39 protein-coding genes and 1 tRNA gene are annotated in these 57,671 nt (G+C 41.9%); 24 read left to right on the top strand and 16 right to left on the bottom strand.

Features of this window, described 5'->3' with window-relative positions; genetic code table 11:
* Positions 1-240 precede the first annotated feature (240 nt).
* The 4 genes from VK664_RS29385 to VK664_RS29370 form a co-directional block, all read right to left on the bottom strand.
* Positions 241-927, bottom strand: coding sequence for a YggS family pyridoxal phosphate-dependent enzyme (locus tag VK664_RS29385; protein ID WP_461402315.1), 687 nt, complete (start codon positions 925-927; stop codon positions 241-243).
* A gap of 1 nt (position 928) precedes the next feature.
* Positions 929-2,593, bottom strand: a complete 1,665-nt coding sequence (locus VK664_RS29380; protein ID WP_461402314.1) for a hypothetical protein — start codon at positions 2,591-2,593, stop codon at positions 929-931.
* Positions 2,586-3,368, bottom strand: coding sequence for an ABC transporter ATP-binding protein (locus VK664_RS29375; RefSeq protein WP_461402313.1), 783 nt, complete (start codon positions 3,366-3,368; stop codon positions 2,586-2,588). Before VK664_RS29375 ends, VK664_RS29380 begins: the two co-directional genes overlap by 8 nt.
* 143 nt (positions 3,369-3,511) lie before the next feature.
* The gene (locus VK664_RS29370) at positions 3,512-4,666 is read right to left on the bottom strand and encodes an acyl-CoA dehydrogenase (RefSeq protein WP_461402312.1); all 1,155 of its coding nucleotides are present in this window, start codon (positions 4,664-4,666) and stop codon (positions 3,512-3,514) included.
* A gap of 272 nt (positions 4,667-4,938) precedes the next feature.
* Here VK664_RS29370 and VK664_RS29365 point away from each other — a divergent pair, with 272 nt between their 5' ends.
* Together VK664_RS29365 and ctlX are read left to right on the top strand one after the other, a co-directional pair.
* Positions 4,939-6,390 carry an arginine deiminase family protein gene (locus VK664_RS29365; RefSeq protein ID WP_461402311.1) on the top strand — a complete coding sequence of 484 codons (1,452 nt, stop codon included), beginning with the start codon at positions 4,939-4,941 and terminating at the stop codon, positions 6,388-6,390.
* 201 nt (positions 6,391-6,591) lie between these two features.
* Positions 6,592-7,548, top strand: coding sequence for a citrulline utilization hydrolase CtlX (ctlX, locus tag VK664_RS29360; protein WP_461402310.1), 957 nt, complete (start codon positions 6,592-6,594; stop codon positions 7,546-7,548).
* On the opposite strand, the gene VK664_RS29355 is transcribed toward ctlX, so the two are convergent.
* Positions 7,485-8,387: an SDR family oxidoreductase gene (locus tag VK664_RS29355; protein ID WP_461402309.1), complete on the bottom strand. Its 903-nt coding sequence runs from the start codon at positions 8,385-8,387 to the stop codon at positions 7,485-7,487. The two genes, ctlX and VK664_RS29355, sit on opposite strands and share 64 nt — an antisense overlap.
* Before the next feature lie 268 nt (positions 8,388-8,655).
* Here VK664_RS29355 and pfkA point away from each other — a divergent pair, with 268 nt between their 5' ends.
* Both pfkA and pyk read left to right on the top strand, forming a co-directional pair.
* On the top strand, positions 8,656-9,639 hold the full coding sequence (gene pfkA, locus VK664_RS29350) for a 6-phosphofructokinase (RefSeq protein ID WP_461402308.1): 984 nt from the start codon (positions 8,656-8,658) through the stop codon (positions 9,637-9,639).
* Positions 9,640-9,720: 81 nt separating this feature from the next.
* Positions 9,721-11,214, top strand: a complete 1,494-nt coding sequence (gene pyk / locus VK664_RS29345) for a pyruvate kinase (RefSeq protein ID WP_461402307.1) — start codon at positions 9,721-9,723, stop codon at positions 11,212-11,214.
* Positions 11,215-11,307: 93 nt separating this feature from the next.
* On the opposite strand, the gene VK664_RS29340 is transcribed toward pyk, so the two are convergent.
* The 3 genes from VK664_RS29340 to VK664_RS29330 all read right to left on the bottom strand — a co-directional run bounded on the left by VK664_RS29340 (position 11,308) and on the right by VK664_RS29330 (position 13,768).
* Positions 11,308-12,045, bottom strand: a complete 738-nt coding sequence (locus VK664_RS29340) for a copper homeostasis protein CutC (RefSeq protein ID WP_461402306.1) — start codon at positions 12,043-12,045, stop codon at positions 11,308-11,310.
* 64 nt (positions 12,046-12,109) lie between these two features.
* Entirely contained in the window at positions 12,110-13,126 is a 1,017-nt protein-coding gene (locus tag VK664_RS29335; protein WP_461402305.1) for a N(4)-(beta-N-acetylglucosaminyl)-L-asparaginase, read from the bottom strand.
* Positions 13,127-13,285: 159 nt separating this feature from the next.
* Positions 13,286-13,768 carry a nuclear transport factor 2 family protein gene (locus VK664_RS29330; RefSeq protein ID WP_461402304.1) on the bottom strand — a complete coding sequence of 161 codons (483 nt, stop codon included), beginning with the start codon at positions 13,766-13,768 and terminating at the stop codon, positions 13,286-13,288.
* 77 nt (positions 13,769-13,845) lie between these two features.
* On the opposite strand from VK664_RS29330, the gene VK664_RS29325 reads away from it, so the two are divergent.
* From VK664_RS29325 to VK664_RS29300, 6 genes are all read left to right on the top strand, one after another.
* On the top strand, positions 13,846-15,726 hold the full coding sequence (locus VK664_RS29325; protein ID WP_461402303.1) for a CocE/NonD family hydrolase: 1,881 nt from the start codon (positions 13,846-13,848) through the stop codon (positions 15,724-15,726).
* A gap of 156 nt (positions 15,727-15,882) precedes the next feature.
* Entirely contained in the window at positions 15,883-17,541 is a 1,659-nt protein-coding gene (locus VK664_RS29320; RefSeq protein ID WP_461402302.1) for a beta-N-acetylhexosaminidase, read from the top strand.
* A gap of 38 nt (positions 17,542-17,579) precedes the next feature.
* Positions 17,580-19,001, top strand: a complete 1,422-nt coding sequence (locus VK664_RS29315; protein WP_461402301.1) for an alpha-L-fucosidase — start codon at positions 17,580-17,582, stop codon at positions 18,999-19,001.
* Positions 19,002-19,279: 278 nt separating this feature from the next.
* Entirely contained in the window at positions 19,280-21,190 is a 1,911-nt protein-coding gene (gene nagB / locus VK664_RS29310) for a glucosamine-6-phosphate deaminase (RefSeq protein ID WP_461402300.1), read from the top strand.
* Between the two features lie 130 nt (positions 21,191-21,320).
* Positions 21,321-21,394 (top strand) — tRNA-Arg (locus VK664_RS29305).
* Positions 21,395-21,672: 278 nt separating this feature from the next.
* Complete coding sequence (locus VK664_RS29300) at positions 21,673-21,957, top strand: hypothetical protein (protein ID WP_461402299.1); 285 nt, start codon at positions 21,673-21,675, stop codon at positions 21,955-21,957.
* Between the two features lie 33 nt (positions 21,958-21,990).
* On the opposite strand, the gene VK664_RS29295 is transcribed toward VK664_RS29300, so the two are convergent.
* Complete coding sequence (locus VK664_RS29295) at positions 21,991-23,472, bottom strand: hypothetical protein (RefSeq protein WP_461402298.1); 1,482 nt, start codon at positions 23,470-23,472, stop codon at positions 21,991-21,993.
* Between the two features lie 677 nt (positions 23,473-24,149).
* Here VK664_RS29295 and VK664_RS29290 point away from each other — a divergent pair.
* The 12 genes from VK664_RS29290 (at position 24,150) to VK664_RS29235 (ending at position 44,056) form a co-directional block, all read left to right on the top strand.
* Entirely contained in the window at positions 24,150-25,286 is a 1,137-nt protein-coding gene (locus tag VK664_RS29290) for an ornithine cyclodeaminase family protein (RefSeq protein ID WP_461402297.1), read from the top strand.
* 10 nt (positions 25,287-25,296) lie between these two features.
* The gene (locus tag VK664_RS29285) at positions 25,297-26,448 is read left to right on the top strand and encodes an acyl-CoA dehydrogenase family protein (protein WP_461402296.1); all 1,152 of its coding nucleotides are present in this window, start codon (positions 25,297-25,299) and stop codon (positions 26,446-26,448) included.
* Between the two features lie 13 nt (positions 26,449-26,461).
* Positions 26,462-28,027: an amino acid adenylation domain-containing protein gene (locus VK664_RS29280; RefSeq protein ID WP_461402318.1), complete on the top strand. Its 1,566-nt coding sequence runs from the start codon at positions 26,462-26,464 to the stop codon at positions 28,025-28,027.
* A 27-nt stretch (positions 28,028-28,054) separates the two neighbouring features.
* A complete protein-coding gene (locus VK664_RS29275; protein ID WP_461402295.1) occupies positions 28,055-28,324 on the top strand; it encodes an acyl carrier protein in 270 nt (89 codons plus the stop codon).
* On the top strand, positions 28,296-32,459 hold the full coding sequence (locus tag VK664_RS29270; RefSeq protein WP_461402294.1) for an amino acid adenylation domain-containing protein: 4,164 nt from the start codon (positions 28,296-28,298) through the stop codon (positions 32,457-32,459). Before VK664_RS29275 ends, VK664_RS29270 begins: the two co-directional genes overlap by 29 nt.
* Before the next feature lie 138 nt (positions 32,460-32,597).
* Positions 32,598-33,821: a HupE/UreJ family protein gene (locus VK664_RS29265; RefSeq protein WP_461402293.1), complete on the top strand. Its 1,224-nt coding sequence runs from the start codon at positions 32,598-32,600 to the stop codon at positions 33,819-33,821.
* Between the two features lie 3 nt (positions 33,822-33,824).
* Positions 33,825-36,743 carry a non-ribosomal peptide synthetase gene (locus tag VK664_RS29260; RefSeq protein ID WP_461402292.1) on the top strand — a complete coding sequence of 973 codons (2,919 nt, stop codon included), beginning with the start codon at positions 33,825-33,827 and terminating at the stop codon, positions 36,741-36,743.
* A gap of 23 nt (positions 36,744-36,766) precedes the next feature.
* A complete protein-coding gene (locus tag VK664_RS29255) occupies positions 36,767-37,555 on the top strand; it encodes a class I SAM-dependent methyltransferase (protein ID WP_461402291.1) in 789 nt (262 codons plus the stop codon).
* A gap of 2 nt (positions 37,556-37,557) precedes the next feature.
* Entirely contained in the window at positions 37,558-39,510 is a 1,953-nt protein-coding gene (locus tag VK664_RS29250) for a condensation domain-containing protein (RefSeq protein WP_461402290.1), read from the top strand.
* Between the two features lies 1 nt (position 39,511).
* Positions 39,512-41,941, top strand: a complete 2,430-nt coding sequence (locus VK664_RS29245) for a condensation domain-containing protein (protein WP_461402289.1) — start codon at positions 39,512-39,514, stop codon at positions 41,939-41,941.
* The gene (locus VK664_RS29240; RefSeq protein ID WP_461402288.1) at positions 41,938-42,666 is read left to right on the top strand and encodes a 4'-phosphopantetheinyl transferase family protein; all 729 of its coding nucleotides are present in this window, start codon (positions 41,938-41,940) and stop codon (positions 42,664-42,666) included. The genes VK664_RS29245 and VK664_RS29240 overlap by 4 nt, the downstream gene beginning before the upstream one ends.
* A gap of 319 nt (positions 42,667-42,985) precedes the next feature.
* Entirely contained in the window at positions 42,986-44,056 is a 1,071-nt protein-coding gene (locus tag VK664_RS29235) for a WD40/YVTN/BNR-like repeat-containing protein (protein WP_461402287.1), read from the top strand.
* Between the two features lie 183 nt (positions 44,057-44,239).
* Here the strand turns inward: VK664_RS29235 and VK664_RS29230 are convergent, their stop codons facing one another.
* Both VK664_RS29230 and VK664_RS29225 read right to left on the bottom strand, forming a co-directional pair.
* A complete protein-coding gene (locus VK664_RS29230; protein ID WP_461402286.1) occupies positions 44,240-46,516 on the bottom strand; it encodes a TonB-dependent receptor in 2,277 nt (758 codons plus the stop codon).
* 220 nt (positions 46,517-46,736) lie between these two features.
* On the bottom strand, positions 46,737-47,102 hold the full coding sequence (locus VK664_RS29225) for a hypothetical protein (protein WP_461402285.1): 366 nt from the start codon (positions 47,100-47,102) through the stop codon (positions 46,737-46,739).
* 362 nt (positions 47,103-47,464) lie between these two features.
* On the opposite strand from VK664_RS29225, the gene VK664_RS29220 reads away from it, so the two are divergent.
* Positions 47,465-47,605, top strand: coding sequence for a hypothetical protein (locus VK664_RS29220; protein WP_461402284.1), 141 nt, complete (start codon positions 47,465-47,467; stop codon positions 47,603-47,605).
* Between the two features lie 46 nt (positions 47,606-47,651).
* The gene (locus VK664_RS29215) at positions 47,652-48,455 is read left to right on the top strand and encodes a formylglycine-generating enzyme family protein (RefSeq protein ID WP_461402283.1); all 804 of its coding nucleotides are present in this window, start codon (positions 47,652-47,654) and stop codon (positions 48,453-48,455) included.
* Between the two features lie 506 nt (positions 48,456-48,961).
* Here VK664_RS29215 and VK664_RS29210 read toward each other — a convergent pair.
* The 5 genes from VK664_RS29210 to VK664_RS29190 form a co-directional block, all read right to left on the bottom strand.
* Complete coding sequence (locus VK664_RS29210) at positions 48,962-51,736, bottom strand: glycoside hydrolase family 2 protein (RefSeq protein ID WP_461402282.1); 2,775 nt, start codon at positions 51,734-51,736, stop codon at positions 48,962-48,964.
* 421 nt (positions 51,737-52,157) lie between these two features.
* Complete coding sequence (locus VK664_RS29205; RefSeq protein WP_461402281.1) at positions 52,158-53,180, bottom strand: LLM class flavin-dependent oxidoreductase; 1,023 nt, start codon at positions 53,178-53,180, stop codon at positions 52,158-52,160.
* Positions 53,181-53,642: 462 nt separating this feature from the next.
* Complete coding sequence (locus tag VK664_RS29200; protein ID WP_461402280.1) at positions 53,643-55,139, bottom strand: serine hydrolase domain-containing protein; 1,497 nt, start codon at positions 55,137-55,139, stop codon at positions 53,643-53,645.
* A gap of 532 nt (positions 55,140-55,671) precedes the next feature.
* Positions 55,672-56,697 carry a ScyD/ScyE family protein gene (locus VK664_RS29195; protein ID WP_461402279.1) on the bottom strand — a complete coding sequence of 342 codons (1,026 nt, stop codon included), beginning with the start codon at positions 56,695-56,697 and terminating at the stop codon, positions 55,672-55,674.
* 433 nt (positions 56,698-57,130) lie between these two features.
* Positions 57,131-57,397, bottom strand: coding sequence for a hypothetical protein (locus VK664_RS29190; protein ID WP_461402278.1), 267 nt, complete (start codon positions 57,395-57,397; stop codon positions 57,131-57,133).
* Between the last annotated feature and the right edge of the window lie 274 nt (positions 57,398-57,671).

The raw sequence follows: 57,671 nt of genomic DNA, 5'->3' as shown, positions 1-57,671 counted from the left end.
CAGCGTACGGCTCTAAACCACTAAAAACTTAATAAAGAAAAATCAGGGTAACGGATCTGCATCAAAGATATAATCCGTTACAGTTTGGAAAGAATCATTTCGCCCAATGTATTCAAGTTATCGATGAATGGATGGTTTTTTCGGATGAAACTCAACTCACTCATAACTCATCGCTCAACTCATCACTCATCACTCATAACTCATCACTCATAACTCATAACTAAACTAACCACTCACCACTTACAACGGTTCCCGTTGACCAAATAACAAACTGCCAACACGAATCATCGTACTGCCCTCTTCTATAGCAATTTCATAATCTGCACTCATACCCATACTAAGGGTATTGAAATCGGAAGATTTGACCAGGTTTGCCCTGCAATCGTCAAAAGCTGCTTTCAGGTATTCGAATTCCTTTCTTATCTGCGTCTTGTCCTCAGTAAAACTCGCCATCCCCATCAGCCCGGATATTTTGATGTTTCTTATCTGGTTTATCAATTCGAGTTTAGGAATGTCAGCAACAATAGCCTGTAATTCCTCATAACTGAGACCGAATTTGCTTTCTTCCTGAGCTATATGCATCTGCAAAAGGCAGCTGATATTGCGCTCCTGTTTAGCTGCCTGCCGGTCGATTTCCTCCAGCAACTGGTAGCTTTCAACACCATGGATCATATGAACAAATGGCGCAATATATTTAACCTTATTTCGCTGGAGGTGGCCAATAAAATGCCACCGGATATCCTGAGGAAGTAACAATTGTTTTTGTATAAGTTCCTGCACGTAGTTCTCACCGAAGTCACGGTGACCAATGTCATAAAGATCCTGGATATCATTTACAGGCTTATTTTTCGATACCGCAACCAGGGTGATATCCCCGGCCGTGCAAACTTTCATCAGTTCTTTATAAACTTCAATATTTATTGCCATATTAAACTGAGATTTTGTTCCAGCTTATTGCTTGCAAATTCTTTACCATTAACCATAATCCCAACAAAGACAACAGCGCAACCCCATACATAATATAAACTCTGTCAAGAAGGAAATAATGGATAACTACCAGCACTCCGATAATCAGCATTTGCAAAATGATTTTCAAAAATTTTCCGGATTGTTGTTTCACATTCGGTTGTCGGGAGAATGGAAGAAAATGTTCTGTAAACTGCGTCAAAACCAAAAGGCTTATCAGGCTATTAAATAATCCTAATACAAAGTCATCAATAATTGCCGGTCCCCATACAAATAATGAGATTCCAAAAAAAGCAAGGTATACAGGCAGAAAATATTTTGCAATAAGGGCTTTCAGATTACCTGATAATAATTCACCCGGTCTTTTTACAGGCATGCTGTGATAGATCCATGAAGCCTGGAAGTTTTCATTGAAGGTAACTATGGTGAGACTGCTGGCTACTGCAAACAACGGGATATAAATCATCCACAGAAATTTATTTGAATCAGGCAACAACGCGAACTGCTCAGCCATGTTCCTGCCGCCGTTGAAAATGATAATGAACAGGAAGATCGGAATATATCCCAGGGCCGGATAAAACTGCAATCTGAATGCCTTGTCGCGGCTTGTCATTTTCCAGGTAAGTTCGAATGCCCCTTTTTCAACCGGCGTCACACAACATAAGGAGGCAAGCCGTCCGGAAAAGCCTTTCCTGGATTTAATCCCGACCGGCTGCTTTTTATTGACCCGGCTGTCATTATTTAAATTGGCCAGTTGTTTCGAAAATAACGGAGCCAGGAATTTATTCAACACCCAATACAAAAACAATGGCACAAACACCGCCAGGAATAACATGGTCAGATGAGCAAGGTCAAAATTGTAATCATATAAACTTTCAAGCGCCATTGCCATCCAGACCGGCGGAATCAGGAAAGAATACCATTTCAGGGTGAAGCTTGCCGATAAACCTTCAAGATCAATCATCCTGGGTATCAGCTGGTAGCCAACCGTAAAAAACAATGTCATTCCAATCTGGAAATATGTGACAATCTCCTTGATTTTTTGTTCACTGCTGAAACGCAGGACCAGCAGGTATAATAAATATGTAATAAAAACCGCAAGCAGTACAGTTAGCTGGGAAGTTATGATCATGCCCAGGCCAACTAGTGCACCGTATTTCACGAAAATAGCAATAACCGGTACCAGGCAGATAGCGACACTGAATTGAAGAAGATATAAGAGTACATGGATCAGCCTGGCCATAAATAGTGTTTTACTATTCACAGGCCTTGGCAGGAGGATCTGGTTATCGGTTGTATCCAGTAACACAGATGAGAAATCCGTTATCAAAGTCATTGCCATCATAAAGATCACATAGGAATGAAACAGGATCATTGCTGTGACAAGATTCGGAAATGAGTAAACGGCAACACCCATGAATACACCAAACAACCCGTAAAGAATAAGTATAGTTGTGAGATGGTTTTTATTATCTTTTTGCTGATTTTGCTTCCAGCTCATGTAAACCCGGCGGGTATCCATGAGCAGCTTCAGTTCCACTATCGTGTACAGGCGATCAACGTCGATTCCCTGACGTCTGAAGACCGGGTTGAACAGTTGAACCAGTTTCAACAACCATTTACCCATTCGAAAAGTTTTTCATGATATCCACAAATTCACCGGCAGTCGACAAATGTTGCTGATCACCAGTGAGTGCAGTGAAGATATTTTCAAGGGAACCTTCCGCCCCGGCTTTTTTAAGCTCATCAAATGTTCCATCAGCAATCACAGCACCTTTGTTGATAATGATGATGCGGTCACTGATCTTTTCAACAACATCCATGATATGTGAAGAATAAAAAATGGTTTTGCCGGAATGTTTTAACTGAGATAAAATCTCCTTTACAAGTATCACTGCATTGGCATCAAGCCCGCTGAGCGGTTCATCAAGAAATATAATTTCAGGATTATGGATCAGCCCTGAAATGAGTAATACTTTTTGTCGCATCCCTTTGCTAAAACTATTCATCCGCATATCATGTTTATCAGCCAGGTCAAACAGGCGTAAAAGATCAAGTGCTTTTTTGCGCGTATTGACAGCATCCATCTGGTAAAGCTTACCAACGAAATCAAGGTATTCCACCGGGGTCAGTACATCATACAGGGCAGCGTTTTCTGGTATATATCCAATCTGCTGTTTGATGATCATCGGATCTTTCCTGACATCGAGCCCAAGCACCATGGCATTCCCTTCAAAATCGGAAATGATCCCGGTGAGAATTTTAATGGTCGTGCTTTTTCCCGCCCCGTTTGGTCCGATATAACCCACAATCTGGCCTTTATCGAAAGACAGATCAATTCCCTGCAGTACATATGTACCACTGTATTGTTTTCTTACCTGTTGTAGTTGTATAATGCTCATTTAAACCATTTGACCATTTGACCATTTGACTTTAACTCATCACGCTAACGACTCACTAACTAATAACTGCTAACCGCTAACCATTCACTTAAACTCACTCATAACTCACTCATCACTCATAACTCATAACTTATGTTCCTGACTTATTTAAGTATTGAACGGCCGATTACAATACGCTGCACCTCTGAAGTGCCTTCGTATATCTGTGTTATTTTTGCGTCCCGCATCAGTCTTTCCACATGGTATTCTTTTACATATCCGTAGCCGCCATGCACCTGTACTGCTTCGGTTGTTACCCACATCGCGGTCTCCGACGAAAACACTTTCGCCATGGAACTGCTCAATGCATAGTCAAGACCATTATCTTTTTCCCAGGCAGAACGTAAACATAACAAACGCGCTGCCTCAATCCTGGTCGCCATATCAGCCAGTTTAAACTGGATTGCCTGGTGATGCATGATTTCTTTCCCAAATGCCTTTCTCTCCCTGGAATATTTCACTGCAAGCTCATAGGCGCCGGAGGCAATCCCAAGCGCCTGTGCGGCAATTCCAATCCTGCCACCCGCAAGGGTTTTCATAGCGAAAGAAAAACCGAAACCATCTTCCCCTATCCTGTTTTCCTTTGGCACTTTTACATCGTTAAAAAGAATACTATGCGTATCACTGCCCCTGATTCCTAATTTATTTTCCTTAGCACCGACGGTAACGCCGGGCAGATTTTTTTCAACAATAAATGCGTTTATTCCTTTGCTGCCTTTAGATACGTCGGTTTGGGCCATTACCAGGTAAACAGAAGCAGAGTTACCATTGGTAATCCAGTTCTTCACTCCGTTCAGTATATAATGGTCTCCCTTATCTTCGGCTATAGTTCGCTGTGAGGTGGCATCACTACCCGCTTCGGGTTCACTTAGTAAGAATGCACCGATATATAGTTCACCATCTTTACGACCCTGGGCAAGTGGAGTAAGATATTGTTGTTTCTGATTTTCGGTACCATATTTGTCAAGTCCCCAGCAAACAAGTGAATTATTTACACTCATGGCAACGCTTACACTAGCATCTATCTTGCTTACCTCTTCCATGGCCAATACATAACTGATCGTATCCATACCTGAACCACCAAATTCCGGATCGACCATCATTCCCATAAAACCAAGTTCGCCGAGTTTCATAACCTGATCCTTTGGAAATTTCTGCAATTCGTCCCGTTCAATTACACCCGGGAGGCAGTCAACCTGGGCAAAATCACGGGCCGCTTTACGGATCATTTTATGTTCTTCAGATAATTCAAAATGCATATCAGATTTTTTTTAAACAGGAAGTCTCAAATTTAATCGAATTCAATACAAATCCATGCTTTTCTTAATGGATTGCAGGCTAAAGCAAAATCCGGCCCCTGCCTGTCACCTCATCAAAGATTAAAATCTTATATTTGTCGCCCGGAACAGAGATCATAATAAAAACTTCCATCGGTTTCAATATTAAGCAATTCTCCACGGTCCATTTGATATTAAGAGAAAGTTGATCCTCACGATCCTTTCCTGGAGGGAGTTGCAAAAAATTCAATTTTATGAGCAGTCACCAAGGTTCAATGATACAGGTTTCATCGGAAATCGGCCGTTTAAGAAGATTACTGGTTCATAGTCCCGACAGCGGCCTCGGGAAAGTTGTTCCGTCAAAAGCGCAGGATTGGCTATTCGAAGACATCGTTCACCTGGACACAATCCGAAGAGAGGAATATGACTTTTACACGAAAATTTTACTATACTTTCTTGACCCGGATAAAATCAAAGGAAAATTAAAGGATATTGATTCCCATGCAAACCACAGGGATTTTTACAAACCCGGTAACCCGGCATTTTTCAAGTCAGAAAAAGTGATTGAACTGCAGTGGTTGCTTGCAGAAATCCTGGAAGATCGTGAGATAAGATTAAAACTGGTTGCATCGGTCTGCGCTATTGAAAGTTGTTCTTATGAAATTGAACAAGAACTTTCTTCTTTAGAACCTAACGAACTGTCAAAGATCTTTATCTGCGGTTCCATCAGCGACGTCAAAATGTTATTCGCACCAATTCCAAATTTTATTTTCACCCGGGATATAGGGATTGTTATCAACAAATATGTGTTATTGAATAAACCTGCGAAACAAGCGCGTATAAGGGAAGCATTGCTGATGAAGTATATATTCTTCAATCATCCCTTTTTCCAGGAATACCGGTCAAATATCATCGAGTTGCCAGACAGCTTCAATTATTTCCTTTTGCCGGGCAGTGATAACGATGATAAAAAGGTTACCCTTGAAGGCGGCGATGTAATGGTGATAACAAAAGATCATATTCTGATTGGCATCAGCGAAAGAACCACTATGGAGGCTGCTCACCAGGCAATCAAGGTGTTATTTGAAAAGAATATTGTTAAGAAGATAAGTATCGTGCGTATTCCAAAGAAAAGAGATTATATGCATATTGATACGGTTTTTACACAGGTAAAGAAAAACGTTTGGGTGATGCTTGGGAATTTTTCAAAAAAGGCAATCAAGCATGAAAACGCCGATTCGGTAAAGCGGATACTCCTCGGTAATAAGAAGGATGATAAGATGCGCATCATCCAGTTCCGTAAAAAAGACATCGAAAATCCAAAATATTTTGATAACCTGGAAGACCTTCTGAAAGATATCAGTGAAAATGATCTTGGCTGTACTGAGAAAGTAAAATTTATTTACTCGGGTAACAATGAGTTTCCTTTTGATGCACGTGAACAATGGACTGATTCATGTAATCTGCTCGCATTACGCGAAGGCGTGGTACTCGGTTATGACCGGAATGATAAAACGGTGGAGGCCTTTCGCGAAAATGGCTTCAATATTATAGACGCACAGAATTTAATCGAAGGACTGGAGAATGGCTCGATTGATATTGATAAGTTGGACGACACATTAATCCTTATGCCTTCCGCTGAATTATCAAGAGCAAGGGGAGGGTTTCATTGTATGAGTATGCCACTGCTTCGTGATGAAATTTGAACAGAATTATGAGTTATGAGTGATGAGTGAGGAGTGAGTGATGAGATAAGTAAGTTATGAGTTCTTAACAAAACCGACCCACTTGTTTAAACTATTTTTTAAACTATTCATATCAAAACCAATGATTCCACTCTAAACTTAATTTCATAACTCGTCACTCACTCATCACTCATAACTCATAACTCATAACTCAAAACGCGCGTGCAAACAACTTCGAACATATTGATGATCAGGCCGGTGAATTTTTCATTTAACGCCGAGACCGCTGTGAACAACGCTTTCCAGGTTGCGGGCAACGATGAAGATGCACAACAACTTGCGATTCTTGAATTTGAAAATTTCGTGGATCTTCTTAAAGAGGAAGATGTGGATGTAACGGTGGTGAATGATAGCGCCCACCCTTTTACTCCTGATTCCATTTTCCCGAACAACTGGATCTCATTTCACCAGGATGGAACAGTTTGCCTGTATCCAATGTATGCTGCAAACAGGAGGCTTGAAAGAAAGCCGGCGGTTCTTGAAAAGCTTGCTGAAAAATTTCTGATCACAGATAAGATTGACCTATCCGGCTATGAAAATCAGAATTGTTTCCTGGAAGGAACCGGAAGCATGGTTCTAGACCGCGATAATAATATCGCATATGCATGCCTGTCACCCAGGACAGATATTAAAGTACTGGAAAAGTTTTGCGCATTGATGAAATACAGGCCGGTCATATTCAGTGCAACCGATTTATCTGGCCAGGCAATTTATCATACAAACGTGATGATGTGTGTAGGCGAACAATTCGTGGTAATTGCACTTGCCTCCATCAAGGATCCCCGCGAAAAAGAACATGTGCTGCAGGTTATTCAGCAAACAGGCAAGGAAGTGATCGATATAACGATGCAGCAAATGAAGAAATTTGCAGGCAATATGTTAGAGCTGAACAATAGAAGGGACGAAAAATTGCTGGTTATGTCGACCATGGCTTTCGGTTCACTGACTGAAGCGCAAATTCAGAAACTTAATACCTGGTGCCGGATGATTCATTCGCCATTAAACACCATTGAAACAAATGGCGGTGGCAGCGCAAGATGTATGATTGCCGAGATTCATTTACCACCCAGGTCCTCATTCATAAGCACCAGCGCTTCATCAAAGGAAATAGGATCGTAACCAAGCTGATTTTTTGCCTTTGAAATATTAAAACCTGTTTTGAGTGGTCTCCGGCCCGGCTGGCTGAAACTGGAAGCATCCACTTTTGTCATTAGTGATGCATCAAGCCTATAAAACGCCGCGGTTTTTACTGCCATATCATATGGGGTTAATACATCTTTTCCCGCGATATGAAACGTGCCTTCCCCATTCTGCTTTAAAATGAGCATGATGCCATTAACCAGGTCTTTTATATAAGTGGGTGTACGGACCTGGTCAGAAACCACTTTTATAGGCTTTCCTGCTTTAAGGTTTTCCTTGACCCAGTTGATAATATTTGTCCTGGTGCCAGTGAGCACTGTGCCGTAAACCAGGCAGGTCCGGACAATGGCCCAGGGCATATCGCAGGTTTCGACTATGCTTTCGGCCTGCATTTTTGTAAATCCATACCAGTTTACCGGTCCCATATCATCTTCCTCGGCATAATCTCCTTTTTCACCATCAAACACAAAGTCGGTGGAAACATAAATCAGTTTTCTCGCAAATTGCTCGGCATTTATGATCACATGAGATGTCCCCTGCACGTTTATCCTTTCACAGAGTTCCTGGTTCAGTTCACAATCATCCACCTGGGTCATCGCTGCTGCATGAATTACAACTTCCGGCGATTCGGCACTGAAAACCCTGTGAACGGCAAGCTCAGCAGCGATATCAACATCATAATATCTGTATTCTGTTTCAGGGAATGGCAATCTTGCCGGCCCGCGACCAATGGCAACGACATTGTATTTATCTTCAATTAACTTCGCGGTTAAATGTTGCCCCAGGAGTCCGTTTGCCCCGGTAACCAATACTTTCATCTTCTGATATTAAATTTTCAATATTAATCGGGGTATAAAAACCTCTGTTAGATGTTTCTTAGAATTATCGGTAAATAAATACTTTATTTCCTACTTTAAATCAGTTTATTATGCAACGTTACTAAATTTTTCAAGCTTCCTCTCAACGCTTGTGTATCAAAACAAAACCTTATTTTTGAGCCTCATTTCAATTGAAAATGAACAAATACTAAGGATTCTTCCCTCATATTGAAGAATATTTAAATAATAAACTAACTGAGTTCAATTCATGGCAAAAAAGGTTACTAAAATTGGAGTGTTGACATCGGGAGGAGATGCTCCGGGGATGAATGCGGCAATCAGGGCCGTTGTGCGAACGGGGATATATTACGGAATGGAGGTTTTTGGTATCATGCGTGGTTATAGTGGAATGATTGACAATGACATTGTTCCGATGCATTCCCGTAGCGTAGCAAATATTATTCAGCGCGGGGGAACCGTATTGAAAACGGCCAGGTGCAAAGAATTTTTTCAACCCGAAGGCAGGCAAAAAGCTTACGACAATCTCAAAAAACTAGGCATCGACGGATTGGTAATAATCGGCGGAGATGGCTCCTTCAAAGGTGCAGATATCTTTAGCCGTGAATTTGACATACCATGTATCGGCTTACCAGGTACCATTGATAAGGATATCGCCGGTACAGATTTTACGATTGGATTTGATACTGCAGTAAATACTGCGGTTGAGGCAATTGACAAAATCCGTGACACGGCAGATGCACACGACCGTTTGTTTATTATAGAAGTAATGGGCCGGGATGCGGGTTATATTGCACTTCATAGTGGCATAGCGACCGGCGCTGAACATATACTGATTCCCGAGCGAAAAACGGATATCGAAGCATTGGTTCTTTCTTTACAGGAAAAAGAAAGAAGAAAAAAGCTCGTAAATATGGTTGTTGTGGCAGAGGGTGACGAATTTGGTGGTGGTAATGAAGTAGCGAAAGTGGTTAAAGAAAGAATGCCCACAGCTGATGTGCGCGTTTGTATCCTCGGCCATATCCAGCGCGGCGGTTCACCCACCTGTATCGACCGCCTGATTGCGAGCCGGATGGGATATTCAGCTGTCGAATGCCTCATGGAAAACCGGCATAACGTAATGGTTGGAATTCTGAATAACCGCATGCATTTTACTTCTCTCGAAAGAGCAGTAAAATCGAAACAACGAATCAGTGAGGAATGGATTAAAATCGTTAAGATCCTTGCAAGTTAAAACCATTAAAAAAAGTTTGGACATTTTATTATATCAATAAGCTACAATTAAAACGAAATTCTAATAAACTATTACTAAACCATGGCAAGAGATCTTTCAAAATACCTGTACGGTGAAATGGATAAAGAAGCTGGGATTCAGCACACATCTCATCGTACAAAAATCGTAGCTACCGTAGGACCGGCATGTGATACTTATGAGAAGCTGTTGGAACTGGTTAAAGCGGGTGTCAATATCTTTCGTTTAAATTTTTCGCACGGTACGCATGAGGATAAAGCAAAAATCATTGATTATATCCGCCAGATAAATAAAACCGAACCATACAGCATTTCTATACTTGGAGACTTACAGGGACCAAAATTAAGAGTTGGTGAAATTGGCAACGATGCTTTACTTATTGAACCGGGTGATATCCTCACCTTTACTTCAAAAGAAAAAGTTGTAGGTACCAAAGAGAAAATATATGTGTCTTACCCGAATCTTCATGAAGATGTTGAAGTCGGCAATAAGATCATGATTGATGATGGAAAACTGGAAGTAGTTGTTATAGAAATCACTCCGGAGCAAGAGGTAAAAGTCAGGGTTACCTATGGGGGATTGTTGTTACCAAAAAAAGGAGTTAACCTGCCCGATACAAAAATATCCCTGCCTGCAATGACAGAAAAGGATATTATCGATCTCGCCTTTATTATTGAGAAAAAACTTGACTGGGTTGCTCTTTCATTCGTGCGTAAAGCAGAAGATATCGTTGACCTTAAGAGAAGGCTGACCGAGGCTAAAAGCAAAACAAAAGTGATTGCTAAAATCGAGATGCCATCTGCACTTGTTGATCTGCGCAATATTATTGTTGAATCTGATGCGGTAATGGTTGCACGTGGAGATCTCGGGGTTGAGCTTCCTGTAGAAAAAGTGCCCGCAGCACAGAGAGATATCATACGCAAATCACTTCACCGTGCCAAGCCTGTTATCGTGGCTACACAGATGATGGAATCTATGATTGACCGTGTAAAACCAAACCGTAGTGAAATAACCGACGTTGCGAATGCGGTACTTGAAGGCGCAGATGCGGTAATGCTTAGCGCTGAAACCGCTACTGGTAAACACCCTGCGCTCGTGGTTGAAACCATGCGTAAAATTATACTGGAAGTTGAAAGAACCGAGTATCGCTATAACCGTGAAGAGGATCTGAAACCTCAGCCCCATTCACCTTCGTTTCTGAGCGATGCAATCTGTTATAATGCCTGCAAGCTTTCCAGTGATACACGTGCGGATGCGTTGGTCGGTATGACCCAGTCCGGTTACACTGCTTTCATGTTAAGCAGTTACAGGCCCAAAGCACCATTGTATATTTTCACAAAAGAAAGAAGCCTGGTAAACCAGTTAAGTCTTAGCTGGGGCGTTCGTGCATTCTTTTATGACGAAGAAGAAAGTCTTGATGAGATCATCCATGATCAGATTGAGATTTTGAAAGAGAGAGGTTTCGTGCAGGCTGGTAGTATAGTAGTGAATACCGGTTCCACACCGGTTGATCTGCATTTACCAACCAACGTAATGAAGATCACTAAGGTTGAATAATTAGCCGGAAATTCATCGGTTTCATCGATATTTCAATACGATATTTCAATAAATGTAACAAGTCACTGTAGTAAAAACAGTGACTTGTTGCATTTAGGGAATTGATAAAGTATTTATGATTCTTCGCAGTTCTTCTTCTGATGAAACAAATACGTTACCAATATCGAGGATAGCCGGATTTTGATATAACACATAGTGATCCGCTGTAGCAGCATCGTTCATTTTAATACGGCCGGAGGTATGAAACTCCTGCGCGCCGGTTTCTTTCACCATCTTTTCAATGTTGCCTGAATTAATACCTGCGCCAGGCATAATGATGATTCTTCCATCTGCCTTTTTCACAAGCTCAGCTATCATTTCGGTTGCATCAGGAGCAGCACTCTTTAAACCGCTGGTAAGTATTCGCTCACAACCAGCTTCGATGATCGTTTCGAGTGCGGTATATGGATCCGGAACCGCATCAAATGCGCGGTTACAGGTCACGCCCATTGGATAGGCTGCATCTACAATGATTCTTAATCTTTCTGCGTCGATGGTTCCGTCTTTGTTTTGAACACCAACGGAAATACCGTCACAGCCTAACTGTTTGCACATTTCAATGTCTTTCAACATCATCCCAAACTCATCATCATCATAAAAATAACTGCCGGCACGCGGTCTGATGATCGGGTATAATTCAATACTTATTTTACGACGGGTTGCGTGGATAGCACCATAACTTGGTGTGGTTCCTCCTTCGATCGGATTATCACACAACTCAGCTCGGATCGCACCAACTTTTTCAGCTATGATAGCTGATTGAATATTAAAAGCACAAACCTCTAAAAACATGAGAAATAAAAATTTTATCCAGGCCTCACCTAATAATCGCTTTTCACATGAAATGAACGCTCAACTAATAAACACTTTTCGCATTATATACCTTATCCTCTTTACCGCTTTTTACTGAATAAGTAAATCCTTTCTGTAATGCATATGCGCCATATTGACCTTTATTATTTAATGCCAGGAAGCCAACCTGTACTTCCTTTGCTTTTGCAGGATTGCGGGCGATGATTCTTTCAACAGCTTTTTTACAAGCCTGTTCAGGCGAATGGCCCTGGCGCATCAGTTCAACAACCAGGTGCGATCCGACAATACGAATTACCTCTTCACCAACACCGGTGGAGGTAGCTGCCCCGACTTCGTTATCAACATAGAGTCCGGCCCCGATGATTGGTGAGTCACCTACCCTTCCTTTCATTTTGAAAGCCATTCCGCTGGTGGTACAGGCCCCGCCCATATTACCACTGTTATCAAGCGCTAACATCCCAATCGTATCATGATTGTCTTTGCCACCAGGCATAGATGAATCAGATTTTTTATAAAGTTGGTTTTCGATGTTCATCACGGGTTGATATTCCGCTTTCTTAAGCCACTCTTTCCAGGCCTTTTCAGCTTCAGGAGTTAACAGGTTTTCTTTTTTAAATCCGTTTGCCAGTGCAAATTGAAGCGCGCCTTCGGCCACCAATACAACATGTGGTGTTTTATCCATCACAAGCCTTGCAACATTAATCGGGTGCATGATATGTTCAAGACACATCACCGAACCACAATTGTATTTATCATCCATGATACAGGCATCGAGGGTAACACGACCATCACGATCAGGCAATCCCCCATAGCCCACAGATTGATTTGTGGGATCTGCTTCCGGGATCATCACACCCTTTTCAACCGCATCTACTGCCCGTCCTTTGTTGCCAAGCGTTTTCCAGGCTTCCGTATTAGCCGCCTGTCCAAAATCCCAGGTCGAAATAACAATTGGATTGTCCTTTACCGGTGCCGATACAAAATCCGGCAATTCAGGCGAAACCAATAAACCCGCCGACCCTATAAATGTATTCTTAATAAACGCTCTTCTCTGCTGCATCTGTTTGTATAATTTTACTTCTATGACCTGATTACTACTATCACCTGTTTTGTTACTATGTCCTCTCTATCGCTCTACCCTTCCAAAAAATTATGAAATAAAATATGAATTCAAACCACTCATCATTCACAACTTCTTTCATAACTCATAACTCATAATTCATATCTCTCTTAAAGTGTTTCTCTTAAGGTAATGTTTGAGTCCCGCTTTTGCCGCATTACGAATGCGATTATGTATAAATGGTGTCCAGCCTAATAAAACACCCGTTGTACCAAGTGCCTGACGGCTCCATTTCCAGAGATCAAAATCATCCATGTGTTCCACTATCTTGCCTTCATGAAATTTGAAATGTGCCTTAACGTCATTGATCACCTGCCGGCCCGTTTTTGAGAAAGTATAAACAGCTACCCAATTACATGAACCGTATTCATCGCCCGCTTTCACATCCCTGAAATCCAATGAAAAATCCTTTGCACTGCTGCAGAGCATGTGCCACATGGCTTTTGCTTTGCGCGCGTCGAGATTTTCAAATACAGGATCCCAAAACACCACTTCGTCATGATATGACTCAATCATCCTGTCAGCATTGAGCTCACTGAATGCGGTGTAAAAATTTTCGATCAGTTGTTTATGGGCCTGCATAAATTGTAAGATAAGGGTTGGTGAACATTCGCTAAATTTAAACCTCCAAAACTGTTAATTGATAAAATTAAGCTCAAATGAGGAAATTTATCGTTTTTGTAATTTTCACCAGCATTGCGATCAAAGGTTTTAGCCAGGCTTCACAGGATTCCACCTGGTTCTTCGAAAATTATGTAAAAAAGGAGCTATACATCCCAATGCGTGATGGAATAAAGCTTTTTACTTCGGTCCTGATGCCCAAGGATGCTTCGGAAAAACACCCGATCCTTCTCATGCGCACCCCTTATTCTTGTGCTCCTTATGGAGAGAATGAACGATCCGCTTACTGGAATACCTATTATCGTTATTATCTCAGGGAAGGTTATATAATCATCAAGCAGGATGTCAGGGGCAGATGGATGAGTGAAGGTGATTTTGTGGATATAAGGCCCTTTAATCCGAATAAAAAAACAAATAAGGATACCGATGAAGCCAGTGATACTTACGACGCCATAGACTGGCTCGTGAAAAATATTGATAACAACAATGGCAATGTAGGAGTAATGGGAATTTCTTATCCCGGCTTTTACAGTACCATGGCTGCATTAAGCGGGCATCCTGCATTAAAGGCTGTTAGCCCTCAGGCCCCGGTTACTGAATGGTTTATTGGTGATGACTTCCATCATAACGGTGCATTTTTCCAGATGGATGGTTTCGCTTTTTACAAAGGTTTTGGCCAGCCACGGCCGGCACCGACAACTGTGGGACCTGAAGCCTACACTTTTCCAACACCCGATGCCTATGATTTTTACCTCAGAACCGGGCCGGTAAAAAACCTTACTACGATCATGGGCGACAGTATCAAATTCTGGAAAGATCTTATGAGTCATCCTAACTATGATACATTCTGGAAACAACGTAACCCGATGAATCATGTTTCTGATGTAAAGCCTGCCATGTTGATCGTAGGCGGATTGTTCGATGCAGAGGATTGTTATGGCGCATGGAACCTGTATAAAGCTATCGAAAAGAAGAGTCCGTCAACAAATAATCGTATTGTGATGGGTCCCTGGTATCACGGTCAGTGGTCCTCGCCTATTGGTGGCGCTTATCTTGGAAATATCCAGTTTGGTTCAAAAACATCTGAGTGGTACCAGGATAATATCGAAATTCCATTCTTTAACTATTATCTTAAAGGCAAAGGCGCCGACCCAAAGCTTGCTGAAGCAACAATCTTTTTTACAGGTGAAAACAAATGGCGCAAACTACCATCATGGCCAATGGCGGAGAAAAAAGATGTTCCTGTTTATCTCGGTGCTGATGGTAAGTTGTCTTTCACAAAGCCAACCGGAAAAAATTCATTCACTGAATACATCAGTGATCCATCCAAACCGGTTCCCTATGTTGAACAAACAGGCACTGACCGTACCCGTGAGTATATGATCGATGATCAACGTTTTGCAGCCCGCCGACCTGATGTACTTGTGTTTAAGACAGATATCTTAAATGAAGACATGACTTTGGCCGGGCCACTGGTTGCTGACCTTCTGACAAGCATCAGCGGGACCGATGCTGATTTTATCGTTAAAGTAATAGATGTTTTTCCAGACAGCTTTCAGTATAAGGAACCAATCCCGGATGCTTTGCCAAACCAGGCACTGATGGGCGGATACCAGATGCTTGTACGTGGTGAAGTAATGCGTGGGAAATTCCGTAACAGCTATGAACAACCATCACCGTTTTCACCCAACAAAGTTGAAAGAGTGAAATTTACATTACCTGATGTTGCTCATACCTTCAAAAAAGGGCACAGGCTGATGGTACAGGTTCAAAGCAGTTGGTTTCCCCTGGTTGATCGTAATCCACAAAAATTTGTAGATATCTATCATGCCAACGAAAGCGACTTTCAAAAAGCAACGATACGTATCTTTCATGATGGCAGTTACTCAAGTAATGTGATTTTGCCAATAGTCCGATAAAAGTGGCCTCAAGAGAATTATGAATTATGAGTTATGAGTTATGAAAGGATCATCATTCATAACTTATCACTCACTCATAACTCACTCATAACTCATCACTCATAACTCATCACTAATAAACGTTTTTTCTTTGAAATATCTAAATCATAATTAACCATGATCATTAAAAAATCGTCTCTGGTTTTATCTGTTTTTCTAACATTTTTGACGTTGCGCGGACTTAGCCAGGCACCGGATATCATTCCGCAACCGGTGGAGATCAAAACGTCGACAGGCCAGTTTACCATCTCATCAAAAACAGAATTGGTTTTATCAGGTTCGGGACTTGAGAATTCCGCAGAATTCCTGAATGGTTATCTGAAGAAATATTATGGATTTTCATTGAAGGTGGTAAAAGACAGCAAGTCAAAAAATGCCATTCGTCTCAACTTTGAAAAGGCAGAACATCCGGTACCAGGATACTATACCATGAAAGTTGACAATGCAGGTGTTTATATTGCAGGTGACAATGAACCCGGTGCATTCTATGGCGTGCAAACACTTATCCAGTTATTACCAACAGAAAAAAAGACTTCATTAAATATTCCATTTGTTGAGATCAAAGACTATCCCCGTTTCAGTTATCGTGGAGCTATGCTTGATGTGGCCAGGTATTTTTTTACGGTTGAGTATGTCAAACATTTTATTGACTACTTAGCACTCCATAAACTGAATCATTTCCATTGGCACCTGACCGACGACCAGGGTTGGCGCATTGAAATAAAAAAGTATCCAAAACTTACTTCGGTTGGTGGTTATAGAAACGGCAGCCTGATCGGCAGATACCCTGGTAAAGGAAATGATGGCATCCGTCATGGCGGCTTTTATACACAGGATCAGATCAAAGATGTAGTTGCTTATGCTGCCAAACGTTATGTAACAGTGGTTCCTGAGATCGAGATGCCGGGTCATGCTTCAGCAGCTATAGCGGCATACCCCTATCTAAGCTGTTTTCCGGAAGAGTCAACAAAACATCCTGCAAAAACAACCTGGCATGGTGACAGTACCGGCAAGCAGGTTCAACAAATCTGGGGCGTACACTCTGATGTATTTAAACCATCTGAAGAGACGTTTAAATTCCTGGAAGATGTACTCGATGAAGTTGTTCAATTATTTCCTTCAAAGTTAATTCATGTCGGTGGTGATGAATGTCCGAAAGACAATTGGAAAAGATCTGAGTTTTGCCAGAATCTAATAAAAGAAAAAGGTTTAAAAGATGAGCATGGATTACAGAGTTATTTTATTACCCGAATAGAAAAACATTTGAACGGCAAGGGCCGGTCAATGATTGGCTGGGATGAGATCCTGGAGGGAGGGCTCGCGCCAAATGCTTCAGTAATGAGCTGGAGGGGCGAAAAAGGTGGTATAGAAGCAGCTATGTTAAAACACAATGTGGTGATGACGCCAACCACCTATGTTTACCTTGACTATTCCCAAACCAAAAAAGAAGACTCAGTGGTGATAGGTGGATTCCTGCCATTGAAAAAAGTTTATAACTATAACCCTTTTCCATCGGAGTTGGCAACGGAATATCATAAATATATTTTCGGAGCACAGTTCAATGTCTGGACAGAATACATTCGTTATCCTAAAAAACTTGAATACATGATCTTTCCAAGAGCTACCGCCTTGTCTGAAGTTTACTGGAGCCCGCAGGAGAAAAAGAATTATGATGATTTTACAAGACGCCTGGCTACCCAGTTTAAAAGATATGATCTTTGGGGAACCACGTATAGCAAGGCCCATCTTGATCCTGAATCAGATCCTCAAAAATAACCGCTACCCACTGCCATCGCTGCTTAAATCTTTAAGAAATGAAATTAAGATCATTCGTTTTATTCGTTTACGTTTTCGCTTTCGGGACCAGTTCAGCACAGCATAAATACACTGCCCCTACTGATCCGCTGGTCATTGAAAAACTGGGACAATGGCAGGATCTGAAATTTGGATTGTTTATGCATTGGGGTACTTATAGTCAGTGGGGAGTTGTTGAGAGCTGGAGTCTTTGCCCTGAAGATGAAGACTGGACAAAACGCCGCGGTCCATATGCAAACAAGTATTTCGAATACGTGCAAGCTTATGAAAAACTGCAAACCACTTTTAACCCGGTGAAATTCGATCCCGCAAAATGGGCTGCGGCCGCGAAGCGAGCCGGCATGAAATACGTTGTGTTCACCACCAAACATCATGACGGGTTCAATATGTTTGACACCAAACAAAGCGACTATAAAATCACTGATCCAAAAACGCCATTTTCATCGAACCCCAAAAGCAATGTCGCGAAAGAAGTGTTTGATGCTTTCCGGAAAGAGAACTTCCTTGCCGGTGCCTATTTTTCTAAACCTGATTGGCATAACAAAGACTACTGGTGGCCATACTTCCCACCAAAGGACCGTAATGTAAATTACGAACCAGTGAAATATCCCGAAAGATGGACTGCTTTTAAAGACTTTACCTATAAACAGATTGAAGAATTAATGACGGGTTATGGTAAGATTGATATCCTTTGGCTCGACGGAGGTTGGGTGCGGCCCTTATCAACAGTAGACACATCGATCTCCTGGCAGAAGGGTATTAAAACTGACCAGGACATCGAAATGCGGAAGATTGCTACTATGGCCAGGAGTCATCAGCCCGGTTTAATAGTTGTTGACCGCAGTGTGCCGGGGGAGTTTGAAAACTATACCACACCGGAACAGGAGGTTCCTCACGAACCCCTATCCTATCCCTGGGAAACCTGCATGACCATGGGTGATTCGTGGAGTTATGTTCCAAATGATAAATACAAGTCGGCCCACCAGCTCATCCACTTGTTGGTAAAGGTGGTTTCGAGGGGCGGTAATTTTTTATTGAATATCGGCCCTGGTCCTGATGGAGACTGGGATCCCGTTGCATACGAAAGACTCAATGAAATTGGTGAATGGATGACGGTAAACAGTGAAGGGATATATAATAGCAAATCCATTGCGCCTTATTCTTCTTCAAACACGTTTTTTACCCAAAGCAAAGATGGCAAAAAGCAGTATGCATTTTACCTGCTCGAAGATAGTGTGAAGACGGGCAACACTGTTACCATTAAGGGTATAATTCCATCAAAAAAAGCAGTGATTTCGCTTGCTGGTTATAAAGGTAAATTGAAATGGTCGGCCACGAATGATGAGATCGTTATCAATCTTCCATCTAACGATCCTAAAATTAAAAATCAAAAACATGCTTATTGTTTTATTATTCAATAGGCAATGTTAGTTTCAATTAACATTGTTTATGATTCTTTTGTGAATTATTCTTTTGTGTATGGTTCTGTGCATTTGATTGTTCATAACCAGGTTTTTATTTTCCCTCAAAATAAACTTAATAAAGGCTTGACAATGGTCCTGAAGCAAGGGTTTTGCTTCATTAGATTTTGTTCAATAAAATTTCAAATAATTTACAACTCGTGGCACAAATTGCGAGATCTTCCATAAATAGACTTTAAATTTGCGGCATTCCACTAAAACCTTAATCAAGCATGAGTATGGTAGACGCATTCGAAAAGATCCCGGTAACGATATATCCAGACCTTAAACAAGGCTCGAAGTATATCGCCAATGAAATGGCTGCCCTGATCAGGGAAAAGCAGGGCACCGGAGAAAAATGTGTACTTGGACTGGCAACAGGATCAAGTCCAAAATCAGTTTATGCTGAACTGGTGCGGATGCACAAAGAGGATGGTCTGAGTTTTAAAAATGTAGTTTCGGTTAATCTTGATGAATACTACCCTATTGATAATGATGCGCTGCAGAGTTACAACCGCTTCATGAAATTTCATTTGCTTGATCATGTAGATATCGATCCTGCAAATATTCATATACCGAATGGGGAGATAAAAAAAGAAAATATCAAAGCCTATTGCATGGCTTATGAAAAAACGATAGAGGATCTGGGTGGTATCGATCTTCAATTGCTCGGGATAGGTAACAACGGGCATATTGGTTTTAATGAACCCGGTTCAAGTATTTTTTCCAAGACAAGATTGGTTACGCTTGATAATGTAACACGTATTGCAAATTCATATGAGTTTGCCAACATTACGCAGGTTCCGAGATTGGCTATTACCATGGGCATCTCGCGCATTATGAAAGCAAAGCGCGTTTTGCTGATGGCCTGGGGCCAGGGCAAGGCTGTGGTTGTTCAAAAAGCTGTGGAAGACCAGGTAACAGAACAGATACCGGCATCATTACTACAACAACACAATGAATGTGTTTTTATACTTGATGAAGCCTCTGCGGCTGAGCTTACCCGTTATAAGTCTCCCTGGCTCACCGGTGAACTGGACTGGACGCCGAAGATGATCCGTAAGGCTGTGATCGGTCTTTCGCTTAAAACAGGTAAACCTTTGCTTAGCCTAACCAATAATGACTACCGTGATTCCGGCCTGAGCGATCTGCTGGTTGAAGAGGGTGATGCCTACCAGCTGAACCTCCAGGTATATTATATGATGCGTGACTCTATTACGGGATGGCCCGGTGGTAAGCCAAATGCTTTGCTGCCGAATCATCCTGAACGTTCGCAGCCATATCCGAAAAAAGTTATTATATTTTCTCCGCATCCTGATGATGACATCATTTCAATGGGTGGAACATTTCAGCGACTGCACGACCAGGGTCATGACGTGCATGTTGCTTACCAGACTTCAGGGAATATTGCGGTGACGGATGAGTTTGTCACAAGATTTATGGACTTCGCTGTTGGGTTCGAAGAAATGTTTGGGATGGAAAGTAAAAAGTCCCAGGAGATTTTAAATACTGCGCGGGCTTACCTGATGGGTAAAAAATCCAACCAGGTAGATACGCCCGAAATTCGCGCTATCAAGGGTCTGATCAGGCGCTGTGAAGCAAAAGCCACCTGCCGTTATGTTGGAATCAGCGACGATAATTATCATTTCATGAACCTGCCGTTTTATGAGACCGGGACCATCGAAAAGAAACCGATGGGTGAAGAAGATGTTGTGCTTACCGTGGAACTGCTTCGAAAACTGAAACCTCAGCAGGTTTTTTGCGCCGGCGACCTGGCCGATCCGCATGGTACTCATAAAGTTTGCCTTGATATTGTGTTTGAAGCGCTAAGACGTATAAAAACCTCCGGAAATGCGGCTGACTCGTGGGTGGAAGATTGCTGGATGTGGTTGTACAAGGGAGCCTGGCAGGAATGGGATATAAGTGAGATTGAAATGGCTATCCCGATGAGTCCGGACCAGGTGATGAAAAAACGTTTCGGAATTTTCATACACCAGTCGCAAAAAGATATGGTTCCCTTCCAGGGTTCAGATACCCGGGAGTTCTGGCAGCGGGCCGAGGACCGTAATGCGGCGACAGCTGAGCTGTATGCCAAGCTTGGATTAACTAAATATGCTGCTGTTGAGGCGTTTGTGAGGTGGCATTACTAGTTTGTTGTGCTCCCGGATGCATAAGTAAATCAATGGATTTCTTTAAATTACCTTGGGAGTTATTACGATTTGCCTTATTTTTGCCGTCCAATTAAAATAAGCCTGCAGATATGCAAATCTGGTTTATTTCGGCTGCGTAGCTCAATTGAATAGAGCATCTGACTACGGATCAGAAGGTTTCAGGTTTGAATCCTGACGCGGTCACAACATGAGATATCAAATGATATCAGATCCCAGCAAAACACTTGATTTTGCTGGGTTTTTTGTTTTTGGGAGTGTCAGATTATATCAAATGTTATCATAATTCTGGTGAGTAAATCGGGAGTTACCCGGGTTCGATAAAAATTCAATGCCGAATTTCACCAAAAGGCGCTGCCAGACTGCAATTCAAAAGACCCAGTTGTGAAAATCTTTGAATTTCAGAAACGATTTTCATTGACATTCACCGACAAGTATTCACCGAACATTTTTTAATTAAACAAATGGACGATGAACAACAAACACAGCTTTGCAGTGATAAATATGCATACCTGCAAAATGAAAGAACCGTGTTTGATTCAATCGGATGGGCTTTAGAAGATAAGATTGTTATGGATTTATTTTTGGATTGCGCCTCTGAATTGGGTTTGGGACAAGAGTTGGACATCGAACATAGACCGGGTGATACCAAGAATCCCTATGACTTTTTAAAAGCCGAAAACTTAAAAACAGCTAACACAGATTCCCATATTAAAAAGGCAGTGAGCTTAGTGTCCGCACAACGTTAAAAAACAAACAATGGATTTTTCCTGCGCGGTTGATCAATCAATTGAAATTTTGTCAACCACTGTTTCGCGAATTTCACTATATTTTCCATGGTTGTAAAAGGACATAACTTGAATAACTTTTATGCGTTTAATTGGTTGTTTTGATTGTTCAAAACTGGCTGAGGTTGGAAAAGTCCATAGAAATCTCGGGGCTTCTATACAGCTTAAATAGGTCTGGTTGGAAAAGTGTTTGTTCCAATGCTGGATATACTGTTGTATAAAAAGATTAAATGCTTCTTTTGATTTTTCATCAAAACAAATTTTTCCATTTTGTTCTTCAAAAGAAAAAAGTAATTCATCTGAGTCCAGCTTCATAATTTGTTTACTAATACTATAGTCTGAGGAAGTACCCCAAACAATTGACATTAAAGGTTTATTGTCTAAATAGGCAAAAGATCCCAAGGTGAATTGATAATCAAACGGAGCAAAAAATTTCGGGGGAAGTTTATAAGTTTTTCCACCTTCGGTTTCTGCTTCAAATCGATACGTATAAGTTACAGGAACGTTAAACCAGGCTAAAACTACAGGTCTGCTCCAAAGACTTCCGCTGATAATTAAAATCATTGAAACAATCAGGTATTTCAGGTTGAAGATGGGCAAGGTTGAAATTCCATCTTTTTTGAGGAACAAATACAAAAAAGCTCCATCCAATAAAATCCATACCCAGAAAAAGATCCCCGTGACAAAGAAAATGCCTAAATGAAAAACTACCCAGCCGCAAAGAAAAAATTTAACCGAATGGCGATTCAAAAAGAAAAACATAGAGCCGAATTCAGACATCAAAGTCAGTATTTTCAAAGGGATATTAAAATAGCCTAATTTTTGGGTGATTAATGAGATGGTTTGTGAGTCTAAAAATCCAAGCCAACCATTGGCATAGGTTGCGGGCAAAAGGAAATTTAGCTGGTCATATAAAATCCAGTTTTGTCTAAATTTTGCAAATCCCGGAACCCAATAATGGGTTGCTATTAAACAACCTGCTAAAAAAACAAAATCGGCGATTGGGAGTTTTTTGACTAACAGATAAATCAGGAAGAAAGAGCTGAAAAGAGTTAGCAGACGAATTGGGAGAAAAGGGATTGCAAATGAAAAGCCTTGTAAAACTGTAAATTGCCAAATAATCGGGAGGAGAATTGTTAGAAAGGGTAAAACAAAAACAGGTCGCCAATAGATGAATAAAAGAAAAATAAATAGCAAGACTCGGTCAAAATAATGACCTTGGTCATAATACAGATTGTAATTATAGGTGGCAAAAACCCAGGTTAAGGTTCCGGAAGCTATGATTACTAAAAAGCGGATAAGTTTTCCTTTAGGAAAGTCTGTCCAGGAACAAAATAAGTTCTTGCGGAACAAAAATAAAGTGAACGCTGAAATAATAACAAATAAGAGATACCAGGTTGTGAAAATATGTTTTAAGAAAGCAAAATAAATAAAAGGTCCCTGGTAATTTATAAAAGAAAGATTAGTTACTTTCATCAAGGATCTGTCCAAAATCACATAAAGAAAAAGCACACTTCCGATACGAACAAGAAACGATTTAAGGTCCGGCTTTTCTGCTAAGCTCTCAACTGCCCATTGTTTGAGCCAAAACTGGTAAATGGTCGTTAATTTCAACATAAAAGAGTGCATCATTAACTTAATAACAAACGCTGTAAAACAGATGTGTAACTGTTCAATAAAATTTAACCTGAAAGAAGGGTGAATCCACAGTACACAAGAAAGGAAATTGAAGGCTTTAGGCAGCGAACAATGTCTTTAAGGTACACAAATATCTATCCTTACGAAGAAAGTAAATGTACTTTACCTTGAGATTCAAAATATACAGCGATAAAATCCAGCCTCTCCTGTTTTACGTACATAACGATACACTCCATATCCTACCATTAATCTTGCCGCCTGCAAGCGACAGATGGTGGACCTTACATTTTAGGTGTTCGCTCAAAGGATAGAGGTCAGATAATATCCACTTGAAGGCAATGACAAAAAACTCATAATGGCTGTCTCACAAGGAGGCATTTTGTTTAGGTTTATCATCATTAATCAGCTAAAACTTGCAACATTTGCCAGTTTGTTTTAGATTTCAAAGAATTATATTTGTTAAGACCCCAAAAAATATGATCTTCAAGTAGAAAGATTGCGTCAGCCAAAACAATATGCGTGCAGATAAAAACAAAACCCTAGTCTTATCAAGTTTCGATATTCAGGAAATTTTGCGGCATTTTGGAGTTGACTGGACTATGATGACGCTGGTTGAACGATTAAGAACTGCCATCAACGATTACAATCCTCAAAAATTATCTATTCCCGTTCGAAGCGGATTTCAATATGAAAAGCCAGAACCAGGTTTGATTGAATGGATGCCTCTCTATAACCAGGACGATCAAGGCGGGAAAGTTTTAATAAAGGTAGTCGGATACCATCCATCTAATCCAGGCAAATTTAATTTACCAACAATTGTTTCGACAATTTCTGAGTACGATACTAATTCAGGACATCTCTGTGCTCTGATTGACGGAGTTTTGGCGACTGCAATCCGCACGGGAGCGGCATCGGCGGTAGCAAGTAAATTGATGGCGAAACCGACAAGCTCTATTTTGGGATTGATAGGTTGCGGAACCCAGGCAATTACACAACTTCATGCAATTTCTCTGTGTTTCAAAATCGAGCGCGTTTTAATTTACGATATTGATCCGAATGCTTCATCCTCGTTTGAAAAACGGTGTTCGGCATTGAATTTAGATATTGATTTTTTGAGTACGACTATTGAAGAGATCGTTAAAAATTCAGACATTTTATGCACGGCAACATCAATTGATATCGGAGCCGGTCCTTTGTTTTCCAATATCGAAACAAAACCGCATTTACATATCAACGCAGTCGGTTCCGATTTTCCTGGCAAGGTTGAAATTCCACTTGAGTTACTGCAAAAATGTTTTGTTTGTCCTGACTTTATCGGGCAGGCAATCGTTGAAGGCGAATGTCAACAACTTGAGCAAAAAGATATTGGGGCTGGATTGATTGAGGTTGTCCAAAACTCAGACAAATATGCATATCTGCAAAATGAAAGAACCGTGTTTGATTCAACCGGATGGGCTTTAGAAGATAAGGTTGTAATGGATTTATTTTTGGATTGCGCTTCGGAATTGGGTTTGGGACAAGAATTGGAAATTGAACATAGACCGGGTGATACCAAGAATCCATATGATTTTTTAAAAGCCGAAAACTTAAAAACAGCTAACACAGATTCCCATATTAAAAAGGCAGTAAGCTTATTGTCCGCACAAGGTTAAAAAACAAACAATGGATTTTTCCTGGTCGGAAGAAGATTTAAACTTTAGAAATGAGGTCATCCAGTTTGCAAAAAGCGAATTGAATGATGACATAATTACGAGAGATAAAGAAGGGATCTTCTCACGTGATCTGTGGCAAAAATGTGCAGATTTCGGAATACATGGTTTAGCTACTCCACAAAGGTTCGGTGGCAAGCTTCCTGAGGTCGACATCTTACGCAGTGTCCTGGCAATGCAGGCATTGGGTTTTGCCTGCAAAGATGGCGGTTTAGTTTTGGGATTAAACGCACAGATGTGGACAGTTCAGATGTCAATCGTTTTATTTGGAACTGAAGAGCAAAAGCAAAAGTTTCTTCCAAAATTAACCAATGGTGAGTGGTTGGGAGCTCACGCTTTAACTGAAGCAGAATCGGGTTCGGACGGATTTAATATGAAGATGACTGCCGAAAAGAAAGACGGCGGTTATATTCTAAATGGCGAGAAATGCCTTGTGACTTTGGCTCCAATTGCAGATATGGCCATTGTTTTTGCCAATGTAAATCCTAAATTAGGCAAATGGGGCGTCAGCGCTTTTTTGGTTGAAAAAAATTCAGAAGGTTATGAAGCCAGCCCGGTGCGGGAAAAAATGGGATTACGAACCGTTCCGATTGGTGAAATAAATCTCAAAAATTGCTTTGTTCCCGAAGGAAACCGGCTGGGAAAAGAAGGGGCAGGTTTCAGTATCTCTAATTATTCGCTTGAGTATGACCGTTGCTGCATTCTCGCCGGCAGTTTAGGTGCCATGGAACGACAACTTGAAGAATCAATCGAATTTGCAAAAAACCATAAGAGATTCGGGCAGGTAATAGGAAGTTTTCAATCAGTTTCAAACCGAATCGCCGATATGAAGCTTCGGATCGAAACGTCAAAGCTGTTGCTTTATAAAATGGCTTGGTTAAAAAAACAAAACAAACCCGCCATGCTTGAAGCAGCCATGTTGAAACTACATCTGAGCGAGAGTTTCGTGGCTTCAAGTTTGGATGCCATTCGAAATAAAGGTGGAAATGCCTACCTGGTCGATTACGGAACAGAACGAGACCTGAGAGATGCGGTCGGAGGCGTTTTATATGCCGGCACCTCGGATATACAGAGAAATATTATTGCAAAAATGGTAGGATTATAAAAACGATTTAAAAATTTCTAGCATTATAGAAACGATATATTTATTACCTGGAATCATAAAAAACTCGGCAAATCGATTTCCCGATCATGTTGCATTTCGATATGAAAATGAGTCGTTAACTTTTTCAGCGTTAGTAACGCGTTCAAATCAATTGGCTTTCATGCTGACTGAACTTGACGTGAAACGCGGCGACCGGGTAGGTGTTTTTTTAGATTCCTCTTTGGAAACAGCAATTGCTGTTTATGGAATTATGTCTGCCGGGGCAGTTTTCGTTCCATTGGACTCAAATGCTCCGCCTGCCCGGATAGCTTATGTAATAAATGATTGCGGCATCAGACATATCATCAGCGGGAAAAAACAAAGCCGTTCTTTGAAAAAAGTTTTGCAGGAAAATATTTCGCTTGAAGTTGTGATTGGAATCGACGAAAAGCTCCCGGTAAAAACAGTTTCCTGGGAAGAAATTGCGCAAATAAGTCCATCTCAAACTGTTTCTGTTCGAATGTTGGAGGATGATTTAGCTTATATAATGTATACCTCGGGAACCACCGGAACGCCTAAAGGTATTATGCATTCACATCGTAGCGGATTAGCATATGCAAAACTTTCCATGGATTTATATGATGTGAGACCAACTGATATTTTAGCTAATCACTCGCCTTTGCATTTTGATATTTCAACGATGGGCTATTTTACGATGCCGCTCGCCGGCGGAACAACTGTGTTAATTCCCGAAAGTCATAAATTAATCCCGGCAAGTCTTTCGCAGTTGATGGAAAAAGAACGAATCACTATCTGGTATTCTGTGCCGTTAGCCCTTATCCAATTGCTACAAAGAGGTGCCCTGGAGGGCAGAAAATTGGATTCTCTGCGCTGGGTGCTTTTTGGTGGTGAACCTTTTCCGGCAAAACATTTACGAAGTTTAATGAAGTTATGGGACAAGGCTGTATTTTCTAATGTCTATGGCCCCGCGGAAGTAAATCAATGCACCTATTTTCATCTTTCGGAATTGCCCGAAAAAGACAACGCAATTCCGCTGGGGTATGTCTGGAATAATACAGAGGTTTTGATTATTGATAATAATGATTTGGAAGTTGGCGATGGTGATACCGGCGAACTCCTGGTGCGCACGGCAACCATGATGAAGGGTTATTGGGGTAAATCCGAATTAACTCAAAAAGCTTTTTTTAGAAGAGAAAAGTTTCCGAATGCAGCCGAAATATTTTATCGAACCGGCGACCTGGTTTGGCGAAAAAGTGACGCGCAATTGATGTTTGCCGGAAGAAAAGACAGGCAGATTAAAATTCGCGGCTACAGAATTGAACTTGATGAAATTGAATCTGTTTTAATTTCTCACCCGTATATACTAGAAACGGCGGTTTACAATATAAAAAACGAAGAAGATCAGGCTGTCGAGGCAATAGTTGTACTCAGCGATTCAGGTCGTGAAACCGAGGAAAACATAAAGGAATTTTTAGCCGCCAGGTTACCAGCCTATGCCCTTCCGCGAAGAGTATATTTTAGCGATAAAATTCCGAGAACTCCGGCGGGGAAGATCGATTACAAAGAGCTAAAAAACTAGTATACTGCCTAACGTTACAAAGACAATATGGATTCAAATCAGGTAATAATTATAAAGTATATTCAGGACAATTTGCTTACTGGAAAAGGCGAAATCGAACTAACGCCTGAAGATGATTTGTTGGGTAGCGGCTTATTAGATTCGATGGGTGTGATGCGACTGGTCGGTTTTGTTGAAGAAACCTTTCATATAAAAATTCCGCCTGAAGATATCGTCATAGAGAATTTTATGGATGTTAAAGCGATTACGAACTATGTAGAATGTCAGCATGTCGATAATGAACCAAGCCCTCAATAATTTATCTTATTTGACGCAAAGTCAACTTTTGATTTGGACAGGACAGCAATTAAGTCCGAATGTCCCGCTTTATAATTCTCCCTTCACCTTTGAGCTGGCCGGCGAAATTAATGTTTCTCATTTTCAAACGGCATTTCAAATATTGATTGATAAAAGTGATTCAATGCGGACTGTGTTTGAGTCTATAAACGACATTCCGCAAACAAAACTCCTTGATTCAGTTTCTTACAAAGTCGAATTGCTGGATTTCTCAAAGGAAAAAGATTCAAACGAACAATTTCAGACCTGGCTCAATGAAAGGATGAAGAAGAGCTTTGAACTATCAAAGCCACTTTTTGATTCGGTTTTAATTAACATGCCAGACAATAAATTTACCTGGTATTTTAATCAACATCATTTAATCTGTGACGCTTCCGGGGTAGCTGTTCTATACAAAGTATTTACTAAGATTTATAGGCGCCTGGCAGAAGGGGCGACAACCACGGATATTAAGATACCCCTATTTCAAAACTACGTTGAATATGAAAAGACAAACAGGCTTAATTTAAAAAATGCTGCAACAAAGGCATATTGGGAGGAGAAATTACAGTCTGTCCCGAACAATTTAAAGTTATACGGGAAAAGTGTTGAAAAGAACACGACCTTTTCTAAAAGGGTTTCTCTTCCATTAGGAAAACAACGAACAGAAAAGCTGCTCGAAATAGCTAAAGAAAAGGACTTTCGCCTGCTGAATTCTCAGCTTACCCTCTTCAACATCTTTGCTTCGGTCCTGTCTGTGTACCTGGCCCGGATAAGCAATGAGCAAAATAATATAGCCTTCGGAACTCCGGTTCATAACCGATCTACACCGGATTTTAAAGAGACGCCGGGATTGTTTATTGAGTTCTTTCCTTTCACCACTGAAATAAAAAATGAAGACACCTTTGTTTCCTTATTCAAGCGCGTCAGCAACAAAACATATGAATTTTTGCGGAACGCTCAACCAGGAGCCAGCTCACCAAAATTAAACCGCGCTTTTAATGTTGTTCTCAATTATATAATTACAGATTTTCCGGATTTTAATGGAATTCCTTGTGAAGCTGTTTGGCACCATCCGGATCATTCGGATTCCGGCCATTATCTCCGGCTTCATGTTTACAATGATAATTCTGATTCTATAAAGCTCTATTTCGATCTGAACCTGGCAGTTTTCAGCGAAAAAATGTTTGACACGGTTCCGAATCATTTTCTAAAACTTCTCGACGCTTTCATTGAAAATCCCCATCAATCGATCGGGCAGGCTTCTTTATTAAGCGAGGCCGAATTTCAGCAAATCGTCATCGATTTTAACAACCATAAAGAAGTAGAGAACAAACATGTTCTTGAACTTTTTCAAATCCAGGTTCTAAAGAATCCAGAAAAAACAGCTGTTTCGGATAAAACACAAAAGTTAACCTATGCCGATTTGGATGAAAAATCCAATCAGCTGGCTAACTATTTAATTGAAAAAGAAATCACAGCTGGAAAACGGGTTGCAATTTATCTCAATCGTTCTGTGGATCTGATTATAAGCATCCTTGCGACCTTTAAGGCGGGCTGTGCGTATGTTCCGATCGCTGCCAATAACCCGCGCGGTCGTGTCGCCGATAGAATCAAAGAGTCGCAGGCGGCAATTGTTTTAAGCAATAGTAGTCTTGCTGCCGACATCGACGATTTACAGGTTCCTGTTTTACGACTTGATGCCGATTGGCACCGTATCAAAGAACATAAAACAGCGAATCCGGATAAAATGATTATGCCGGAAGCACTCGCTTATATAATGTTTACTTCCGGCTCGACCGGTCAGCCAAAAGGCGTTCAAATTTCGCACCTCGCTCTTGCTAATTATATAAACTGGGCAGGGAAAGAATATGGAATAACCGATCAGGCTACATTCCCATTGTTTACGACCATAGATTTTGATTTAACCGTTACATCGATTTTTGTTCCCCTGACATTCGGCGCTTCGATCATAATTTATGAAGAAAGTAAAACGGGACCCGATTTGGCGATTTTTGATGTTATAGAAGACAACCGGGCTGATGTCATAAAATTAACACCATCGCATTTAGGCCTGCTAAAAGAGCGTGATCTTAAGAATTCCCGTCTTAGAACGATGATCGTTGGCGGTGAAGATTTCAAACGGGATTTAGCTGAAAGTATAGTTGAATCATTTCACCACGAAATAGCTATATACAACGAATATGGTCCTACAGAGGCGACTGTTGGTTGCATTGTGCATCGTTATGATTTATCAAACGATTTATCAAATTCTGTCCCGATCGGTAAACCAATTGCAAATATGCTGGCTTATATTCTGGACGAAAATCTAAACCCGGTTCCGCAAGGCGGAGTAGGAAAGCTCTTTATTTCGGGCGATGGTTTATCAGTTGGATATTGGAATGATAAAGAACTTACCGAACAAAGATTCCTGACGAACCCTTTTCAGCCGGAAACAAAAATCTATGATACAGGCGATTTAGCCCGTTTGAATTCAGAAGCACAAATTGAATATTTAGGGCGAAAAGATCAACAGGTTAAAATCGGCGGAATTCGTATCGAACTTGGCGAAATCGAATCAGCATTGTCAAAACACGCCGGAATAAAAGATTGTGTGGTTGAAATGATTAACGGCAAAAGATCCGTGTCCGTTGAGTCGGTTACAAATTGTATCCGATGCGGTTTGCCTTCAAATTATCCGCAGGTGGAGTTTGATGAAAAGGGCGTTTGCAATTACTGTCTTTCATTTGAACATTACCGGCAAAATGCTCAAAAATATTTCAAAGCTCCGGCCGATCTGCAAAAACTACTTGATAACGTAAAAGTCGAACGAAAGGGTGAATATGATTGCCTGGTACTCTTAAGCGGTGGCAAAGACAGTACCTATGCGCTTGCTAAATTAGTGGGAATGGGAGTCAGCGTTCTCGCTTTTACTTTGGATAACGGCTATATTTCAGAGTCGGCGAAAGCGAATATCAGGCGGGTAGTGAACGTTCTGGGTGTTGATCATGTCTTTGGCGAAACCCCGGCAATGAATGAGATTTTTGTTGATAGCCTGAAAAGGTACAGCAATGTCTGCAACGGATGTTTTAAGACGATTTACACCCTGAGTACCCAAGTTGCCTTCAATAAGAAAATTCCTTTTATCGTTACGGGACTTTCGAGAGGGCAGTTTTTTGAAACGCGCCTCACCGAAGAACTTTTCTGGAAAGATGATATCGCAACAATTGATAAAACCATCCTCGAAGCACGTAAATCCTATCACCGGGTAGATGATGCGGTAAAAAGGTTACTGGACACTTCGATTTTCAATGAAGATTCCGTTTTTGAAAAAGTTCAATTCCTGGATTTCTACAGATTTGTTGATGTTGATTTTGAGGAGATGATGAATTACCTGGACAAACACCTTCCATGGATCCGTCCATCGGATACAGGGCGTTCGACGAATTGCCTGATCAACCAGGTCGGCATTTATGTTCACAAAAAAGAGCGCGGCTACAGTAATTATGCATTTCCTTACAGCTGGGATGTACGGATGGGGCACAAAACCCGGGAAGTGTCTTTAGATGAAATAAACGAGGAAATTGATGAAAATGAAGTAACACGGATATTGGGAGAAATCGGGTACAGTTCGAAAGATGTCAATACTGATAAAAATCTCGTCGCCTATTATATTGCCGATGCTGAGATTTCTACTAGCGATTTAAGAAATAGTCTGAAAAATTACCTGCCGGATTATATGATTCCAACGTACTTTAAACAGATGGAATCATTCCCCCTGACAGACAATGGAAAAGTTGACCGAAAGGCTTTGCGGAATCTGGCAGTCATTTCCAAAGAAGTAAATACCGATTACGTTGCACCTGAAACGGAATTTGAAAAAATGCTTTCAGAAATCTGGTCGGAAGTTTTGCAAATAGGAAAACCAGGCGTGCACGATAATTTTCTTGAAATAGGTGGCAATTCACTGGCTGCCATCAGGATCACGTCAAGGGTAAACAACGCTTTCGATTTGGAATTACCAGTTAATATCGTTTTCGAAAGTTCAACCATATCACAACTAGCTGACCATATTGAAAAGTCAATCTCAATGATGCTGGCAGAATTAAACAGGTAATTTTTTTTGACGATTCGACGAGATAAGATATTATGAAACATCCATGTAAAGGATATTACATACAGGGGCGTGTTCGCTGGATGTTCTCCCGCTAAGGCGGGACAAGCTATCCGACAGATAAAAAAATAATAAGAACGGATGAAAACTCTTAAAATACAGGTACTTCTTTGTTTTTTGCTTATCACGGCTTTTCACTCAAGGGCCCTGGCACATTTTCCGGATCAGAGCTACATTTATCTTCAAATTCAGAAAAACTCCGTCGCAGGACATTTTGAGATATCGACCTGGGATTTAAACAAGGTTTTCGGCCTGCACTTAAAAGTCGGACTGACAAAAGAAGATTTAGCGCCGCATCTTTCAAAAATTCAGGAATATTTACTGCAAAACGCTTCATTTAATTCTGTGGAGGAAGGCGATTATCAAATACGATTTACTGAGCCGGATATTTTAAGAGCAGAAAATTTCGGGGACTTTGTTTTGCTGAAATTTCAACTCGAAGGAGTAAAAAAAGTTCCCGAAAAACTCAATGTCCAATACGAAGCTTTTCTCAAAGAAATTTCCGGACACACTGCCCTGCTCGTCATTGAAGAAAACAAGAATACGGGATTAGCTAACAACGAATCAATGTATTCTCTTGAGTTTTCACCGGGTAAAACCAGGCAGGAACTATTGACAACAGAAGGTTTTATGCTGCGTTCGCTCTGGGTAATGGTCCAATCGGGAATCTGGCATATTTGGATCGGATTTGATCACATTTTATTTCTGTTGGCTTTGCTTTTACCTTCTGTCTTGAAATTGCGTTCCAAAGACGGGATTCATCCGGGCGGGTCCGATAACAGCGTGTGGATACCGGTCGAAAGACTTAAACCTGCCCTCAAAAACGTAGTAAAGATTGTCACCTTCTTTACAATCGCCCATTCGATCACTTTATGCCTGGCAGCATTTGAGATAATTAGCCTGCCTCCCAGACTGATCGAATCAATTATTGCGATCTCTATTTCGCTCGCTGCAATTCACAACATTTACCCTCTCTTCTCGGGAAAAGAATGGCTTATTGCTTTCGGCTTCGGACTGTTTCACGGTTTTGGCTTCGCCAGCGTTCTGGTTGAAAAAGGGCTTCCTGGAAATTACCTGGGGCTTTCAGTATTTGGTTTTAACCTGGGCGTTGAGATCGGTCAATTGGCAATAATTCTTCTGGTGTTCCCGATTTTGTACCTATTACGCAAAACATTTTTGTATCCAAAAATCCGTGTGTTCGGCTCCATAATCCTTATATTCTTTTCGCTATATTGGTTTATCGAACGCGCCTTTAATGTTGACTTAACGTTCTTCAGAACTATCAAAAAAATTGTAGGGCTTTAATTTATGCCGGCAGGTTCAGAAAAATCTAATCAAAACTCGTTACTGAGTAAGTGGCTTAATAGGGAAAAAAAGACTGACGCCCCGAAAGGCATTCAGCCGCGTCCGGAAGGCATCAAGGCGCCGCTTTCTTTGGGACAACAACGCTTGCTTTTTTTGCAGCAGCTTTACCCCGAAAATCCCTTTTACCATTATGCCGACGCTTACAAGTTAAAAGGAAAACTGAATGTTGAACATTTAGTAAAGAGTTTTGAATTTGCCGCTCAGCGACATGATATTTTGCGAACAAAAGTTGTATTTGAAAATGGACGGCCTTTTCAACAAGTAAATGATAAGCCGCTTTTTGAAATTTCTGAACATGATTTGAGGGGCATGCCCGAATCAGATCTTGAAAATGTTTACCGGGATTTAGCTATTAAAGAAGCGAGGAAATCTTTAGAGTCGCCCGATGGATATTTGACAAGAATTTCGATTTTGCGGCTGAAGCAAGATGAGTTTCTGGTTGTTTTGACGTTGCACCATATCATCATGGACAAGTGGTCAATGCAACTCCTGCAGAACGAAGTTGCCGGATATTATCGGAAACTGGCCAACGGCGAGGAAGTGAATTTTTCGCCTTTGGAAATTCAGTATGCGGACTACGCATACTCGCAAGGTTTAAAAAAGCCAAACGCTGAAAACCTTGCCTATTGGAAGAACAAATTGCAAGACAGCTTAACTTTTCTTGAGTTGCCGACAGATTTTCCAAGACCTTACCGACCGACATTCCGCGGAGCCTATTCCACCCAAAAATTTTCGATCGAACTTTCAAACAAGCTAAAAAACTTTTGCCGGGAAAAAAACAAAACGCTCTATACAGTGGTCCTTACGGCATTCAAGATTTTACTAAAACGCTATACAGGCGAAACCGATATTCTCGTCGGTTCGCCTTTTACAAACAGAGATGAGATCGCTCTCGAAAATCTTATAGGTTTTTTCGACGACACGCTGGTTTTGCGTTCTGATTTATCAAATGATCCGACGTTCATTGAATTGTTGGAAAATGTCTGGACAACGACACAAGCCGCCTTTGCTCATAAGAATATGCCGTTTGAAGTGCTTGTGAAATCTTTGAAACCTGAACGCTATCTAAATCATAATCCACTTTTCCAGGTAATGTTTATCTACCATAACGTTCCTGAAATGCCTGACTTTGGAAAAGATTTAGTCATCGGGCACGAGCCTTTTGATTTCGGCGTGACAAAATTTGATCTAACACTTTTCATTGCAGAAAAGGCGGGTGAAATCACTGCGATTTTTGAGTATTCAAAAGATCTGTTCGTTGAAGAAACAATCGAACGAATGCATGGTCATTTGAGAAAGCTGCTCGAAGAAATAGTCGAAAACTCAAACCGACCGATTTCGGAATTAGCCATGATCACTGATCATGAATTGAAATTATTTTCCGAATGGAACGATACGAATACTGAAACACCAAAAGTGAATTCAGTAATTGAATTGTTTAACGAACAAGTCGCATCAGGACCTCAAAAACCTGCATTATCATTTCAAAAAGAGAAAATAACTTACGGGGAACTAAACCGGCAGGCAAATTCCGTGGCCAATTATCTCCTGAAATCAAATCCGGATAAACGTCAGCCAATCGGGTTATTGGCTGAACCTTCGATCGATATGGTCGTCGGAATCCTGGGTGTTTTAAAAGCGGGACGGGCCTATTTACCGCTCGATGCCCAGTACCCTAAAAAACGTCTTGATTTTGTTCTCAAAGATTCGTCCGCTACCGTTGTGCTGACTCAGAAACATCTTTTGTCTTTACTTTCAGATCATTCGGTCAGTTTGCGAACCATTGATGAAATCATCGCTTCCGAAAGTTCAGAAGAGCCGATCCTGCCTAACGCAATTGACGGAGAAGACTTAGCCTATGTGCTTTATACTTCAGGCAGCACAGGACAACCGAAAGGCGTTTGCGTGACTCATAAAAACCTTACTAATTCGACGACGTCTCGTTTTGATTTTTATCCGAATCAGCCCCTAAGCTTCCTCTTAATGTCATCATTTTCCTTCGATAGTTCAGTGGCTGGAATTTTTTGGACGCTACTGGCGGGTGGAAAATTGGTATTGGCAGAACGCCGGACGGAGCAGGATTTGAATAGTCTTAGCGAAATTTTCATCAGCGAAGAAATAACCCACACGCTCCTTTTACCAACGCTTTACCAAACGTTGATTAAAAATCTTCCGAAGCAGGTATTCGATACCTTCAAGACGATCATTGTCGCCGGGGAAACTTGTCCGAAAGCTTTATGTAATGAACATTTTAAGTTGTTGCCGGATGTTGAGCTTTACAACGAATATGGTCCGACTGAAGCCACGGTTTGGGCAACCGTCTACAAAACCACTCCCACAGAATCGGAACTAAACGTGCCGATCGGAAAACCGATTTCCAACTGTCAAATTTATATTTTAGACGAAAATCAAAATCGTGTTCCGATCGGTGTTTCGGGGGAGCTATTCATTGGTGGAAAAGGCGTGGCGAAAGGGTATCTTAACAATCCGGAGCTAACAAACAAATACTTTATTCAAAACACTTTCAATCCTGAATCTTCGGACAAATTATATAGAACTGGTGATTTATGCCGGTATAGATCCGACGGAACGATCGAGTTTATAGGACGAATAGATAATCAGGTAAAGATTCGCGGCTACCGGGTCGAACTCGGAGAAATACAGGAAGCCATTAAGCAGAATGATAAAGTCCGGGAGGTCGTTGTAAAACTCGAAACCGTACAAAAAACTGCGGCCGGGCATGAAAAAATGGCGGAAAGTTTATTAACTCATTTAAAGAAAATGAGTTTTGAAGAGGCGGATGAAATGCTGAAGACTGTTGAGAAACTATCAGACCGGGAGATAGAGTTTATGATAAATTAAGTGAAGCAGTTTAAAGTTGCATTATGACGAAAAAAATTAAAAGAACAGAAAATTTCGAAATTGTTCTCGAGATAAAAACCGAGGATTTTATTCGTCCGCCCCGGGATGCACAGCGAAATGCTTTATTAAATAATGCTTTAACTGAATTCAGCGACAACCTTCAGGCACTGGATAAATTAGCGGTACGATTCGTACCTGGGAAACTTCAGCTCGCTTTAGAAGACCGAACACAAAAAATTCTTTCCGATGAAGAGATAATGGAAGAATGGCAGATTCCGCTGATGCAGGCAATGGCAGAAGTTGTAACGGAATCACACGGTGATATATTAGAAATCGGTTTTGGTTACGGCGTTTCGGCAACTTTAATTCAGGAGCAAAGCGTGCTCTCGCATACAATAATCGAATGTAACGACTCTGTGGTTGAAAGATTTTTCGAATGGAAAGAGTTGTTTAAAGAAAACAAAATAAACCTCGTGCATGGTTTATGGCAGGATACGATCGATGACCTGGGGCTCTTTGACGGGATTTTTTTTCATACATATCCCCTCAATGAAGAAGAGTATATGAAATACGTTCATGGGAGAGCGACTTTCGCCGAACATTTTTTTGAAGCGGCGGCCAAACATTTGCGTCCCGGTGGTGGTCTTACTTATTTCTCAAATGAAATCGATTCACTGGGTCGCGGTCATCAACGTGCTCTTTTTAAACACTTTTCGTCTGTTTCGCTAAAGGTGATCAATTTGGAACTTCCTGATGATATAAACGATACGTGGTGGGCGGACTCCATGGTAATTGTAAAAGCCGTCAAGTAATTATGAGTGACTTTCAAGAAAGAATTAACCGGCTTTCCAGGCAGCAAATGCTTTTGCTTGCAAGGCAGATCGGCGCTGATAATACAACGAATACGAGTGGACAAAGCAATTCAACTCAATGCATCGCTGCCTATCTGGTGGCGGATGGACCAATCGAAACAAATGACTTGCGCCAGGGCTTGAAGGACAAACTGCCCGAATATATGATTCCGTCTAAATTCGTTCAATTAGACGAATTGCCCAGATTACCAAATGGCAAGATTGACCTGAATTCACTGAAATTGCCGGTTGAAGAAAAGTCTTCATTTTCTAAAACAGGTGTTTCCACTCCAAAAACTAAAGTTGAAATACAACTCGTCGAAATATGGGAAGAAGTTTTAGGCTTTCGTCCTATCGGAGTTCACGATAATTTTTTTGAGATCGGGGGTGATTCAATTTTGAGTATTCAGATCGTCGCAAAAGCAAGGCAGAAAGAGATATTTCTAGCCCCTAATCAAATGTTCGAAAATCAGACAATTTCCGAATTGGCTTTATTTGCTAAAACGGAGAACAGAAATATAACCGAAGAAAAAATTGTTGGCAATGTTCCTTTGTTGCCAATTCAACATTGGTTTTTCGAAGAACATAAAAACGCTCCGCACCATTGGAACCAGGCGATGATCTTTGATGTTCCTGGAAATCTAAATACGGACATACTTCAAAAGAGCATTGAATACCTGGTTAAACATCACGATGCTTTGCGGCTGCGTTTTGAAAAAACAGAAGGAAGCTGGGATGCGTTTGTTACCAAACATCCAGAAGTTAATGCATTCAGTTCGATCGATCTAACCGGTTCTTCAACCCTTGAAATGGATTCCACGATCGAAGCGAAATCAGCCGAATTACAAACAAATCAAGACCTCTCTAAATCCGGACTGTTTAAGACATTATTCGTTAAATGCGGGCTGGGTTATCAAAGTAAGATGCTCTTAATCGCGCATCATTTAGTGGTTGATAATATTTCCTGGCAAATTTTGGTGTCGGATTTGGAATCGATTTACGTCCAATTAAGTAGAGATGAAGAAATTGTTTTATTTTCAAAAACAACTTCCTACCCTAAATGGGGCAATCACCTGATCGAACTTTCAAAATCAAGCGGATTCGACGACGAAATTGAATTTTGGAAAGAGCAAAATTATTCCGGGCAAATTCCAACCGATATCGATTCTCATTTGCCGATAGTTGAAAAAAGCATTAAAACCCTGGCTCTGGAAATTGATTCGGCGGCAACGGAAAAGTTGCTCAGAAATTCAAATGAAGCTTATCATACAAAGACAGAAGAGCTATTAATTGCCGCTTTGATGTTGGGTTTTGAAAAATGGGCTAATATCAAGAGTCTCTGTTTAGGATTAGAAAAACACGGTCGAAAATACAATGAAGTTGATTTAACCAATACTGTTGGTTGGTTCACGACCTATTTTCCAGTGTCGCTGAAAATTGAAGATGGCACAAGCCTTAAATCGAGCATCATTTCCATCAAGGAAAAACTGCGAAGCATTCCGAATGAAGGGATTGGATTTGGAGTTCTGCGCTACTTGAAAAAACTGGATGGACTAACGCAAAAGCCGCAGGTTATTTTTAACTTTTTGGGCAATCAAACATTGTATGATTCCGATGTATTAGGCAAAGGTAAATTCATCTCGAAGGGCGTTCGGTCCCCGAGGAGCGAACGACATCACTTGCTGGAAATAAATGCATTCATCCAGGAAGGGCGCTTGAATTTACTATTTAGTTTTAGCGAAGAATTTCATAAACCGGAAGCCATTCAAAATTTAGTCGGACTTTTCGAATCTACGCTTCGCCGGTTGATTGAGCATTGCTCGAGTCAGGAAGCGAGTGAGTACTCTCCTTCCGATTTTCCGGAAGCGGATTTGAGTCAGGATGATTTCGATACTTTATTAAACCAGATTAATTAAAATGCAGGTAGCTAAAGCGAAGGTTGAAGCCATGTACCCGCTGAATTTTCTTCAGCAAGCCTTGCTTTTTCACAGCTTACAGGAAGGTGTTGACCAGGGATTTTTGCGGGTGAAATGTGTTCTGAAAGGAAAGATAGATATTGAAGCCTTTCAAAACGCCTGGCGACAGACGATCCAAAGACATGAGGTTTTACGAACTTCTGTGCATTGGGAAAACATGGAAAAGCCTGTCCAGGTAGTCCATAAAGAAGTCCTGTTTCCTTTTACTTTCCATGACTGGTCGGAAAATTCAGAGTCTGAACAAAAAACGAAATTCGACGAACTAACAAATTCCGATGCGTCAGCATCATTAAACTTAACCAAAGCACCTGTCCTGCGAATTTTATTGATCAGGTTGCCCGCAGATAAACACATTTTGCTATGGTATTGTCATCATATCCTGGTGGATGGCTGGTCTGCTTCAATTATTTTGCAGGACCTGCTGGCATTTTATGATGCGTATTCTTCAGGCGAAATTGCAGCCAGTTTACCCGCCGTTCCTTCATACAAATCTTATTTAAGCTGGATAAAAAACCAGGACCAGGGTAAGTCGAAAACTTTTTGGACCGAAGTATTGAAAGACTTTGAAAGACCGACCCTGGTCGGCAATCGGACACAGTCTCAAAAGAGCTTAGTAAATAATTTTCAAACCAAATCTCTGAAACTCTCGCAAGACGAAAGCCAAAAATTGCGAGACTTTTCTCAAAAAAATCAAATAACCTTAAACACGCTGATTCAAGGGGTTTGGGCGATCCTGTTAAGCAAGTGCGTAGAACGTGAGGACATTGCATTCGGCACAATCGTTTCGGGACGTTCTATAGATTTGCCAAACGCAGCGCTGATGGCGGGCATGTACATGAATGTTTTGCCTTTACGGATCAGGTTGAATGACAGTGAAAAGTTTTCGGATTGGTTGAAGTCCCTGCAATTCCACCAGGCGAAACTACGGGCGTTCGAATATTGTAATATGGACGAGGTTATGAATTCAAGCAGTTCAGCGGGCGGCAATTTGTTGTTTGACAGTGTGGTTGTTTTTGAAAACATGCCTTTAGAAAATATTCGCGGCGGTGGCGTTTTGATTGAAAATTTTGAAAGCGGCCTGACAAGCAATTATGCACTCACTTTAGCCGTCAGTCCGCTCAGGGAAATCAAAGCTCATCTTAAATACGATTCTTCCGTTGTTTCCGAACAACAAATTAGTTGGTTCATTAACAATCTATCGGATTTATTTGCAGTTATCCTCGAAAACAAATCAGATTCTTTAAGGGAGATAAGAAACATCATGACTCCTTTAGAGACAAACAAAACGCTTAAACAATTTGAAAACTCAGATAATACCGCTAATCGCAACTATCTTGCTCCAAGGAGTGAGGCCGAGCTAATGTTAGTCGGTATTTGGGAGAGCATGTTGAATTTACAACCGATCGGCGTTAACGAAGATTTTTTTGACCTGGGCGGAACTTCAATAATTGCAATCAGGCTTTTTACGGAAATTGAAAAGCGCTTTCAAAAAAAGTTACAGCCTATCAGCCTTCTCAATCACAGAACAGTTGAAGCGCTCTCAAAATTTATTGCTGAAGAAAATAAAGAAGCAAAATTTTCGTCGCTCGTTCCTTTGCGGGCAAGCGGATCTAAACGGCCTGTTTTTTGTTTGCATGCCGGTGGAGGACATGTGTTTTTTTACAAAGACCTGGCAAAGCATTTAGGCTCTGATCAACCAGTTTATGCATTGCAAAGACTTGGTGTCGACGACATCACACAGGCCGCCCAGGATATTGAGTCGACAGCCTCGTACTACCTGGGAGAGATTCGCAAAGTGCAACCAAGAGGTCCATACTCACTGCTTGCCTATTGTTTCAGCATCTCAATTTGCTGGGAAATGGTCAGGCAACTACAAGAAGCCGGGGATTCCACTTCTATCATCGCGATGATAGATTCGTCGCCACCATTGCAGGTTAAGAAACGAACAAATACTGATCGGCTTAATGGAATTATAACCAGGGCAAAGGCATTGGATTTTAGTTTTATCAAAACGATTTGGAAGGGCCGCGTCAAACAACCAATAAGAGAGAGATGGATTTCTTTGGTAAGTGACAAACAAGCCATCCAGCTTCAGAAAAAGCTGAAAACCCTCACTTTAATAGGTGCAGCTTATATCTGGAAACCCCTTCCTGTAAAAATCACTTTAATCCGTAGTGCGCCATTTCTTTCAAATGAACGCAAAAACGAAAAGTTCAGTAAATGGAATGACCTGGCTCTCAACGGTGTCGACACCTACGTGGTGGATGGTCATCATCGCAATTTATTTAACGAACCCGAAGTGCAACAGCTTGCCGTTCAATTAAGGGAATGTCTTGATAAAGCTAATAATCTTGATAAAGCCAATAAATGATGTGGTTAAACCCGCCGGACAACCTAATTTTAAGCGAGAACGAAATACACATTTGGCGCGCTGACTTAGAACTTGATGAATACTTTCAAAGCTCATTCCTAAAACTTTTATCTCCCGATGAAAAGAACCGGGCTGAAAAATTCCGTTTCGCCAAAGACAGCCGGAATTTTATCGCTGCCCGGGGAATGTTGCGCTCATTCATCGGGAAATATCTAGAAATAAACCCGGCAGAAATTTCCTTTCAATACAGCAACTTCGGCAAACCAGGTATCGCCAATAACAATTCTTTGCAGTTTAATATTTCGCATTCACAAAACATTGCACTGTTTGCTTTCGCAAGAACGTTCAATATTGGCATCGATGTCGAATTTGTGAACCCCAATATTGAAGCTAAAGACATTGCCACAAATTTTTTTTCGACAAATGAAATACGGAATCTGCTTGCGTTACCTGCGGAACAGCAGACGCTCGGTTTTTTTAATTGTTGGACACGGAAAGAGGCTTTTATAAAAGCAGTCGGGGAAGGACTTTCGTTTCCTTTGGACAAATTTGAAGTTTCTTTGGAACCGGACAAGCCCGCAAAATTGCTTGCGACCCATTGGGAGCCGGAAGCTGTTTCAAAATGGTCCCTTTATTCAATGTTACCTGCGACCGACTTCGTTGGATGTTTAGCAATTGAGGGTTTACCTGAAGAAGTAAAATTCTGGAACTGGCAAGTGAGTTAGTTAGCTAGTTCATCTCCTATCCTCCGAAGCAAACTTATCTTCTGCGATATGAAATCGGCCACTGCCGGTCAATGTGACTGCCACGCAGATCACCGAAATAAATGAGAGTAATATCAATCCGACGGGGTACCTGGGTTTTCCGAAGAGGAGATTTCAGCTTCCAGACCAACTATTTACGACTTATTTACAATGTTTACATTTTTATTTACAGTGCAGATGCCGTGAGCCGCACGGAGCAAAGTAGTTTTGTTGAATCCAAATGTTTTCTCCCACTCTTCTTGCTTTTCAAGATTCCGAAACCGATTGTTCAATTAAAATTATGAAAAGGAAAAGATTATCTGTGTTTGTTCTGGCCATTCTCCTGGCATTATTTATATTAAATTCTTTTGTGCTAAAAGTAAAGGATGCGGACAAAGTAATTAGAAATAAAGAAGGGCTTTCAAACGCAGTTTTCAAATCTAAAGACGGCGGACAAACCTGGCAAGACATCAGCAAAGGGCTGCCTGATAATTTGCTTAAAGATGGTATCCGGGGTGATAGCATCTTTGCAAATGATAAAGGGCTGTCTTTAAGGGTTGGAAGTGAACTCTATCACAATACACCAAACGCCACAGCTCCTTTTTGGACCAAAGAGATTTTGCCTGACAGCCAGCCCCGAGACTTCGTGGAACATAGCAGCATTGCGCCCACTAAGTCCGGGATAGTTGCCTACAATCGCTGGGCTTTAAACTTGAAAAGACCAAACGGAACGAGTGTATGGTCGATATTCGAAAATCCTCAGGAGCCAGGGATACACATCACTTTTGAGACTGCCGGAGGTACAATTTTCATCGGTACCAGCAGAGGCTTTTTTAAAACTACTAACGATGGAAAAACCTGGAAACATGTCCGTGAGGGAGGCTTGGTAGGGCATTTGGCAGAGTCGAATGGCTTACTGCTGGCAATCAGTATGAGAAAGATAATAAGATCGACCGACAATGGCGAAAACTGGGTAGTGACGACTAGTGAGGACAGTGTGGCTTTCGATGTAAAACCGATCAAAGGTGGATTCATTGCTATCACTGCCAGTTCAGAGTCAGGTACCAGGAGACTAAGCAGATCCTACGACAGTGGTAAGACCTGGCAGCGCATTGATGCCGGTCCTCACAACAAAGAGTTTATTGATTCAGTAGGGCGGACCTGGGAGAATCGCCCCCGTGTACATCCATACATATCTTCTATTAACAAGATTGGTGAAAACCTCTTTTGTGCTCATCCCCACGGCATTTTCAGATCATCTGACAAGGGAAAAAAATGGAAATTATTACTTCCTTCTATCGACGGTAAGATCTTCAATTTATTTGTTTCAGGCAACGTGATCTATGCCATACCCAGCAAGGGAGGATGTTGAAAAGTTCCTCACGGACTTTAAAGGCGCAGCCGGTCGTTAAATAATTAAAAGCTATTCCAGATTATTGGGGTACCGGAAGCGTAGGACAAATAAAGCTGTTGGGGGCTGGCTTTTGTAGAAATGGTTTGATCAGCCTGCCCCCCGCAGCTTATTTGCATTTGAGCAGGTCCTATAGAACATTCGTTAGAAAAATAATGTAAAACTTGCCCTTGCAAAAAATGGTGTACCGGGTGTAAAATGTATTTCTGAAACCGGTGCTGGTTCGTTTTGCAACCTGCTTTCTGTATCAAATTGTGTTTCTTTCCATTTTACATCAAACAGGTTTTGAATCGCTATGCCCGCCTCCCATCTTTTCTTTGTATAGTTGATTGTTGCATCCGTTACAAAGTATCCTTTTGCAACAACACTATTGTCTTCATTCGCTGGTCTGTCATCCATGAAGCGATAACGTAAGCTGCCGTTTAAACCGTATTGTCTTCTATATGTTAATCCGCCTACACTTGTAAACCTTGGCGCTAATGGTAAATAACTTTCTGCTTTATCAACTCCTATTGCTCTTGGGTTTGCAAGACTTACATCCAGGTCGGCATATAGGTTTTTAGTTACTTCATATCTGACTGACAAATCATAGCCGTATCTTTTTGATTGCCCACCTGGTTCTACTACACCTTCATCGCCCACATAAACAAATTCCTGGTCGAGCCATAGATACCACAAAGCAGTTTGAAGTACTATTTTATTACCTACTTTAAAAATGGCTCCTAAGTCTGTACCATAAGCCGGCGGTAAAACTTTCCTTCCATCTTGTTGTACTGCTACTCTTGTATCATTGCTGTGAAACCCTCTTCCGTTATAGAGGTACAGTTGCACCTTGTCACTTGCCCTGTAGTTGAAATTTATTTTCGGACTAAGGATTGTTGAAGATGATGAAAGTTCCTTTGCTGCTAACTTATCATTGTACTTATTTGTAAAATAATCTGCTCTTAATGCTCCTGTAATATCCAGCTTTTTTGAAACAGAAAAACGTTGTGCCCAATAAGCACCTGCATTCATTTCATTAACATCCCCAAGCATAATGTCAGCTGTATTTACAGTTCTGTTCTTTGTCCGTGTTAGTTCTATATCATTTACATCATCGTATCTTAACTGAATCCCTGCCTTTGTTTCTGTTTTAATGCTGCCTAAGAAAAACTCCTTTTGATACGAGCCGTTGTAGCCGAAGATATTCCTGTCTTCTTTTTGCCGTATCTGGTCACCATTAACAGGGTCTTCTTTAAAGAAGGTGAAGTTTGAATAGAGTTCAAATTTGTACCTGCTATAGAATACCTGATTGCGGATTACTGAACCATTATCCAGGTTGGTTAATAATTCTATGTTTGCATTATACCGTGATGTTTTGCCTCCTTCTGTATTGTCGATTGCTCCATAAAATCCTACCAGCCCACTTTCTACGGCTCTGTCTGGTATCTGCCCTGACGCATTCCATTTGCTTGTAAATCCTGTTAAGGTTGTGGTTAAGGTGCTGTTATGGCTGATGCTGCCGTGATATTTTAAAGTGCCATTGAAGCGGGTAAAGTCCTGGGGGCTGTCAAAAAACCCTTTCGAATAAGAACCTTCACCGGCAAAGTATAAACTCTGGTTTCTTCTGTCACCTTTCTGCTTTATAAGATTGATAGCAGTTATGCCACGAAAGGTATTGAACTGTCCGCCTTCAACTTTTATGAAGTTGTTTTCCAAATAGTCTTTTGTTTTAAACTCCACAAAACCAGCTGTGGTAAAGTTTCCTTTATCAGCAAAGTATGGTCCTTTATTGAAGTTGACCTTCTCTATTAATTCAGGTATTACCCAATGCAAATCAGCATATCCCTGGCCGTGGGCATGAGAAACCATATTTACGGGAAGGCCGTCAACTGAAATGTTTATATCAGTGCCGTGGTCAATATCAAAACCTCGTAAAAAGATTTGTTCTGCTTTGCCACCACCGGCATGTTGCCCGATGAACAAACCAGGAACCATTCTTAATACCTCCTGCGAATTATTGATGGGTCGCAAATGAATGTCAATGTCGCTTATGGTTCTAAAAACACCTTTGTTTGCTGATGCTTTTACCTCTACTTCCGCCAAGCTGGAGACTTTAGTGTCCAGGTAAATAATTGATGGCTGTTCAGAGAGTAAAATGCTTGAAACGGCAATGGTTTTTGGTTCAAATCCGATGCTAGTAATAATTAGTTTAACAGCCGATGCAGGCAATGATCTAAAGCTTACAAAACCATTTTCGTCTGATGAGGCATTGAAAACCAAATCCTCGCTTTGTACTGTTGCATCCTGAATGGGTGCTTTTGAAGATGCGTTTATAATGTAAATCCCTTTATGGATGTTTCCGGCAGTTAATTTCTCACTATAGAAAACGACCAGGCACAAAATCAAAAAGTAATTGAACCTCTTTGTAAAAAAATACATGAGTGTGAAATGTTTGAGGTATACAAAATCAGATAGCCATTATTTGCAGTGCGAAAGCACCACTTTGGCTAAATGATTTAATGCTGAATAAATAAAGGAGGGTCACCGAATAATTAAAGCATAAGCAGTATGCTGCAATGATCACGACATAGCTGTTGTTGCTTCTATGCGTAAGGCATGCAAGAAATGCTTGTACTGTTAAATAATTAATTAAACGGAATTAACAACACTTTGGTGGAGGATAGTACTTGTCTAATGAAACAGTAGAAAAATTACAAATGTTCACTGCAAACTGTTGCTGGTGTATAGTTAGTCGCGAAATGCTGTAAAGGATTTCTACAACTATATGAACAGCTACAGGCTCAGAAGTTTTAGTTGTTGCCGGTTGCTTATCAGCATTTTCTTCGTGTTCTGCTTCCGCAATTTCTTCTTCGGCATGATGGTCACCGTGATGGTGGTGGACTGTGGCAAGGTGTTTAGCTTTCCAAAAAATATGGGCAAGGTCATCCTGTACTAATGGTAATATAGGCTTACACATGGCAAGTGTGTAAAGTAGTAGAAAATAATATGCAGCGATAGTTTTCACCCTAATCTACAAAATTAACTGAATTTTAATCATGGATGATAGGTAATTACGTAAAGCACGTAAAAATGGATTTTGATGTGTTAGAGTTCTGATTAGATGAAAGCAATTATGGTGTTCTCGTCTCAATGAAAGTCTGCCGTTTGTGGGCGATTGCAGCTCTTTTGCAGGTTGTCTTTGAGTCAGGATTTGTTTGCCTGCAAATGTGCTGCAATGGGTGGAGGGTTGTTTGGGACTACGAATATAGTAACTGCTTAAAGCAGCAGGGTGTCACGTTAATTATGACGGCATCTTTCTAAAGAGACCAGGTAATGATGATGTACAAATTCTTAAACTGGAAACACTAATGTTTCATAAATTGTCCCATGAGCAACACACTATTTTTGATTTATATCGCTGGAGCAATTCTCGGCTTTGTGATTCTATTTAATGTAATTAAAGCGCGATACGACCGTGGAGAAATTACTTTCGATGTTTACCAGGCGGAATGGAAGAAACTCAGTTAGTTGAACGTAATTCCGACCCTAAACAAAAACCTTAACCCCATCTATAATGAAAAAGACATGTAATCTTATTTTGCTGGTTTCTTTTTGCTCGACACTATTTTCTTTTGATTCGCTCACGAAAGCTTCAATATTAGATGAGGGAATATTAATGGATTCAGTGCCAAAAGTGAAAGAACCGGAAATGGTATTAGTCGAAGGAGGAAGCTATATGATGGGCCAAACAAGCGATAGCAAGGGACAAGGATTGGGAAATACTGACCGAACCCGGCAAGTAACCGTCAGCACTTTTAGTATCGGAAAGTATGAAATTACTCAGGCGGAATGGAAACCGGTAATGGGTGATAGCCTTAATTTTTCACTTCATCAGGGTTGTGATAGTTGTCCGGTAGAGGAAGTTAGCTGGAATGAAATTCAGTCTTTCATTCGGAAATTAAATGCAGCGACAGGCAAACGTTACCAGCTTCCAACTGAGGCACAATGGGAATTTGCAGCACGCGGTGGAAAGAACAGCAAGAAGTATAAATATGCCGGCAGTGATAATGTTGACGAAGTTGTCACTTCTCAGCGCCTGTTTGTGGGCCAGGCACACCCTGTCGATAAGAATCACCCCAACGAACTAGGGATTTACAATATGTCTGGAAATGTTGCCGAGTGGTGCCGGGATTTCTTTAATCCAGATGCTTTGCCTGGCGCTAACACAGACCCCGAAGGGCCTTCAACTGGATATGGTCACGTCATCCGGGGCGGTAGTTGGGGCGGACATCCTACCGATTACCACACTACCAGTGGAAGTATGGGTTATGCAAACGATAGAAGTGCTCGTGTGGGTTTCCGGCTTGCATTACCCTGATAAAGCTAAATACAAGAAGATATTTACTTCAAAAGAATTGAAAGAAGATTATTTAATTTATAGAGAAGCGCTCGAAACAACAAATCCCATTTTGTATAGATTTACTGACAGTTTAAATATAACCAGGTATTTATCCAATCAGTATGAAAGTGAGATGCATTAGGTTTGAATCCAGACGCGGTCACGCTTTAAGAAGTCTCGTCGAAAGATGGGGCTTTTTTTTATGTTATCAACCGAGCTCGTACAGTTGGTTATTGTCTTCTAACATCCCGTCAGCAGTGTATGCAAATAATTCATTCCACCGGTTCAGCGTAAATGTAACAGCAATATAAATTGGGGTCTGGTATATCGGGGTCTTTGGTATCATCGATGGTAATTGTTCTTGCAGCAATTACTTCAGGGCCTTTTGCATGATCCGGCCGGTGTTGCACAGCAAACTACTTTTCCACACAGAAGCCTGCTTTCAGTTATCTATTTAATTATGAGATGAGCCATGTGTTATCGGATTATTGGATGTTCAGCCCTTGCAAAAGATCCGATCCGACCTCGACCTTTGGAGCAAATGAAGATCCGCTCGCGTATTGTAAAAACCGGTCAAACAAGTGGATCGCTTCCGGGTGTTCGTTATCTAAGTGATCCCTGAAACGCAGACTGGTGACGAGCAGACTGCCCCTGCCGACCTTCGCTTCGAACGCATATCCAACGCGGGACAGATCCTTACTTTTACTGAGAAACCCGGCCTTGGTGCGAATGCCGCCGATAATGGGAGTAAGCGTTGCGGGCCATTTATCCAGAGAAAAAGGTGTTGCACCATCCATAAGTGTGTAGAGCTGCCAATCAGCGAATCCCTCATGTGGAAAGCCCTCCAGCGAGGGATGATTTAATATTACTGTGCCGAGCGCACCACCCTGCGCAGGCAGAAAACTTACAGCGCCGTTTTTGGCGTTTTTTGGCGGCTCAGCCATTAACCATACCCTTCCTCCTGCATCCAGGTGTTGCAAGGCATTTTCGTCGAGCCTGGAAGTTACCAGCAGGCCCCCACCGGCCGGAGTGGTTTTCTCCTGCACGAAGGAGTACTGCCTTTTCATGCCGGGCCATATTGTATCAGCGTACAAGGGCAACTTCGGGCGTTGGAGTAATTTACTCCGCGGAAATGTCCAAAAGGACCATCTGTTACTGTGCGCGCCATCTACTTCAACAATCAGCTCCACTTTGCGGGCTTCCGGTGACGGCATTGGCGGCAGCGTAATCCGCGTAACGGGGCCCACGATACCCATAGGCTGGCTCACTTTTGTAGTTCCGGATGCTAACGTTTTGCTGTTTGACACGACCTTCCATGAGAGGGTAACGTCCTGCAAATTTTTGTCGCCGTAGTTTGACAAACTCACCTCCACCTGGCGCACCGAATCGTTCCAGAATGTGTAATTGTCGATAGTCGTTGTAAGCAGTGGAATTACCGCGTTGTTAAGCATCTGGCCCTGCTGCGGTGAAATGTTTTTTGGGTTCCAGAAGTAATCAAACCAGCCCTCTTCCCAGGAGTCGCCCTCGCCGGTGCCACCCGGAAAGTCCACTATCAGCCAATAGTGATAACCCATGAAATCCTGCCGGTGACGTACACGTTCGATCTGGTATTTTCGCCCCATCTGTTGCAGGCGTTGAGAATTACGGACATACTCGGTATATCTGTTTGTAAGGCCCTGATCAGCTACCCAATTCTTTTTAGCATGCAGCCAACCCGGAAGAACAACACCCGTGAATTTGTCGATCAACGAGATGTCGGGTAACGAGCAATAATAATCTCCGAACTCGTGCTTTATTGATGGATGACTGGGGATACCGTTACCGTAGCGGCTAACCATGTCCGTTGGTTGCATAAAAAAGCCGTCATTGGAAAGTATAAGTCCATCCGGGTGTAATGATTTCGCGAACCGGTAAAAGCTGTCCACGACCTTAAGAAAGTCCTTACGCTCTGCTTCCGTCTTAAGCCAATTCAGGTTAAATTCGTTTCCGAAGGCCAATGACAGGAGCGAAGGGTGATTCCTGTAGGCCATTAGTATATCACGCAGCTCGTTCCGCAGAAACGCCCGGTGCGGTAACACGTATTGTGTGTAGGCGGCTGGTAGTTCTGCCATTACGAGGAGCCCCACCTCGTCGGCGGCCTGGAAAAAATCCTCTGATGGGGTCATTGAATGAAAACGCACTGTGTTGAATCCGAAATCGCGCGCCCGTCGCAAGCGTTGGAGGTACGTTTCCCGAGAGCCTGGTGGAAAGCCGGTAAGCACCTCGATGTTGTCATCGCCATAGCCGCGCAGGTACAGCGGTTTGCCATTCAGCAACAGTACATTTCCGCGGGTGACCAGTTCGCGCATGCCGAACCGTTCCTGGGTGCGATCGATCTCACGACCTTTTTCAAGCAAGCCCACTGTGGCTGTATAGAGATTCGGTTGATCAGGCGACCATAATTGCATGTTCTTAATGGGCACCGTCATTTTAACCTCGGCTCGTTCGCCCGCCGCAAGCTTCAATGACATTTGTTGCTTCGTGTCACTACTGACCTTAACGTCCAGTTCTCCGGTGAACGTACCTGTTCGTTGATTTTTGACGGTTACTATGAATGAAGCCGTCTTGCGTTCAATGTCGCTTTTCACATAGACGTGCTCGATGAATATCGCATTGGTGGCGCGAAGCTCAACGTTGCCGTATATCCCGCCCCAATTGCCAATGTAGTTCAGCATACCCGTCGGGCGGGCAGGCAGCTGCTTGTCGGGACTCTCCAACGGAACCGCACCCGGGTTGGCAATGCGAAGCGCGATGACGTTTTCTTTACCAGGAATCAGTGCTTTGCTAACATCAAATGAGAACGGAGCGCTAAATCCACTGTGTTCACCAATCTGTTGCCCATTGACGAACAGAGCCGTCTCCAGGTGGGCACCGCCAATGCGAAGGGTAATGACCTTGCCGCGCCAAGTGGATGGGATAGACACCTTTCGCCGATACCAGGCCGCTCCTGTGTAGTCGTGCCGGAGCATGCCATTCGGCTCGCCTGCACCTTGCGCCTGCCAGGCACCGGGAACAGCAATTGTTCGATCGAAGGGGACGCCAGCTGCAGGCCAGCCAAATGCGACACCTTGTTCCCTGGGGTCCAACTTAAAATCCCAATCACCGTTAAGCCCAACGTGTTCCCTCTGAGCGAGCGTAGCAACTGGATGGATACTCAATGCGAGTATGGTCGCAATTACTGCCGGCACCAAACGACTGGCACTTATGAAAAACAGCATCATAACAGGATTGCCCGTTTTACGCTGGGTACCTGCGCTTCGATTATCCATCTCCGGTATAGACGCCTGTACAAGGCCGGGTGTAATATTTTTAATTATCTTATTCGGGCAGTTCCTAAGCATAGTATTATAGTCTTCTTACGAAACTATACTTTGTTCCGACCGTCTTTGTAAACGATTTTGACCATTCACTTATCTATTCCGATCGTTTAAGATCGATAATTGGTACAGCTTTTTTTACATCAGGAAATCTTATAGATAAAAGAGAAACTCAAAAGTTTAAACAACCTACAGCCAACTTCTAAACTAAGTTCAAACTACTGTGGGCTGTCAGGCTAAACTTTGTTTGTTTAAGATCCCCAGGAATTGGTTTTTCTAATTCCCCAAAAAATGCCCATGATATCGAAAGATGGCATTTTTTGTGTTATCGCCATCCCAACCCTGGTGCTACATGGTTTATGATCGAAGAAAGAACGTGCACATTGTAATCGACACCCAAAGTATTCGGTATCGTCAAAAGCACTGTATCTGCTTCTTTGATCGCTTCATCCTGCGCAAGTTCTTTGATGAGCTGATCCGGCTCTGCAGCGTAACTTCTTCCAAAAATCGCCTGCCTGTTCATTTCTATTGATCCGATCTGATCTTTGCTGTTGGCATCCCTACCAAAATAAAGTCTGTCCTTATCATTGACCAAAGCAAAAATTGAACGGCTCACTGAAACTCTTGGTTCATTTTTGTGTCCTGCCTTTTTCCAGGCTTCTTTGAATAACCTGATTTGTTCGGCCTGCTGAATATGAAACGGCTTTCCGCTTTCATCAAATTTCAATGTCGAACTTTGCAGGTGCATCCCGTTTTCCGCGGCCCATATTGCAGTTGCATTAGAAGCTGCGCCCCACCAGATGCGGTCAGCCAATCCCTCTGAAAATGGTTCTATTCGTAAAAGGCCAGGTGGATTTGGAAACATCGGATGTGGATTCGGTGCTGCGAAACCCACCCCTCTCAGTTTATCGAGAAACTGAAGCGCCTTCACACGACCCATATCGGCATCCGTTTCATCCTTTTGCAGCCCGTAACCGAAGTGTTTCCATCCTTCAATAACCTGTTCAGGCGATCCCCTGCTGATACCAAGTTGCAGCCTGCCGCGCGAGATCAGATCTGCAGCACCGGCATCTTCCACCATGTATAAGGGATTTTCATAGCGCATATCAATTACCCCTGTGCCTATTTCTATTTTGCTTGTTTTGATTCCGATAGCTGACAATAATGGAAATGGGGAAGCAAGTTGCCGGGCAAAGTGATGAACACGAAAATATGCGCCATCGATGCCGATTTCCTCTGCCGCGACTGCCAGGTCGATAGACTGAAGCAAGGTATCGCTGGCTGTCCTGGTGGCATATGCCGGATTATTTGACCAGTGACCAAATGATAAAAATCCTATCTTTTTCATGTAAGCCTTGTAAAATTGCGTTTGTGTTTGTCTGGATAGTATAACTATCATGAGGAACAATTGTTCACGGGTTACCTTTTACGGGACTAGTGAATGCCAGAACCACTGAACATCTTTCATGGCATAATAACTTCACAAGGAATGAAGTTAGTGAATACAAACCCGTAATGGACTTTCACCATCGGGTTTATCGCAATGCATAGCTAAACAGAACAAAAGCCCGGGTAGAAACCCGGGCCGTACCTAAACTAACTGCCTGCATGAAAAAAAGTTAAGGGTGTTTTTTTACACCCCATGATTGACTCCCGGATTTAACCGGAATAAATCTGATTATTAAGTTTATAAAATTTTATAAGTTTATTCAGTTTATTAAAGAGCTGATTGATAAATCAAAATTACACCACAATGGTTCTGCCAGGTATATGCCATGTTGCAATGCATATAATTATTGAATCAATTATATTAGTTAACCTTAAATAAATCGTAACCGGGCCAGGAAATAACTCCAGGCAGCGAGTTCCAGAATATATTATCCAGATCGCTGCCATAGTTCGCATCGAAATTCCGGGTATTTACAACGACCCCGAAACTGAAATTGCCAACGTTCGCAGGGTTCATTAACTGTGTTAAAAATGCCTGGTCAGAAGACGTTCCCGGCAAACTCCCCTGGTGTTCATAACCGCCATTATCCGAATAAACGCACCATCCGCTTGCATAGCCGTCACTGACAGGTGTGGTAGCGGTCATAATATTGAAAGCTGCAGGAGAAATAATATCCTGGACCGGATTCAACTGGTCGATATGAGTCATAAATTTCACAAGATCAACTGAGCTGGCTATCCAACCTGCACATCCATCTGCCCTGCTTATATTAAGACCATAAGGGCTTTGACTTTCCTGGATGTAATAAACTGCTTCATTGTTTAAACGATTCGCAAGTGTATTCCCGGCAATAGCCATGTCTGAAATTCCGGATGGGGTTAAAACGAGATCCTGGACCGCCTGCGCATAGGGTTGACCGGTAATTTTTTCGATTACCCGCGCGAGCAGGAAGAATCCGAAATTGGAATATTCAAAATTGGTGTTGGGCAAAGTATCCAGGGGAACATTGTCTAAAGTCCATGTGATTAATTCCTGGTTATTCATAGATAGCTTGCTGAACATCGGATCATTATAGCTATTAGATGCGTTTCCACCAGTGCTCCATCCACCAGATGTATGATGCAACAGGTCACTGACTGTTATGTCGGTTACTCCCCTGCCATAAGCCTTTTTACCATAAGTGGTCCCTAGTATAGCGCCCGCGCCGAAAATTTTATCCGTCATTTGAATTTTTCCCTGGTCTATTAGTTTCATAATGGTTACAGCTGTGAACTGTTTTGAATCACTTGCCAACCTGAATAAAGTGGATGGTGTGACTGGCTGTTGAGTGGCTGAGTCAGCAATGCCATAACCTTTTGAATAAACGAGCCGGTCATCCTTTGTGATTGAAATACTCAACCCCGGCACATTATATTTTTTCATGAACTCCATCACGTTATTGTCAATGGCCGTTATATCGGTGATAACTGTGACCATAAAGTTTTGTACGCTCCCGTCCGGGTTGCTTATTGAATATGTTACTGGTTTAGTGAAATCAACTGCAGTAATTCCGCTCTGTTGGACCACTCCATTTACAGTTGCGCCGGCTCCGGCAGAAAGTGTGAAGCTTGGCTTTAATACGTTAACAACTGTTCCGGGTGGTAAAAATACAGTTACAGCAGTACCGTTTATGGTACCCGTTGAACTCACCGGAATACTATTATTGGATTGCTGAAAGGAAAAACTGGTAATTGCACCATTTGATCCAGCCGGGTTGGAATTCGGATCTGTTTTGGTGCAGGCAGTTATCAAAAGCATCAGTGAACCAATATAGAAATAGAAAAACTTATGAAATGGAAAGAGGGATTTCAACTGCATACAAAATGTGTTTTTGTTAAGATGCAAAGCTATCCAGCCCGATTCCCGGCAACCATACCGATTGCTGCATAAATTGTAATTATTGTTTCAGTCAACTTTTTGCCATAGCGCTTTTCAACACCAAAAAGACAAATTGATGACTGACCGAAGTCCATCCATCAATTTGCTAAGGCTGCTTATCATGCGAAAGGAGCTAATCTGGCAGCATCATTTTTGAAGTTACCAGCAGCTATAAATTCTGTTGCACATGTTTATAACTATTGTATCACAACCCCCCTGAGGCGCAATTTTGAATAAGTCTGATCATTTTTAAAAAGTGCTCATAGCAAACTTCACACTCATTGATGCTTATCCTGTTCAGGATTTGAACCTGCGCTTCTAAATCAATAGTCCTCGTTGCAAACGAGGACTATTAAAGTGAAATGGTGGGCGTTAGTAAATCCTCCGGAAATACTTTTTACCAGTGAACCTGGGTTCGGCTACGCTAACGAAGTTGCAGGAATTAGACTCCCTGGTTCCCTGGTACGCACTGTTAATAACCATAAGGCGAAGACGAGACATGGTTGATCTCCCACACCTCTCCGGCGAGGCTAACCACGTAAGCCTTGTTGCCGATGAACTCCATAGAAGTGGGTTGGTTCAGGCCGTCTTTGATGACGCCGAAGGTGTCATCCGGTTTGAGCAACAGGAGCGCGCCGGTATTCGGCAGCGCCGGTGCCCCTTCAAAGGGCCCATCCCAGATGCCCTGTGCGAGGGCATAGAGATTATTCCCGGGGCCAAATTCCACGTCGACGAATAATCCAACCTCCAACCCGGCGGCCGAGGCCAGTTCCCTGGGGGTCGGGGCCTTTGGTGAAAGAGAGATGAGCTTGGCTTGCTCAGGCTCGTGTGGAATGGGACCGGCCTGGGTGAGATAGATCGCGTTGTCTCTCACCGCCAGCCCGGTTGGCACAACATCCGCGAAGGCGACCACCTCACTGATGTTACCATCGAGCTTGACATAAAGTACGCGGTTATGGTGCCCGTCAGTGACGATGAAACCATCCTTATAAGGTTCGAACGCGTACTGGAAGCCGGTTGGCACGAAGAAGGCCGGTACCGGGGGATGGGCAATCGACCAAGCGCCGATATCCGCCATGATGGTAAAGCTACCGGGGCCGTCAACACGGTAAATGCCAACGATATCTTTACCATCGAGATCCGGTGCAACACCGGTAACCAGCGCATATGCAGTCTTGCCACGGAAGGCGACATCGACCACTCCACTACCGATGTAGAACGGATCTGGGACGCGCTTCGGTAACCCGGTGGTGAAGGGCGTGTAGTCGCCGGTCTTCGGGTCTACCCGCCAGATGGTGCCGTCGAGTGGTGCGGTGACGTACAACGCCTTGTCAGGGCCGACGGTACTACCCTGGAGCTCCTTCAGGCCCGTAACCAACAGTTTTGCGGATAGTGGAACATCATGGGGGATGTCGCCTTTTTTGCAACCCGGGACAACTATGGCAAAGCAAAAGGCCAGTAGCATAAAATTTCGGCTGTCGACGATAAACTTCTTCATTGTTTTTCGTTTTAATTGGTTAAAAAATGATTCCTGAGATTCAGAAGTCAGCGTTGGGTAAATGAAATTTGAATAATAAAAACTTTAAGAGATGAAAATATTATACAAGGGTATGCAGACCGACTTATGTTAATATTTCATAAGGGCAGTGAAGCGTGGTAATCAATGTAGTGCTGTTATGATAGGAAGCTTATCAGGATAGGGTATTGTTTTCAACCCGGAAAGTTTTTAGCTTCCTTCTGTATCTGCAACTTTTGATAATTGCAAATAATCCTAATTGTCGTTGCAGAAATGAGGAAGCAAAGTAAAATTGAATCTCGCGTTGCAGTCCACACCACGAGTAGTAGTAGTAATAGTAAGTTAATTATAAAATACTATATATGGCTAAATCGTTCTATAATAATCTCACGACGTTCCAGGTGTTCAGGCAATTTCATCTGTCCCGGAGGATCCTTCTTTGAGTCTGTGATTTCTGCAGAGTTTTGGTATAGCTAATCTTTTTAGCATCCATGATACTATTCTGTGTTACTATTTCTGCTTCAATATCAAATGCCAGTTGTGACGGAATGCTGGGAGTTGGAACAAAACGTCCATGCCTGGAACCGAAAATCATTTGTTGCAATTGATTCAATTGTTGCTCTAGTGAATTAAGTTTAAATCTCAGGTTCGCATTTTCCTCCTCCAGAAGAGCTTTCTGCAATGTAAAATTTTGTAGTTAGTATCAATCTTGAGCGCAGAATTCAGGAAATACAGCTAACGCTCAGTAACACAAATTCTGTTGGCCAGAGAGATGCTATCATTAGACGAATTGGTCAGACGATTGTTTATTATAAGTAAACCTCTAACCAGAACCACGACTGAATTTCAAAATGTGCCGGTTACATTTGTCGTTAACTAAAAAAATGATCGATGGACGACCAAGAACCGCAACACCGGCCACCCAGGCGCAACAAACAGCAATTACTTGAATTGAT

It is taken from the genome of Flavitalea sp., from assembly GCF_035489435.1.
GTDB lineage: Bacteria > Bacteroidota > Bacteroidia > Chitinophagales > Chitinophagaceae > DATHKG01.
Note: the sequence above shows the minus strand (reverse complement) of the source record. Positions and strands in the feature narration are given on the sequence as shown.

Bases quoted from the DNA above. Each gene is read 5' to 3' on its own strand.
- VK664_RS29385 (WP_461402315.1), bottom strand. From the start codon at position 927: ATGGCAATAAATATTGAAGTTTATAAAGAACTGATGAAAGTTTGCACG.
- VK664_RS29380 (WP_461402314.1), bottom strand. From the start codon at position 2,593: ATGGGTAAATGGTTGTTGAAACTGGTTCAACTGTTCAACCCGGTCTTC.
- VK664_RS29375 (WP_461402313.1), bottom strand. From the start codon at position 3,368: ATGAGCATTATACAACTACAACAGGTAAGAAAACAATACAGTGGTACA.
- VK664_RS29370 (WP_461402312.1), bottom strand. From the start codon at position 4,666: ATGCATTTTGAATTATCTGAAGAACATAAAATGATCCGTAAAGCGGCC.
- VK664_RS29365 (WP_461402311.1), top strand. From the start codon at position 4,939: ATGAGCAGTCACCAAGGTTCAATGATACAGGTTTCATCGGAAATCGGC.
- VK664_RS29355 (WP_461402309.1), bottom strand. From the start codon at position 8,387: ATGAAAGTATTGGTTACCGGGGCAAACGGACTCCTGGGGCAACATTTA.
- pfkA (WP_461402308.1), top strand. From the start codon at position 8,656: ATGGCAAAAAAGGTTACTAAAATTGGAGTGTTGACATCGGGAGGAGAT.
- pyk (WP_461402307.1), top strand. From the start codon at position 9,721: ATGGCAAGAGATCTTTCAAAATACCTGTACGGTGAAATGGATAAAGAA.
- VK664_RS29340 (WP_461402306.1), bottom strand. From the start codon at position 12,045: ATGTTTTTAGAGGTTTGTGCTTTTAATATTCAATCAGCTATCATAGCT.
- VK664_RS29335 (WP_461402305.1), bottom strand. From the start codon at position 13,126: ATGCAGCAGAGAAGAGCGTTTATTAAGAATACATTTATAGGGTCGGCG.
- VK664_RS29330 (WP_461402304.1), bottom strand. From the start codon at position 13,768: ATGCAGGCCCATAAACAACTGATCGAAAATTTTTACACCGCATTCAGT.
- VK664_RS29325 (WP_461402303.1), top strand. From the start codon at position 13,846: ATGAGGAAATTTATCGTTTTTGTAATTTTCACCAGCATTGCGATCAAA.
- VK664_RS29320 (WP_461402302.1), top strand. From the start codon at position 15,883: ATGATCATTAAAAAATCGTCTCTGGTTTTATCTGTTTTTCTAACATTT.
- VK664_RS29315 (WP_461402301.1), top strand. From the start codon at position 17,580: ATGAAATTAAGATCATTCGTTTTATTCGTTTACGTTTTCGCTTTCGGG.
- nagB (WP_461402300.1), top strand. From the start codon at position 19,280: ATGGTAGACGCATTCGAAAAGATCCCGGTAACGATATATCCAGACCTT.
- VK664_RS29300 (WP_461402299.1), top strand. From the start codon at position 21,673: ATGGACGATGAACAACAAACACAGCTTTGCAGTGATAAATATGCATAC.
- VK664_RS29295 (WP_461402298.1), bottom strand. From the start codon at position 23,472: ATGAAAGTAACTAATCTTTCTTTTATAAATTACCAGGGACCTTTTATT.
- VK664_RS29290 (WP_461402297.1), top strand. From the start codon at position 24,150: ATGCGTGCAGATAAAAACAAAACCCTAGTCTTATCAAGTTTCGATATT.
- VK664_RS29285 (WP_461402296.1), top strand. From the start codon at position 25,297: ATGGATTTTTCCTGGTCGGAAGAAGATTTAAACTTTAGAAATGAGGTC.
- VK664_RS29275 (WP_461402295.1), top strand. From the start codon at position 28,055: ATGGATTCAAATCAGGTAATAATTATAAAGTATATTCAGGACAATTTG.
- VK664_RS29270 (WP_461402294.1), top strand. From the start codon at position 28,296: ATGTCGATAATGAACCAAGCCCTCAATAATTTATCTTATTTGACGCAA.
- VK664_RS29265 (WP_461402293.1), top strand. From the start codon at position 32,598: ATGAAAACTCTTAAAATACAGGTACTTCTTTGTTTTTTGCTTATCACG.
- VK664_RS29260 (WP_461402292.1), top strand. From the start codon at position 33,825: ATGCCGGCAGGTTCAGAAAAATCTAATCAAAACTCGTTACTGAGTAAG.
- VK664_RS29255 (WP_461402291.1), top strand. From the start codon at position 36,767: ATGACGAAAAAAATTAAAAGAACAGAAAATTTCGAAATTGTTCTCGAG.
- VK664_RS29250 (WP_461402290.1), top strand. From the start codon at position 37,558: ATGAGTGACTTTCAAGAAAGAATTAACCGGCTTTCCAGGCAGCAAATG.
- VK664_RS29245 (WP_461402289.1), top strand. From the start codon at position 39,512: ATGCAGGTAGCTAAAGCGAAGGTTGAAGCCATGTACCCGCTGAATTTT.
- VK664_RS29240 (WP_461402288.1), top strand. From the start codon at position 41,938: ATGATGTGGTTAAACCCGCCGGACAACCTAATTTTAAGCGAGAACGAA.
- VK664_RS29235 (WP_461402287.1), top strand. From the start codon at position 42,986: ATGAAAAGGAAAAGATTATCTGTGTTTGTTCTGGCCATTCTCCTGGCA.
- VK664_RS29230 (WP_461402286.1), bottom strand. From the start codon at position 46,516: ATGTATTTTTTTACAAAGAGGTTCAATTACTTTTTGATTTTGTGCCTG.
- VK664_RS29220 (WP_461402284.1), top strand. From the start codon at position 47,465: ATGAGCAACACACTATTTTTGATTTATATCGCTGGAGCAATTCTCGGC.
- VK664_RS29215 (WP_461402283.1), top strand. From the start codon at position 47,652: ATGAAAAAGACATGTAATCTTATTTTGCTGGTTTCTTTTTGCTCGACA.
- VK664_RS29210 (WP_461402282.1), bottom strand. From the start codon at position 51,736: ATGATGCTGTTTTTCATAAGTGCCAGTCGTTTGGTGCCGGCAGTAATT.
- VK664_RS29205 (WP_461402281.1), bottom strand. From the start codon at position 53,180: ATGAAAAAGATAGGATTTTTATCATTTGGTCACTGGTCAAATAATCCG.
- VK664_RS29200 (WP_461402280.1), bottom strand. From the start codon at position 55,139: ATGCAGTTGAAATCCCTCTTTCCATTTCATAAGTTTTTCTATTTCTAT.
- VK664_RS29195 (WP_461402279.1), bottom strand. From the start codon at position 56,697: ATGAAGAAGTTTATCGTCGACAGCCGAAATTTTATGCTACTGGCCTTT.